This is a genomic window from Idiomarina sp. A28L, from assembly GCF_000218785.1.
In the GTDB taxonomy this organism is placed as follows: Bacteria; Pseudomonadota; Gammaproteobacteria; order Enterobacterales; family Alteromonadaceae; genus Aliidiomarina.
Genome location: NZ_AFPO01000020.1, coordinates 115,343 through 173,013, shown reverse-complemented (window position 1 = coordinate 173,013; position 57,671 = coordinate 115,343). Strand labels below are relative to the sequence as shown.

The 57,671-nt window shown below is 44.4% G+C and carries 54 protein-coding genes and 1 tRNA gene (1 of these 55 cut by a window edge); 34 read left to right on the top strand and 21 right to left on the bottom strand.

Annotation, left to right across the window (positions count from 1 at the left end; genetic code table 11):
- The 4 genes from A28LD_RS07650 to glnS all read left to right on the top strand — a co-directional run.
- Window positions 1-436, top strand: the 3' portion of a protein-coding gene (locus A28LD_RS07650) for a 5-oxoprolinase subunit PxpA (RefSeq protein ID WP_007420507.1). The gene continues 314 nt to the left of window position 1, outside the view; 436 of the gene's 750 nt are visible here — the last part of the coding sequence; the start codon falls outside the window, past its left edge; it ends in the stop codon at window positions 434-436.
- On the top strand, window positions 433-1,260 hold the full coding sequence (locus A28LD_RS07645) for a 5-oxoprolinase subunit B family protein (RefSeq protein WP_007420506.1): 828 nt from the start codon (window positions 433-435) through the stop codon (window positions 1,258-1,260). Before A28LD_RS07650 ends, A28LD_RS07645 begins: the two co-directional genes overlap by 4 nt.
- Window positions 1,257-2,183: a biotin-dependent carboxyltransferase family protein gene (locus tag A28LD_RS07640; RefSeq protein ID WP_007420505.1), complete on the top strand. Its 927-nt coding sequence runs from the start codon at window positions 1,257-1,259 to the stop codon at window positions 2,181-2,183. The genes A28LD_RS07645 and A28LD_RS07640 overlap by 4 nt, the downstream gene beginning before the upstream one ends.
- A 115-nt stretch (window positions 2,184-2,298) precedes the next feature.
- Window positions 2,299-3,966: a glutamine--tRNA ligase gene (gene glnS / locus A28LD_RS07635; protein WP_007420504.1), complete on the top strand. Its 1,668-nt coding sequence runs from the start codon at window positions 2,299-2,301 to the stop codon at window positions 3,964-3,966.
- 123 nt (window positions 3,967-4,089) lie between these two features.
- Here the strand turns inward: glnS and A28LD_RS07630 are convergent, their stop codons facing one another.
- The 6 genes from A28LD_RS07630 to A28LD_RS07605 form a co-directional block, all read right to left on the bottom strand.
- Window positions 4,090-5,133, bottom strand: a complete 1,044-nt coding sequence (locus A28LD_RS07630; protein WP_007420503.1) for a saccharopine dehydrogenase family protein — start codon at window positions 5,131-5,133, stop codon at window positions 4,090-4,092.
- Window positions 5,130-5,597, bottom strand: a complete 468-nt coding sequence (gene fur, locus A28LD_RS07625; RefSeq protein ID WP_007420502.1) for a ferric iron uptake transcriptional regulator — start codon at window positions 5,595-5,597, stop codon at window positions 5,130-5,132. The genes A28LD_RS07630 and fur overlap by 4 nt, the downstream gene beginning before the upstream one ends.
- An 86-nt stretch (window positions 5,598-5,683) precedes the next feature.
- Complete coding sequence (gene fldA / locus A28LD_RS07620) at window positions 5,684-6,208, bottom strand: flavodoxin FldA (RefSeq protein ID WP_007420501.1); 525 nt, start codon at window positions 6,206-6,208, stop codon at window positions 5,684-5,686.
- Between the two features lie 47 nt (window positions 6,209-6,255).
- Entirely contained in the window at window positions 6,256-6,531 is a 276-nt protein-coding gene (ybfE, locus tag A28LD_RS07615; protein WP_007420500.1) for a LexA regulated protein, read from the bottom strand.
- Window positions 6,532-6,544: 13 nt separating this feature from the next.
- Window positions 6,545-6,763, bottom strand: a complete 219-nt coding sequence (locus A28LD_RS07610; RefSeq protein WP_007420499.1) for a DUF2788 domain-containing protein — start codon at window positions 6,761-6,763, stop codon at window positions 6,545-6,547.
- 148 nt (window positions 6,764-6,911) lie between these two features.
- Window positions 6,912-7,718: an alpha/beta fold hydrolase gene (locus tag A28LD_RS07605; protein WP_007420498.1), complete on the bottom strand. Its 807-nt coding sequence runs from the start codon at window positions 7,716-7,718 to the stop codon at window positions 6,912-6,914.
- 277 nt (window positions 7,719-7,995) lie between these two features.
- On the opposite strand from A28LD_RS07605, the gene seqA reads away from it, so the two are divergent.
- On the top strand, window positions 7,996-8,541 hold the full coding sequence (gene seqA, locus A28LD_RS07600) for a replication initiation negative regulator SeqA (protein ID WP_007420497.1): 546 nt from the start codon (window positions 7,996-7,998) through the stop codon (window positions 8,539-8,541).
- Window positions 8,538-10,175: a phosphoglucomutase (alpha-D-glucose-1,6-bisphosphate-dependent) gene (gene pgm / locus A28LD_RS07595; protein ID WP_007420496.1), complete on the top strand. Its 1,638-nt coding sequence runs from the start codon at window positions 8,538-8,540 to the stop codon at window positions 10,173-10,175. The genes seqA and pgm overlap by 4 nt, the downstream gene beginning before the upstream one ends.
- 179 nt (window positions 10,176-10,354) lie before the next feature.
- On the opposite strand, the gene A28LD_RS07590 is transcribed toward pgm, so the two are convergent.
- Window positions 10,355-11,650 carry an MFS transporter gene (locus A28LD_RS07590; RefSeq protein WP_007420495.1) on the bottom strand — a complete coding sequence of 432 codons (1,296 nt, stop codon included), beginning with the start codon at window positions 11,648-11,650 and terminating at the stop codon, window positions 10,355-10,357.
- Between the two features lie 164 nt (window positions 11,651-11,814).
- Between A28LD_RS07590 and A28LD_RS07585 the strand changes: the two genes are divergently transcribed.
- Both A28LD_RS07585 and hda read left to right on the top strand, forming a co-directional pair.
- On the top strand, window positions 11,815-12,969 hold the full coding sequence (locus A28LD_RS07585; protein ID WP_007420494.1) for a DUF2066 domain-containing protein: 1,155 nt from the start codon (window positions 11,815-11,817) through the stop codon (window positions 12,967-12,969).
- Entirely contained in the window at window positions 12,957-13,682 is a 726-nt protein-coding gene (gene hda / locus A28LD_RS07580; RefSeq protein WP_050795157.1) for a DnaA regulatory inactivator Hda, read from the top strand. The genes A28LD_RS07585 and hda overlap by 13 nt, the downstream gene beginning before the upstream one ends.
- Here the strand turns inward: hda and A28LD_RS07575 are convergent, their stop codons facing one another.
- From A28LD_RS07575 to A28LD_RS07565, 3 genes are read right to left on the bottom strand one after another with little or no spacing between them, the layout of a single operon-like run.
- The gene (locus A28LD_RS07575) at window positions 13,683-14,108 is read right to left on the bottom strand and encodes a DUF2069 domain-containing protein (RefSeq protein WP_007420492.1); all 426 of its coding nucleotides are present in this window, start codon (window positions 14,106-14,108) and stop codon (window positions 13,683-13,685) included.
- Window positions 14,105-14,461, bottom strand: coding sequence for an arsenate reductase (glutaredoxin) (arsC, locus tag A28LD_RS07570; protein WP_007420491.1), 357 nt, complete (start codon window positions 14,459-14,461; stop codon window positions 14,105-14,107). Before arsC ends, A28LD_RS07575 begins: the two co-directional genes overlap by 4 nt.
- Before the next feature lie 45 nt (window positions 14,462-14,506).
- Window positions 14,507-15,997: a beta-barrel assembly-enhancing protease gene (locus A28LD_RS07565; protein WP_007420490.1), complete on the bottom strand. Its 1,491-nt coding sequence runs from the start codon at window positions 15,995-15,997 to the stop codon at window positions 14,507-14,509.
- 244 nt (window positions 15,998-16,241) lie between these two features.
- Here A28LD_RS07565 and A28LD_RS07560 point away from each other — a divergent pair, with 244 nt between their 5' ends.
- Window positions 16,242-17,321: an AI-2E family transporter gene (locus A28LD_RS07560; protein ID WP_007420489.1), complete on the top strand. Its 1,080-nt coding sequence runs from the start codon at window positions 16,242-16,244 to the stop codon at window positions 17,319-17,321.
- Window positions 17,322-17,400: 79 nt separating this feature from the next.
- Here the strand turns inward: A28LD_RS07560 and bcp are convergent, their stop codons facing one another.
- Window positions 17,401-17,865, bottom strand: coding sequence for a thioredoxin-dependent thiol peroxidase (gene bcp / locus A28LD_RS07555; protein ID WP_007420488.1), 465 nt, complete (start codon window positions 17,863-17,865; stop codon window positions 17,401-17,403).
- Between the two features lie 263 nt (window positions 17,866-18,128).
- Between bcp and dapA the strand changes: the two genes are divergently transcribed.
- Genes dapA through purC form a run of 3 tightly spaced genes read left to right on the top strand, consistent with a single transcriptional unit; the run spans window position 18,129 to window position 20,864 of the window.
- Window positions 18,129-19,007: a 4-hydroxy-tetrahydrodipicolinate synthase gene (gene dapA, locus A28LD_RS07550; protein WP_007420487.1), complete on the top strand. Its 879-nt coding sequence runs from the start codon at window positions 18,129-18,131 to the stop codon at window positions 19,005-19,007.
- A gap of 10 nt (window positions 19,008-19,017) precedes the next feature.
- Window positions 19,018-20,136 carry an outer membrane protein assembly factor BamC gene (gene bamC / locus A28LD_RS07545; protein WP_007420486.1) on the top strand — a complete coding sequence of 373 codons (1,119 nt, stop codon included), beginning with the start codon at window positions 19,018-19,020 and terminating at the stop codon, window positions 20,134-20,136.
- Between the two features lie 14 nt (window positions 20,137-20,150).
- Window positions 20,151-20,864: a phosphoribosylaminoimidazolesuccinocarboxamide synthase gene (purC, locus tag A28LD_RS07540; RefSeq protein WP_007420485.1), complete on the top strand. Its 714-nt coding sequence runs from the start codon at window positions 20,151-20,153 to the stop codon at window positions 20,862-20,864.
- Between the two features lie 52 nt (window positions 20,865-20,916).
- Here the strand turns inward: purC and A28LD_RS07535 are convergent, their stop codons facing one another.
- From A28LD_RS07535 to A28LD_RS07520, 4 genes are all read right to left on the bottom strand, one after another.
- Window positions 20,917-21,153, bottom strand: a complete 237-nt coding sequence (locus A28LD_RS07535; RefSeq protein ID WP_007420484.1) for a DUF2897 family protein — start codon at window positions 21,151-21,153, stop codon at window positions 20,917-20,919.
- The gene (locus A28LD_RS07530; RefSeq protein WP_158091785.1) at window positions 21,150-21,866 is read right to left on the bottom strand and encodes a M15 family metallopeptidase; all 717 of its coding nucleotides are present in this window, start codon (window positions 21,864-21,866) and stop codon (window positions 21,150-21,152) included. The genes A28LD_RS07535 and A28LD_RS07530 overlap by 4 nt, the downstream gene beginning before the upstream one ends.
- 65 nt (window positions 21,867-21,931) lie before the next feature.
- Window positions 21,932-23,110, bottom strand: coding sequence for a succinyl-diaminopimelate desuccinylase (gene dapE / locus A28LD_RS07525; RefSeq protein WP_050795156.1), 1,179 nt, complete (start codon window positions 23,108-23,110; stop codon window positions 21,932-21,934).
- Window positions 23,076-23,426, bottom strand: a complete 351-nt coding sequence (locus A28LD_RS07520; protein WP_007420481.1) for a Spx/MgsR family RNA polymerase-binding regulatory protein — start codon at window positions 23,424-23,426, stop codon at window positions 23,076-23,078. Before A28LD_RS07520 ends, dapE begins: the two co-directional genes overlap by 35 nt.
- Window positions 23,427-23,702: 276 nt before the next feature.
- Between A28LD_RS07520 and yfbV the strand changes: the two genes are divergently transcribed.
- Entirely contained in the window at window positions 23,703-24,128 is a 426-nt protein-coding gene (gene yfbV / locus A28LD_RS07515) for a terminus macrodomain insulation protein YfbV (RefSeq protein ID WP_007420480.1), read from the top strand.
- Window positions 24,129-24,204: 76 nt separating this feature from the next.
- Here yfbV and xthA read toward each other — a convergent pair whose 3' ends face one another.
- Entirely contained in the window at window positions 24,205-25,017 is an 813-nt protein-coding gene (gene xthA / locus A28LD_RS07510) for an exodeoxyribonuclease III (RefSeq protein ID WP_007420479.1), read from the bottom strand.
- Window positions 25,018-25,254: 237 nt separating this feature from the next.
- On the opposite strand from xthA, the gene A28LD_RS07505 reads away from it, so the two are divergent.
- From A28LD_RS07505 to A28LD_RS07485, 5 genes are all read left to right on the top strand, one after another.
- Window positions 25,255-25,581, top strand: a complete 327-nt coding sequence (locus A28LD_RS07505) for a DUF3392 domain-containing protein (RefSeq protein ID WP_007420478.1) — start codon at window positions 25,255-25,257, stop codon at window positions 25,579-25,581.
- 18 nt (window positions 25,582-25,599) lie between these two features.
- Window positions 25,600-26,661 (top strand): hypothetical protein, encoded by a 1,062-nt coding sequence (locus A28LD_RS07500; protein WP_007420477.1) that lies wholly within the window; start codon window positions 25,600-25,602, stop codon window positions 26,659-26,661.
- Window positions 26,662-26,852: 191 nt separating this feature from the next.
- Window positions 26,853-27,059, top strand: coding sequence for a DUF3185 family protein (locus tag A28LD_RS07495; RefSeq protein ID WP_007420476.1), 207 nt, complete (start codon window positions 26,853-26,855; stop codon window positions 27,057-27,059).
- Between the two features lie 87 nt (window positions 27,060-27,146).
- The gene (locus tag A28LD_RS07490) at window positions 27,147-28,019 is read left to right on the top strand and encodes an AAA family ATPase (RefSeq protein WP_007420475.1); all 873 of its coding nucleotides are present in this window, start codon (window positions 27,147-27,149) and stop codon (window positions 28,017-28,019) included.
- A gap of 5 nt (window positions 28,020-28,024) precedes the next feature.
- Window positions 28,025-29,191: a vWA domain-containing protein gene (locus tag A28LD_RS07485; RefSeq protein WP_007420474.1), complete on the top strand. Its 1,167-nt coding sequence runs from the start codon at window positions 28,025-28,027 to the stop codon at window positions 29,189-29,191.
- A gap of 29 nt (window positions 29,192-29,220) precedes the next feature.
- Here the strand turns inward: A28LD_RS07485 and A28LD_RS07480 are convergent, their stop codons facing one another.
- Both A28LD_RS07480 and A28LD_RS07475 read right to left on the bottom strand, forming a co-directional pair.
- Window positions 29,221-30,030, bottom strand: coding sequence for a TlpA disulfide reductase family protein (locus A28LD_RS07480; protein ID WP_007420473.1), 810 nt, complete (start codon window positions 30,028-30,030; stop codon window positions 29,221-29,223).
- Window positions 30,031-30,078: 48 nt separating this feature from the next.
- Complete coding sequence (locus A28LD_RS07475) at window positions 30,079-30,951, bottom strand: MBL fold metallo-hydrolase (RefSeq protein ID WP_007420472.1); 873 nt, start codon at window positions 30,949-30,951, stop codon at window positions 30,079-30,081.
- 275 nt (window positions 30,952-31,226) lie between these two features.
- Here A28LD_RS07475 and A28LD_RS07470 point away from each other — a divergent pair, with 275 nt between their 5' ends.
- Window positions 31,227-32,924, top strand: a complete 1,698-nt coding sequence (locus tag A28LD_RS07470; protein WP_007420471.1) for a putative bifunctional diguanylate cyclase/phosphodiesterase — start codon at window positions 31,227-31,229, stop codon at window positions 32,922-32,924.
- Here the strand turns inward: A28LD_RS07470 and A28LD_RS07465 are convergent.
- Entirely contained in the window at window positions 32,895-33,767 is an 873-nt protein-coding gene (locus tag A28LD_RS07465) for a LysR substrate-binding domain-containing protein (protein WP_007420470.1), read from the bottom strand. The genes A28LD_RS07470 and A28LD_RS07465 overlap by 30 nt on opposite strands.
- 161 nt (window positions 33,768-33,928) lie before the next feature.
- Between A28LD_RS07465 and A28LD_RS07460 the strand changes: the two genes are divergently transcribed.
- The 10 genes from A28LD_RS07460 (at window position 33,929) to A28LD_RS07415 (ending at window position 48,277) form a co-directional block, all read left to right on the top strand.
- Entirely contained in the window at window positions 33,929-35,047 is a 1,119-nt protein-coding gene (locus A28LD_RS07460; RefSeq protein ID WP_007420469.1) for an S-(hydroxymethyl)glutathione dehydrogenase/class III alcohol dehydrogenase, read from the top strand.
- 55 nt (window positions 35,048-35,102) lie between these two features.
- Complete coding sequence (gene fghA, locus A28LD_RS07455) at window positions 35,103-35,975, top strand: S-formylglutathione hydrolase (protein WP_007420468.1); 873 nt, start codon at window positions 35,103-35,105, stop codon at window positions 35,973-35,975.
- A 204-nt stretch (window positions 35,976-36,179) separates the two neighbouring features.
- Window positions 36,180-37,535 (top strand): MBL fold metallo-hydrolase, encoded by a 1,356-nt coding sequence (locus A28LD_RS07450; protein ID WP_007420467.1) that lies wholly within the window; start codon window positions 36,180-36,182, stop codon window positions 37,533-37,535.
- Window positions 37,536-37,677: 142 nt separating this feature from the next.
- Complete coding sequence (locus A28LD_RS07445) at window positions 37,678-40,320, top strand: sensor domain-containing phosphodiesterase (protein WP_007420466.1); 2,643 nt, start codon at window positions 37,678-37,680, stop codon at window positions 40,318-40,320.
- 68 nt (window positions 40,321-40,388) lie between these two features.
- Window positions 40,389-41,942 (top strand): phospholipase D family protein, encoded by a 1,554-nt coding sequence (locus tag A28LD_RS07440; protein WP_007420465.1) that lies wholly within the window; start codon window positions 40,389-40,391, stop codon window positions 41,940-41,942.
- A gap of 206 nt (window positions 41,943-42,148) precedes the next feature.
- Window positions 42,149-43,930, top strand: a complete 1,782-nt coding sequence (locus tag A28LD_RS07435; protein ID WP_007420464.1) for a sensor domain-containing phosphodiesterase — start codon at window positions 42,149-42,151, stop codon at window positions 43,928-43,930.
- A 211-nt stretch (window positions 43,931-44,141) separates the two neighbouring features.
- Window positions 44,142-44,534 (top strand): hypothetical protein, encoded by a 393-nt coding sequence (locus tag A28LD_RS07430; RefSeq protein WP_139043550.1) that lies wholly within the window; start codon window positions 44,142-44,144, stop codon window positions 44,532-44,534.
- 30 nt (window positions 44,535-44,564) lie between these two features.
- Window positions 44,565-45,011, top strand: coding sequence for a thioredoxin TrxC (gene trxC, locus A28LD_RS07425; protein WP_040487142.1), 447 nt, complete (start codon window positions 44,565-44,567; stop codon window positions 45,009-45,011).
- A gap of 47 nt (window positions 45,012-45,058) precedes the next feature.
- Complete coding sequence (locus tag A28LD_RS07420; protein ID WP_007420461.1) at window positions 45,059-46,732, top strand: isovaleryl-CoA dehydrogenase; 1,674 nt, start codon at window positions 45,059-45,061, stop codon at window positions 46,730-46,732.
- Window positions 46,733-46,783: 51 nt separating this feature from the next.
- The gene (locus A28LD_RS07415; RefSeq protein WP_007420460.1) at window positions 46,784-48,277 is read left to right on the top strand and encodes a class I adenylate-forming enzyme family protein; all 1,494 of its coding nucleotides are present in this window, start codon (window positions 46,784-46,786) and stop codon (window positions 48,275-48,277) included.
- Between the two features lie 88 nt (window positions 48,278-48,365).
- Here A28LD_RS07415 and A28LD_RS07410 read toward each other — a convergent pair whose 3' ends face one another.
- Window positions 48,366-49,568, bottom strand: a complete 1,203-nt coding sequence (locus A28LD_RS07410) for a S41 family peptidase (RefSeq protein ID WP_007420459.1) — start codon at window positions 49,566-49,568, stop codon at window positions 48,366-48,368.
- Between the two features lie 141 nt (window positions 49,569-49,709).
- On the opposite strand from A28LD_RS07410, the gene A28LD_RS07405 reads away from it, so the two are divergent.
- The gene (locus A28LD_RS07405) at window positions 49,710-50,993 is read left to right on the top strand and encodes an acetyl-CoA hydrolase/transferase family protein (RefSeq protein WP_007420458.1); all 1,284 of its coding nucleotides are present in this window, start codon (window positions 49,710-49,712) and stop codon (window positions 50,991-50,993) included.
- Between the two features lie 4 nt (window positions 50,994-50,997).
- Entirely contained in the window at window positions 50,998-53,700 is a 2,703-nt protein-coding gene (locus A28LD_RS07400) for a cation-translocating P-type ATPase (protein ID WP_007420457.1), read from the top strand.
- Window positions 53,701-53,737: 37 nt separating this feature from the next.
- Here A28LD_RS07400 and A28LD_RS07395 read toward each other — a convergent pair whose 3' ends face one another.
- On the bottom strand, window positions 53,738-54,175 hold the full coding sequence (locus tag A28LD_RS07395) for a hypothetical protein (RefSeq protein ID WP_139043549.1): 438 nt from the start codon (window positions 54,173-54,175) through the stop codon (window positions 53,738-53,740).
- Window positions 54,176-54,420: 245 nt separating this feature from the next.
- On the opposite strand from A28LD_RS07395, the gene A28LD_RS07390 reads away from it, so the two are divergent.
- From A28LD_RS07390 to A28LD_RS07375, 3 genes are all read left to right on the top strand, one after another.
- Window positions 54,421-54,497, top strand: a tRNA-Val gene (locus A28LD_RS07390).
- Between the two features lie 955 nt (window positions 54,498-55,452).
- Window positions 55,453-56,563, top strand: a protein-coding gene (locus A28LD_RS07380; protein WP_139043548.1) for an IS3 family transposase whose coding sequence is annotated in 2 segments (ribosomal slippage) — window positions 55,453-55,706 and window positions 55,705-56,563 — 1,113 coding nt in all. Because the reading frame shifts where the segments join, the coding sequence is not laid out codon by codon here.
- A 166-nt stretch (window positions 56,564-56,729) separates the two neighbouring features.
- Window positions 56,730-57,380, top strand: coding sequence for a DUF429 domain-containing protein (locus A28LD_RS07375; protein ID WP_007420452.1), 651 nt, complete (start codon window positions 56,730-56,732; stop codon window positions 57,378-57,380).
- Window positions 57,381-57,671 lie beyond the last annotated feature (291 nt).

Here is a 57,671-nt window from a genome sequence, read left to right as displayed (position 1 = left end):
CAGCAAAATTGCTTATGTAAAACCACACGGTGCGCTGTACCACGATATGTTGCAAAACGATGCCACCTTTAAGGCTATTTTGCGAGCTGTTCAAGCGTTTGATAGCAGTTTGCCTCTGGTAATATTGGCGCAAGAGAACGTTGAACATTGGCAAGCATTAGCCGCAAAATTTGGCGTTAAACTTTGGTTTGAAGCTTTCGCTGATCGTGCTTACACCGATAGTGGGGCACTAGTGCCTCGTAGTGAACCAGGAGCGGTAATTCATGATGCAACGGCTATGCTTAGCCAGGCGCTGCAATTAGCTCGCTCAGGCTCGGTAACTAGCCTTGCCGGTAAGGTAATACAATTAGATGTTGATACGCTCTGTGTGCATGGTGATACACCAGAAGCGCTTGCCGCAGTGCAAGCTATTCGTGCAAGTAAGGAATTTTCATGAATAATGCAACGCAACCAATAAGTTCGGAAAGCGAGCAAGCGCCGAAGCGTCCGCAGCCCACTTTTGTGAATGCCGGCATTGATGCATTGTTAATGCAGTTTGGGCAAAAACTCGACCCATGTATGCCTGGGTTTTTAGCGAGTATTCGAGCTGCCATTATTGCCGAGCTTGGTGAAGTGGTTTACGAAGTAGTACCTTCGTATGCCAGCCTATTGGTGTATTACGAGCCAAGAGCTGTGCGTACTTATGATTTAGAACAAGCGCTCGATACTATTGCCGAAAACACACCTTGGCTATGCAGCCCTTGGTCGGCTGATGCAGAAGCACCGGGTAAATTGGTAGAGGTTCCGGTTTACTATTACGAAGAAAGCGATAGCGCGGCCGAAAATGATATGGCAAAAATTTGTGAAATATCCGGGTTAACGCGCGATGAAGTGATAGCCATTCATAGTGGCCGCGATTATCAAGTGTATGCGCTAGGGTTTGCGCCTGGCTTTGCTTATTTGGGCGCCCTTGATGAGCGTATTCAACTTCCACGGTTAGCGAATCCGCGGAAAGGCATTGCAGCGGGCAGCGTAGGTATTGCTGAGGGGCAAACTGCTGTTTATCCGCAAGAATCACCCGGTGGATGGAACATATTAGGCTTTAGCCCCTTTGTTTGGTTTAACCCTGAAGGTAGTGCTGAAGCTGCTTCCACAGCAAAGAAAACACTGCCACTAACGCCTGTGCAGGTTGGGGATCGTATTCGCTTCAAACCAATGTCGAAAACCGAATATGAAAAGGCTAGGTTGCAATATGAAGCAGAGCAGGGAGGTTCAGCATGACCGGCTTTCGAGTAATTAAGGGCGGAATTTTAAGCCTGCTGCAAGATACCGGGCGGCTGCGTTACCAGCACCTTGGCGTAACTCGTGGTGGCCCTTTAGATGCTAAATCTGCAAGCTGGGCAAATCGTTTGCTCGATAATCATCCCGATGCTGCAGTAATTGAAGTAACTGCGGGTGGCCTCGAACTTGAATCGCGGACCCAAACCATGGTGGCAGTTACTGGGGGTGATTTAAACCTTACTGTAAACGGTGAGCCACAACCACCTTGGCGTAGCTTTTGGGTGCGACAAGGGGATCGTTTAAAATTCGCTACACCACGCTACGGTTTTCGTGCCTATATTGCAGTGAGTGGCGGCTTTCAAACTAAACTAGTATTGGGCAGCCGTTCTAGCGTGCAGCGCGATCATCTCGGTGGGGTGGGTGGCAAAGGTTCGGCGTTAAAAGCCGGCGATGAACTGCCTTGTGGGCATTTGCAAGAAGAAACCCTGAGCCGCGAAATACCGATGCAATATTTACCGGAAATCAGCCAAGAATTAGTGTTGCACTTGATACCTGGTTATCAACAACACGAATTCGGTAAAGAAGCGTGGCAAACGGTTTGGCATAGTGAATTTACTTTGAGCCAAAATAGCAATCGCATGGGTGCTCGATTAGAGGGGCCTGAAGTTAAAACCCCAGCGCAAAGCTTTCTTTCTGAGGGGGTTAGCTATGGTGCAGTGCAGGTTCCGGCAAATGGCCAACCGATTATTATGTTGGAAGATCGGCAAACCCTTGGCGGCTATCCAAAGCTTGGTAATATTCTTCCACTCGATGGTTTTCGCTTAGCGCAGTGCACGCCTGGGGCGAAAATTCGCTTTCAACCTATGAGCCTTGCCGAGGGCCAGCAGCAAATGCGCCGATATCTTCGTTTTTTCGGCTTGTAAGCTGCGCATAATATTGCGATCATAGCGTTTTATGATGCCTTGCCAGCGCTTTTTCGTGAGCGCCTTAGTAGGCAATGCACAATTTCAGCACAATAGATTTTTGGAGTATACCTGAATGGCCGAAAGCGCCTCTCGCTCAACCAATTTTATTCGTAAGATCATCGATCAAGATTTGGCATCGGGTAAGCATACAATGGTGCATACTCGGTTTCCGCCAGAGCCTAATGGTTATCTGCATATTGGCCATGCTAAATCGATAGTTTTAAACTTCGGTATTGCTGGTGATTATCAAGGTACCTGTAATTTGCGCTTCGATGATACCAATCCGCTAAAAGAAAGCATGGAATATGTGAGTGCGATCAAAGCTGATGTGCGTTGGTTAGGTTACGAGTGGGAAGGGAAAGAACGGTATTCTTCAGATTATTTCGATGCCTTGCATGGTTTTGCTGTTGAGCTTATCGAAAAGGGCTTGGCCTATGTTGATTTCTCACCGCAGGAAGTTATTCGTGAACTGCGTGGCACGTTAAAAGAACCGGGTAAAAACAGCCCATACCGTGATACTTCGGTGGCGGAAAACCTAGCGGAATTTGCCAAAATGACAGCCGGTGAATATCCAGAAGGCCATTGTTCACTAAGGGCTAAAATTGATATGGCATCGCCGTTTATGTGTATGCGCGACCCAATTATTTATCGTATTCGTCATGTACACCATCACCAAACCGCTGATAAATGGTGTGTTTACCCGATGTACGATTTTACCCACTGTATTTCGGATGCCCTTGAAGGCATTACCCATTCGCTTTGCACCTTAGAGTTCCAAGATAACCGCCGTTTGTATGATTGGGTACTCGATAACATCAGCATTCCTTGTCACCCGCAGCAGATTGAGTTTTCGCGATTAAATTTGGAATACACGGTAATGAGTAAGCGTAAGCTCAACTTGTTGGTTACCGATAACTACGTGAGTGGCTGGGACGACCCGCGTATGCCTACGATTGCCGGCTTACGCCGCCGTGGCTATACGCCGGGCTCTATTCGTGAGTTTGCGCATCGCATTGGTGTTACCAAAATGGATAACATGGTTGAGATGGGTATTTTAGAATCGTGTATTCGTGATGATTTAAACGAAAATGCACCGCGCTCGTTAGCCGTTTTAGATCCGGTAAAAGTAGTGATTGAGAACTTTGCTGAAGGCAGTACGGAAACGCTGCAATCGCCAAATCACCCGAATAATGATGCGATGGGTACGCGCGATGTTCCATTTACTCGTGAGCTGTATATTGAGCGTGAAGATTTCCGCGAAGAAGCGAATAAGAAATTTAAGCGCTTGGTGTTAGGAAAAGAAGTACGCTTGCGTAATGCTTATGTGATTAAAGCTGAGCGTGTAGAAAAAGATGCGAATGGTGAAATAACAACTATCTTCTGTAGTTACGATCCTGAAACTCTGGGTGTAGATCCTGCTGATGGTCGTAAAGTAAAAGGCGTTATTCATTGGGTATCGGCAGAGCATGGTGTTCCAGCTGAAATTCGCTTGTACGATCGCTTGTTTAGCATTCCAAATCCGGGTGCTGCGGAAACACTTGATGAAGCGCTAAATCCAGATTCGCTAATTGTGATGAATGGCTTTGTAGAGCCTTCACTAGCAAAAGCCGAACCGGAGCAGGGCTTCCAGTTTGAGCGCATGGGGTATTTTTGCTTAGATAGCAAAGATTCCAGCGCCGAAAAGTTAGTTTTTAATCGTACCGTTGATTTGCGCGATAGTTGGGCGAAAATCGCTGATTAGTGGCTTACTTAAGCACTTAAACAAGCACTTAAACAAGCACTTAAATAAGCACTAAAATAAGTAAGAATGAAAAAGGGGCCAAAGGCCCCTTTTTGTTGTTATGGCTGTGCTGAATAAATGTATTTATTCAGCTTCAGGTGTATATAAAAACTGTTCAACTAAATCAGCGCCATAAAGCTTAGAAGGGGTGCTAAAGCCGCCTTCATGCTCAGTGGTAAGCACATGGTTGGCCATGGTTACTGCGCCTTTGGCGGTTAACGTGTAGCCGTTCAACACCTGCTTGCGCATGGTTTCAACATCGCCCTTGGCATTGCGCGCTTCGCCCCACACCCACGTATAGTATTTCGCACGCTCTTCATCTTTCGGCCCAGCTGGTTGTGCATCAATTTTCTTCATCAACCAGTTTTTCATAAATTCCATACGGAATAACCAACGCAGCCAATTCATTTTACGCATGCGGCTCACAAGTTTTGGGCTTGCTGGAATAAATACTTCAATATTACCGATACCGGTACTGTGATACGCGGTGGAAACATCGCCCCAAGGGATTGTCATGGCCAGTTTCTCGCCACCACCAAAATCGATTTTCTTCGATTTATATGCCAAAGGAACATTGGTGATTTTACCATTTTTACGAACCGCGCCACCTTCACCAATGCGCCGCGCGCTGGTTTTAGCAGTGCCTCGGCTCATACGTGAGCGAGAATCAAAACCTAATTGCAGATGCGTAGCATCAGGCATTTTCGCCTTTAACTGTGCGGCAACGCAATCGGTGGGTATAACATCGAAACCTACACCAGGGCAGAGCACAACACCGGCAGCTTTTGCTTGTTCATGAAAGCTGAACGCAAGTTCGAAAATATCAAGTTCGCCGGTAATATCTAGGTAGTGGGTTTTGCTTTCAATGCAGGCTTTCATCATGATTTCTGCAGTGAGCTCGAATGGCCCGGCACAATGAATAACTAAATCTACATCGGCAAGCTCTGCAGCAACTTGCGATACGCTCTCTAAAGCAAACGATTTGTGGGCTAAACCTAATTCTTTAGCCATAGCGGCCACTTTTTCAGGGTTACGCCCAGCTAATAGTGGTTTTTGGCCTTGTGCACTCGCTTCTTTGGCGATCAATTCACCGGTATAACCGGTAGCGCCGTAAATCATATATTTCATTGTGATAACTCGATTCGTTGATGATTGGCATCTTCGGAGTTGTGCTCACAGGTATCTGGTTTTTTGCATTCACCGTAGAGATATAGGCTGTGATTGGTAAGCTTAATGCCATGTTCTTTCGCTACTGAAAGCTGACGGCGCTCGATAGTATCGTCTTCAAACTCAATAACGCGGCCACATGTAAGGCAAACTAAATGATCGTGGTGTGCTTTGGCGCTTAGTTCAAACACCGAGCGGCCACCTTCAAAGTGATGGCGGGTAACAATACCGGCATCATCAAATTGGTTCAGCACCCGATAAACCGTAGCAAGGCCTACTTCATCGCCTTGCTCAAGTAAAATTTTATACACATCTTCGGCACTGATATGCTGGTGATCTGGGTTTTTCATAACATCTAGAATTTTAATTCGTGGCGATGTTACCTTTAAACCGGCTTTTTTCAGTTGAACATCAGCATTGCTCATTTCAGTTCCTCTTTAATAACAATCTGGCAACAATTATAGCCACATCTCGTTCTGGATTGAAATGCTTATTGAAACCGCCACAAAGCCTAATCGAGTTGATCAAGGGCCATTTCATCACGCAATTGCGCACACCATTGCTCAACACGTTCTTTGGTAAGTTCAGGCTGACGATCTTCATCGATACCTAAACCCACAAAATGGTTATCGTCGGCCATGCCCTTCGATTCTTCGAAGTGATAGCTATCGGTAGGCCAGTGGCCAATAATAATACCGCCACGAGCTTCTACAATATCGCGAATCATGCCCATAGCATCAAGGAAGTATTCAGCGTAATCTTCTTGATCGCCACAGCCGAAAATCGCCACGATTTTGCCTTCAAAATCGATATCTTCAAGCTCTGGGAAGAAATCATCCCAATCGCATTGGGCTTCGCCGTAGTACCAAGTTGGAATACCGAAAAGCAGTAAATCGTATTCGGCGATCTCTTCTTTACTCGATTTCGCAATATCTTGAACATCAATTAAATGCTTACCCAGTTCTTTTTGAATCATGTGGGCAACAGCTTCGGTATTACCGGTATCGCTGCCAAAGAATAGTCCAACAGTTGCCATAGTTAACGTGTTCCAATCTGCTTAAGTGGATAAATATGGGTGGATAATTACTTGTTCGCTAAAGCTTGTTTTAGCAATGTTTCTATTAGAGCACTTCGGCTCAGGCCAAGCGTTTCTGCTTGCCGATTCAATTCTTCATACATGGCGGCTTCGAGCTTTAATTCAACACGCCGAAGGCCTTTTTCTTTATCGCGGCGCAATTGCCGGCGCTTGTTCAAGCGCATTTGCTCTTCACGGGTTAATGGATTACTTCGCGGCCGCCCTGGCCTGCGTTCACTTTGAAATAAATCTGGAGTAATTTTATCGTTCGCTTCTTTAGCCATAAGGTAATGATCTTTATTGCAGGTTGGCTTCAATTATAAATTGAATCACGCCTTTGGCGAGAAACCCCGCCATACCAAGAAACAACACCAGCCAAACCGCATAGCGGCCAAACTTTGGCACATCACCTTTCTTTAATACATCGTGAATAGCTAAGCCGATCAATAAAAACAGCACAGCAATAGCAAGGTTTGTCATTAGTGCTTCTATTTGTTCAAAGTTTTCAGCAAACATTTTTGCTCCTGCCGCACCAATAAATGCGCCTGTAGACTAGCATAAAGGGCTGTTTTTCGCGAATATCCTAAGATACCCAGTATACGTAATTCCGCTTATGAAAAGTGTTAAATTTTCGTACAAATTAGCGAAGAAATGGGTGCAAACGCTATTCATCGTTTAGTGGAAAGTGCTGTTCTAAAAAACGTTCAACTAAACCATTAAATACACTTGGCTTTTCAGCATGTAGCCAATGCCCAGTGCCAGCGATAGTTTTTGATTCAGCTTGCGGGAAACGGCTCAAAATGGCATCGCGATGCTGGGTTTGAATATAATCGGAATCACCACCGCGGATAAATAATACCGGCGCATCAAATTCGCCTTTTTGCGCAGGCGCACCTATCAGATCTTCATAACAATTGCGCAAGCCCTCTAAGTTCATGCGCCACACCCACTTATCGCCATCTTTTTGTAGGTTTTTCAATAAAAACTGGCGCACGCCTTTTTCAGATATAGATTCAGCAAGGGCTTTATCGGCGTCTTGGCGGCTATTCACATTGCTAATATCCACGGCCTCAAGGGCATCAAGAATTGTATTATGGCGAGCATCGTAAGCTACTGGCGCAATATCAGCGATCACCAGAGAATGCACACGGTCGGGGTGCTCCAGAGCAAACTCCATCGCTACTTTACCGCCTAACGAATGGCCCAAAATGTGCGCTTTATCTAATTTCAGTTTATCGAGAAGAGCTTCAAGATCGGCCGCCATTTCAATAAAGGTCATGGTTTCGCACCATGGTGAATCACCATGGTTTCGCAACTCGATATTTACAACTTGGTAATTCTCTTGAAGCTCGCGGCTAATACTTTTTAAGTTATCTAAATCGCCAAAAAGACCATGAATGAGCACTACGGTTGCTCGCTCTGCATTTGCTTCACCGGTTACTTCGTAGTTTAGTTCAACTGCTTGCACCATCTATTTGCCCTCGGCTAGAAAATTATAACTGGGCTATTCTCGCCCAGTGAGTTGTTCTGTGCAAACCTTGTATTTCAGGGAAAGAATAACATTTGTAAATTCATCATTGGCCTTAATATCTCAGAATGCTCTACCACACCTTTGCAGATAAGAATCTTATGTGCTGATATACAGCCATTACATGAAGCCGATAACCAGTTATAATAAACTCCAATTATGGGAAGCCCATACTTTTTTGTAAGCGCAATTCCCCCACGTTGTTTTTGAGCATGTATATATGAAAAAAATTGATATTGACGATGAACTCTACACTTTTATTGCCGCCCATACGCAGCATATCGGCGAGAGCGCATCGAGCATTCTTCGCCGATTGTTGGGATTTAAACCCGGTTCTGACGCTGATTTATCAGCAATGCTAGATGAGAACATGAATAATTTATCGACAGCAACTAAATCAGCTGAGCCCCGAGCAATGTCGGGTAGCCGTACCTTGTTCGATATTCTTACCTTGGCTGATTTAGCCAACCAAAAGGGCGCTGTAGGCCGCTTTTTGTTTATCCTTTCGATGTTGCATCGTTGCCATAGCCATGATTTTTCAAGAGTGTTAGATATTCGTGGGCGCAACCGATTATATTTCGCTGCATCTGAAGCACAGTTACTAGCCGCCGGTAATAGCACGAACCCGAAACAGATTCCGGATACGGATTTTTGGGTAGTAACCAATAACAACACCACGAAGAAGAAATCGATTCTTACCGAAGTAGCATTAGAACTTGGCTACAGTACTGTTGATGCAGAAAAAATTAGAGATTTTTTATCATGAGTAAACATCCCCGCGCTGGCCAACCAGCACTTACCGAAGATTTATGCAATATTCCGGCGTTGATGTCGGCGTATTACGTGAATGAACCAAATCCGGGTAAGGCTTCACAGCAAGTAAGCTTTGGTACTTCAGGGCATCGGGGTAGTTCATTAAAACATTCTTTTAATGAAGCCCATATTCTCGCCATTAGCCAAGCTATTGTTGCGTATCGCGAAGAGCAGGGCATTACTGGCCCACTCATGCTGGGGAAAGATACCCACGCACTTTCGGAAGCTGCGTTTATTAGTGCGCTTGAAGTGTTTATTGGCAATGGTATCGAAGTGCATATTCAGGCCGATGTTGGCTACACACCAACACCAGTAATTAGCCATGCAATTGTTAGTTACAACAAAGGCCGTAGTGATGGCTTGGCCGATGGTGTAGTAATTACGCCTTCGCACAACCCGCCGCAAGATGGTGGTTTTAAATATAATCCGCCGCATGGTGGGCCAGCCGATGGCGATGTTACTAAAACTATCGAAAAATATGCGAATGCTATTTTAAGTGCTGAACTTATTGGTGTGAATGTTGTTTCGTTTGCCCAAGCAAAGAAATCAAAACGTGTTAAAAAGCGCGAGTGGATTAAAGAATATGTAGAAGCGCTGAACGAAGTGGTAGATATGCAGGTAATTGCGAAAGCAAACCTTCGCGTTGGTGTAGATGCCATGGGCGGTTCCGGTGGCGCATATTGGCAGGCTATCGCCGAGCATTATGCATTGAACTTTGATATTTTGAATAATGTTGCCGATCCAACATTCCGTTTCATGAGCTTGGATAAAGATGGCGCTATTCGAATGGATTGCTCGTCACCTGATGCAATGGCAGGTGTGCTTGCGCTGAAAGATAATTACGATTTAGCCGTGGGTAATGATCCTGATTATGATCGCCATGGCATTGTAACGCCCGATGGCCTGATGAACCCGAATCACTTTTTAGCGGTTGCTATTGATTATCTGGCCCGCAATCGAGATTGGAACAAAAGTGTAGCCATAGGCAAAACTTTGGTTTCAAGTGCCATGATTGATCGTGTAGTTGCTGGCGTGGGTTTATCGCTGATGGAAGTTCCAGTTGGCTTTAAGTGGTTCGCTCAAGGTTTAGCTGAAGGTTCGCTTGCGTTTGCAGGTGAAGAAAGCGCCGGAGCAAGCTTTTTAAATAAAGCTGGCGAAGCATGGAGCACGGATAAAGATGGTATTATCATGTGTTTGTTAGCGATGGAAATTCAAGCGGTTACCGGTAAATCGCCAAGTGCGTATTATCGTGATTTAGAAGCCAAATATGGTAATTCAAGTTATGCCCGCATTGATTGCCAAGCCACTACAGCACAAATGGAAGCTTTTGCTGGTTTAGCAGAAAACCCACCTACGCTCACCGAATTAGCTGGCGAAGCGGTAACTTCAGTGTTGAATAAAGCGCCGGGCAACGATGCTGGCTTTGGTGGTATTAAAGTGAATACGGCAAATGGCTGGTTCGCAGTGCGGCCTTCGGGCACTGAGCCCGTTTATAAGATATATGCAGAAAGCCTAACCGGGCCTGAGCATTTGGCGTTGATTCAGCGTGAAGCGCAGGCATTGCTTGATACTTGGCTGGCAAGTTAGTTATAAGAAGTAAGTTAGTTATTAGAAATTAATGCCCTGTTACTTGTCTTTGGGATTAGTAACAGGGCATTTCTTTTCTTCACCGTGCTTAGGCGCTATGAAACTCTTATTAAACAACGTTCATAAAACAACGTTCATAAAACAACGCTCATAAAACAACGCTCATAAAACAACGGGCACTACACTACACCGTTCGAACCGGGTTTCACCGGAATGCTCCCGCTAGGCTCTTCGTAATCTTCGTTCGCTTCCTCAACTATGCTGGCAAACAACTCTTCAGAAAGCTGTGATGGTGCCAATGCGGTAAGGGGAGAGTGAATTTGTTCTGCAGCCTTCGCCCGTTGCGTAACCCGATAAAAAGCATATATCGCCACAAGGAAGGTAAAGCTTGCCATTAGAATAAAGAACATATAAATCGCACCAAACTGCATTAATGCAGCAGCAAGTGGGGCTCCAATAATAGCGCCAATTCCGCCTACTTTAATGATCGCACCCGTTGCACCAATCATTTGGTCTTTTTCCAAGTAATCGTTGGTGTGCGCCATCGCAAGTGAATAGAGTGGCAATAATGCACCGCCAAGTGCAGCCATTACGAAGAATACGAGTAATGGCTGAGTTCCTGGAATAAAGGCTAACAAAACCGCCAAAACAGAGGCAGCTAAAGCACAGCCTGCCAAAACAACACGCCGATCATAACGGTCGGAAAGTAGCCCTATCGGCGTTTGCGAAATCATGCCACCGAAGATAAAGGCGGCCATAAAAATAGTTACTTGCCCAACCGATAAGCCAATTTGCGTTGCGTAAACCGGGCCAACACCATAAAACATAGCGCTACATGCTTGTACGATAAATGCCGTAGCAATACCCAACGGTGCCTGCTCAATGAGGAATTTCAGTGGCACTTTCTTCGATTCATGCGTAGTAGGTTCTACTGTTACGGTTGCTAAAATTGGAATGAGCGATACGTTGATGAGCATCGCGATAATGGCAAACGGCACAAAGGTTGCTGGATCAGCAAAACCAAGAATGAGCTGGCCGGCTACTAAACCACCGTAAATTAATACTAAATATACCGATAGCATAGCGCCGCGATTGCGGTTATCTGCCATAGTGTTTAACCAGCTTTCAGAGATTACGAATAGCGCAGAGATAGCAAAACCACTGATAAAGCGCATTACAAACCAAACGATAGGGTCGATCCAAATGGCTTGTACTAGAACGGCTACCGATGCGAGCGCTGCAAGGCCCCCGAAGGCACGAATATAACCAACCCTACGAATATCTTTAGCGGCGCGGGTACTACCAAATAAATAACCAACAAAATAAGCCGACATGATCAAACCAATAGTTATGGTTGAAAAGCCTTCCATTGTGCCGCGTAAGCTTAAAAGGGTGCTTGTCATTCCTACGCAAAGGCCGATAAGTGTCATGGTGGAAAGTAACGAACTGACGGCGCGAATTTGTTGTCGTAGCATTCTGAGTGCGTTCCAAATAACTGGGGTGGGTGATTATGTGCATACTTTATCAGGCAAACTGAGTTTTCGCCAGAATTCCCCCAGGCTTATCCACAGGTTGTCACTTGCCCCAAGCAATGGGGATGTTTATTATCCATATCTAAACTTAATTTAAGGCGAATTGTGTGCGTTATTTAATGTTAATTATGATCGCTGTGGCTGGATTTACCAGCAGTGCTTCACCGGCACAAGCAAATAACACGTTTGCGGATTTATTACGCGCGGAAACAGCGGTGGCGAATCAAACTCGGGCGGAGCGGCAACGAGAGTTACCGAATCTATTTCGCCAGGTTTTGGTTCGAGCTTCTGGTACTACACAAGTGCTAGAAAACAGCATTATTCGCAACGAAATAAGCTCTTTTAATGATTATTTGCTGCAGTTTGGTTACCAAGGCAGCGGCGATACTATGTTATTACAAGCCAGCTTTGATGAGCGCCGCATTCGTGAACTCTTACAGCGTGCAGGGTTTCCGGTTTGGACGGGGGATCGGCCGCAACTATTATTGTGGGTGGCTGAGAGCAGTGCAGATCGCGGTGTACGCTTGGTGGGCCGAGCAGAAGAACGCCCTTTTCTTGATGGTTTGTATAGCGAAGCTCGGCGCCGTGGTATTCGCATGTTGATGCCATTAATGGACCTTGAAGATCAAATGGCCATTGGCGCCCGCGATGTTTGGGGGCGCTTTCAACGTGAGGTAATGAGTGCTTCAGCCCGTTATCCTGTAGCCGGTGTGGTAAGCGCGCGCATGTATACAGCCGCTTCCGGGGGGATAGAAAGCGTTGATACATCAGCCGAGAATGAGCCTGAACCTACATTGGTTGATCCTCTAGATACCGGCTTGGTTTTAGAAACAACTATCATTATCGGAGATATGGAGTTTATTGAATACGTTACGGCCGCCGACGAGGAAGCCTTGGCAAGAAATTTTGTAAACCAAATAACGGATAGGGTGGCCGCGCTTTTTATTGGCCAAACCGATGATGGTACCGATGTTATCGCCGTGCGCTTTAGTGGCTTTAACGATATTGGCCAGTTGTTGGCTGCTGAACAAATGCTGCAGCAACAAGGTCAGGTTTATCGCGTGCACTTGGCAAGCTATCAACGTGGTGTTGCTGAATTTTCAGTTCAGGTTAATGGCGGAGCTGCTTGGTTAGCTCAGGCGCTAGAGTTTGAACGGCGTGTGCAACGTATTGCTGCAAACGATTTATTAATAAACATAGATAATAGCAATGATGATGATTCCCAATCTAGCTCGGTTTTGGAGTATAGGTGGCTGCGTTAATGTTGCATGAACAACAGCTGCCGTTGCCTGTTCAGTTGCCTGTTCACGCGCAGTTCAGTAATTTTATTGTGGGTGATAATGCACAAGCGCATGCCCATTTGCGGCGTTTGCCGCTTGCCGAATGGCAGCCGCAAGATCAATTTACTTTACTATTTGGTGGCAGTGGGCGGGGTAAAACCCATTTACTTTGTGCTTTGTGTGAAGCGTTTGCTGATGCCGGGCATTCAAGTATCTATTTACCGCTTACTGAATTAGCTACTCCGGAAGCAGTAGCCGCGTTAAATGGCATTGAAAGTTACGATTTAATTGCTCTTGATGATATTCATGCGGTTATTGCTATACCCGAATGGGCGGATGCACTTTTTGCTTTGTTTAACCGCGTTACCGATAAACGCAATAGTTACTTGGTATGTACAGCGTTACAAAGCACCGCGCGATTACCCATTGCATTGGCCGATTTGCGCTCGCGATTGCAATTGGCGGTAACTTTTCATTTAAAAACATTAAGTGATGGCGAAAAAGTAGAGGCGCTGCAGCAACACGCGAAGATACGCGGGCTTGAGCTAGCAAATGATGTGGGCGAGTATATGATGCAACGATTGAGCCGAGATATGCATCAATTAATGGGTGTGCTCGATGATCTTGATAAAGCATCAATGGCAAGGCAGCGACGCTTAACCTTGCCATTTATAAAGCAAATATTGCAGTTTTAACTAATCGATTTTACCGGCGTTGGTTACTACCTTTTCACCTTTTTTCTTTTTAATTCCTAAGCCTAGCTCACGCCCTCGATAGCGTGCGTAATAGGTTGCGCCGATAAACGCGCCGGTGGTTAGTAAAAGCTCAATAGCCGCGTACCAACGCTCACCAGGATTCGTGTAAAGTGCGGTAAGGCTATGCATAAAGTAGAAAATCAATATGAAATTAGCCCACGCATGAGTGTATGCATTGCCTTGCAGAATGCCTTTCAACGGAAATAATAAGGGTACAACCCAAATGGCCATGGTAAGCCATACACTCAAGAACTCGTTAGGTGCTAAAACACCATGCCAAAGAATTACAAATAATAGTAAGCCTGGGTAGCAAACCAAGGTGAGTTTACGGTGGAAACTAGCCGTTTTTATAAAATCGGTATTCACAGGAGCTCCAATACAGCTTCAGGGGGGCGGCCAATACGCGCATGCTGATCGCTTTCGCGCACTACTATAGGACGCTCTAAAATTTTCGGGTGCTGGGTAACAATTTCCGCTAATGCTTCATCGCTGCCGGTGAACGATTTTAAATTCAATGTTTTATATTCATCTTCTTTAGTTCGAAGGAATTCAGATACTGGCATTCCTAGCCCCTTGCTGAGCGCAATTACTGTAGCGGTACTCGGTGGGGTTTTTAAATACTCCACTACGGTTGGTTGCACGCCGTTATCTTGCAAAAGCTTCAGCGTTTCTCGGCTCTTCGAACAGCGCGGGTTGTGATAAATAGTAAAAGCAGACATTTGTTTCTCCATGATTTTCAGGTTGCGAACTCTACAAGGTTTTCGCTAAATGTCAAAAACTCGGTTGCGCTCGGCCTCTAATGCTCGCAATTGAAAAATACGCGCTTGGATGCGTTGGCGGTTACTCTCATCATTTTCGCTCGTTTTAGCGTAGGCTGAGTGTAACTCTTCAACACCCATCTGGAAATTGCCTCTTAGGGTATGAAGTTCTGCTTGCGCTTCATGCATCGCAACAGAGTTTCCAGCTTTTTGATGCATTTCAATCAGCATCTGGTAAGCCACTATATCGGTTTTGTTGTGCGATATGTAATCATTCAAAATACTGCGAACTAACGAGTATTCGCCGGCATTAATGCCAGCATAGGCTAGGTTGAGAGTAACAACCTGATTATTTGGGCGGCGCATATATTCACGGGTTAACCATTCTACCGCGTCATCAGAACGTTCCAAACCGAGCAGAATATCGGTTTTGGTATCGAGGTAAAACAAGTTAAAAGGCTCGATGGCAATTAACGCATCAATAATATCGTTGGCTTCATCAAACTGTTCCAATGCGAATAGCGCTAAAGCTCTGCCATATTGTGCTGCTTGGCGCTTGTGAGTGTGATTTGCAATGCGTTCATTGCGTTCGAAATCGAGCAACAAATCTCTTGATGCTCGGCTAGTATACCTTACTAGTACACGCGAACGTGCCAACTCGAAATCTAATGCAGGTTCTAATTGCAGAGCTCCCAGTATCTGCGCTCGCGAACGGGTATCTGCAATACGCGATTCAGGGAGTGGGTGAGTAATTAGAAACTGTGGTATTTGCGTAGCGTACCGGTAACGCGATTGCAGTTTGGTGAAGAAACGTGGCGCACCTTCCGGATCATAACCAGCGCGGGCAAGTGCAGCCATGCCAACGCGATCGGCTTCGCGCTCAAATTGCCGGGTGTAATTAATTTGCCGTTGCTGCGCACCGGCTATCCCGGTTGATAGCACAGCCATACCAAGAGTAGGGTTGATTAGGCCTACTACAATACCACCAAGCATCTGGGCAATGGTGAGTGGGGCAGCGGCTGTCATTCGCTCCATGTTGCGAGCAATGTGGCGTTGAGTTACGTGTGCAATTTCGTGGGCAAGTACAGCGGCCATTTCTGATTCATCAGAGGCCTCAAGCAGCAAGCCAGTGTGCATACCAACATTGCCGCCTAAAAATGCAAAGGCGTTAATACTATCATCGCGAACCCAGAAAAAATGAAACGGATATTGAACATTATCGGCATGGCGAACTAGGCGATTACCAACACTATTGAGGTACTCTTTCAAAACTGGATCTTCAACAATCGGCGCGATTCTGCGAATTTCGCGCAGATAGTGCTCACCGTATAATCGTTCACGTTCAACCGACATAAAAGCGCCACCCGCGGTACCTATGGTAGGAACCTCAGTGCGGCTTTGCGCATTAGCTGTATGGATACTGCTAGCGCCAATAGCGAACGCAAAACTGGCGGTAACGGCTAGGGTACCTATGGTACTGCCCAATATTCTTAACATGTATTGATAATACTCCATGGCATCGCGATTAAACCCTCAACCATCTTAGCCTATCGAACAGAACTCTTATTGTATATTACATAGGATTGTAAAATTTAGGTCAGGTTCCCTTAAAAAGTATTTAAATTACAGGTTTGGGCTGCTGTGATTGCGGGCTTTGATGGTATAAATGCAATCAGCTTGATACTATCATGTATGAATCAATGACTACGCCACGATATATTTCTAAGGACAATGAATAGCTATGCTGAGATATTTACGGAACTGGTTTCAACGTCGCTTTTCTGACCCGCATGCTGTAACACTTACCCTTTTGCTGATTATCGGTTTCGCATTAATCATTTTTGCCGGACAAATTCTAGCCCCTATTTTAGTAGCCATTGCTTTAGCCTACTTGCTTGAGTGGCCGGTAGCACGCTTACAACGGGTTGGTTTTGGCCGTTTGTACGCAGTACTCATCGTGTTTTTGCTCTTTATAACCTTTGCATTATTACTGGTGTTTTTCTTGGTACCTGTAATTTGGCAACAGAGCGTGAATTTACTTAGCGAGTTGCCCCTCATTGCTCAAGCATGGCGCGATCTGATGGAAAGTGCTGAGGAAATCGCCCCAGCATTTATAGACGGCTCACAGATTCAAATGTTCACTGATAAAGTGAACGATAGGCTTTTGCAGTTTGGCCAAGGAATTTTGGAACGCTCGTGGAATACTATTGTATTACTTGCTGTGTTTTTGGTTTACATGATTATTGTGCCGCTGTTGGTATTCTTTATGTTGAAAGACAAAGAATTACTATTGGCTCACTTTAACCGTGTTCTTCCGGAACAGCGGCGCTTGATTAGCCAAGTAGGCACGGAAATGAACTCGCAAATTATGAATTATATTCGTGGGAAATCGGCTGAAATCGTAATTGTTGGTGTTGTAACTTATATCACCTTTAGCCTCTTCGACCTGCGTTACTCAGCATTACTTGCCACGCTAGTGGGGCTATCCGTGTTGGTGCCATACATTGGTGCGGCGGTAGTTACCATTCCGGTAGCTCTTGTAGGTTTATTCCAGTTCGGTATTTCACCAACGCTGTTCTGGCTTATTTTTGCCTATTTAGTTATACAGGCGTTAGATGGTAACGTGCTTGTGCCTGTTTTGTTCTCGGAGGCAGTAAGCTTAAACCCGGTATACATTATTGCCGCAGTATTGGTATTTGGCGGCATTTGGGGCTTCTGGGGCGTGTTCTTTGCAATTCCGCTGGCGAGCTTGGTAAAAGCGGTGATAACAGCATTATCTCAGCAAACGGATACTGAAGAAGATTTAACCAGCCATAATTGATGTTTAGGTAATATTAAAAAAAGCCGCCTTCAGCGAGGTTATCACTGACGGCGGTTTTTTGTTGCGGTGCTAAAAGGTTTTAATTTAAGGCATTCAGTACAACTTCGTGGTGATCTTTAGTTTTAAACTTATCAAACACTTGCGCAACCTTGCCATCTTTACCAATTAAAAAGCTAATTCGATGAATACCATCGTATTCACGGCCCATAAACTTCTTCGGGCCCCATACACCAAATGCGTTTGCAACTTCGTTTTGTTCATCGCCAAGTAAGGTGAAATTTAATTCATCACGTTCGGTAAATTTGGCTAATCGTTTCGGCGCATCAGGGCTTATGCCAACCACAGTAACGCCTTTGGCTGCTAGTTCATCGCGGCTATCACGTAACTTTTGCGCTTGCACAGTGCAACCCGGTGTCATGGCTTTAGGGTAGAAGTACACCAATACTTGCGCCGATTTTAGTAAATCAGCAAGGCTAACAGCCTCACCATTTTGGTTGGGTAGGGTAAATAACGGCGCTTTATCACCGGCTTGCAGAGTTTTCATAATGTTGGCTCCATGGCAAATTCTAAAAGTTAGAACACGATAGTGAATCGAATTGATAAAACATCAATACTTATAGTTTCAAAACCATTAATAATTACGCTTTTAAGATTAAGGATCGATCATTGAGCACTCGCCGCTCATTGCGGAAATTAAAAACTATATTTTTATGAAAGCATAGATTGTAGCGAATCGCTAGTGCTGTACACTTGTCATTCACTGGCTGCACGAGTAAGATTGTGGCCTTATTTTATGAGGGAGAATCTATGCTGACCGGCAGTATGGTGGCGCTTGTCACCCCATTTACCAGCAACGGTAACGTTGATTATAAACTCCTCGCTGAACTTGTAGAGTTTCACGTTGAATATGGCACTGATGCCATTGTATCTGTTGGAACCACCGGGGAATCACCAACCTTAAGCCATGATGAGCACGTTGATGTAGTGCGAGCAACGGTAGAACTCGTTAACAAACGTATTCATGTGATAGCGGGCAATGGTTCAAACTCAACTCATGAAGCTGTTCAGCTTACCGAGCGCATTGCTATGCTTGGAGTTGATGGTTTTTTGAATGTAACTCCCTATTACAATAAGCCCAGCCGTAAAGGCATTGTTGAACACTATCGGCACGTGAGTGAAGCCAGCGATCTACCTCAATTTCTTTATAATGTTCCGGGTCGAACGGCCTGTGATATGCTTCCGGAGCTGGTAGCGGAATTAGCTGAATTTCCGAACATTATTGGTATTAAAGAAGCAACCGGTGAAGTAGAACGTGTTGCCGAGCTACAACGATTATGTGGGCCAGATTTTCTATTACTTAGTGGTGATGACCCCACATCAAGAGATTTTATTCTTGCGGGGGGGCACGGTGTTATTAGCGTGACCGCTAATTTAATGCCACAAACCATGAAGCGAATGGTAGATGCTGCTCGCCGTGGCGATATCGAATCAGCCGAAGAATTTGATAAGAAATTGGCATCATTGCATCAAGCCTTATTCGTTGAAGCAAACCCGATTCCTGTGAAGTGGGCGATGGCGAGATTGGGCTGGATCCAACCTAATTATCGATTACCTTTAACGGCTCCGGAACTTGAGAACGAAAAAGTTATCGAACAAGCACTCAAAGATGCTGGATATTTACAATAACGGAGTTTTGATGAAGTTTAATAAAGTATTGATAGTAGCCTTAGGCGCGGTGATAGTAAGTGGTTGCGCGGCACAACGTGATTTAGCCGAAGGCAGCTTCGATTATTTAGAAGTGGAAGATCATGGTGCGTTAACAGCCCCTGAAGGGCTTTATGTTCCGCAACAACGCGCACAATATCGTTTACCAACGCTATCTACTGAGCAACGAGAAGGTTCTATCGGTCAAGCCGTTAGTGTTCGTTCGCCACGGCAAATGCTAACGCTCGCGCCCGGAAGCCGAGTGGATGAAGGCTCGAACGAAACGCGATTAGCATTTGACGCTGTAGAAGGTATAACAGATCTTCCTGATTGGGTTTGGCGCGCAGTAGTTGCTGTAATTGATGAACTTGATGCAGAGGTTATCGAACATAATCCGCAAGAACGGATTGTAACGGCTCGTTTTAGCAAACAGCATTACACTTTAGGCCGCGAGGGCTTCATCAATCGCTTACGCCGCGTACGCGATGAATATACTTCTGAACAGGTGCTTACGATTGAAATGCAAGCGGCGAGCCATCGCCGTAGTGCAGTAATTGATGCTCGTGCATCGGAAATTACTTGGTTTGAGAATGGCACTCCAGCTTCAGCACAAGATACTCCGGTAATGTTACAGCGTGAACTTGAAGCAGGTATTCTAAACGATGTTTCTGCTTATCTTGCGCGTAATTACTCCAGTGACCAAATTGCTGATGCTCGCCGCGGCGTGGAAATACGCCAAGGTGAAACGGCTGATGGCTTTGCGGCTATCGTGTTTGATAGTAACTTCAACGTGGCGTGGAGTTTAATGCCAGGCGTATTGGAAAGCTCAGGTTTTGTAATCGAAGATTTTAACCAATCTGAAGGTGTTTATTACACTAGTTACGAACCTGCAGGTAAACGCAGCTTCTTCCGCCGTTTGGCGTTTTGGCAGGCCAAAGAACGTGGTGAACTTCCAATTACTGTAGGTACTGAAATTGAATTCAATGTTGATGATCGCGATGGTGTGATTTATGTGATTCCATACATTGATGAAGAGCCAGCTTCGGCTGAACAAGTAGCTGAATGGATGCCGGTATTTGCTCGTGCGTTTCGTGAACAAACTGAAGATTAATTGAGATTAGATTAATGAAAAAACTAAATGAGCTTTATCGTGGCAAAGCGAAAACAGTATTTACTACAGAATACCCAGAGTATCTAATTTTGCAATTTCGTGATGATACATCAGCGTTTGATGGTGAGCGTATTGAACAATTAGATCGCAAGGGCATGGTAAATAATAAGTTCAATTTTTTCATTATGGAAAAATTAGCGGCAGCGGGTATTCCTACACAAATGGAATCATTGCTTTCAGATACTGAATGCGTGGTAAAAAAGCTAGATATGATCCCCGTAGAATGTGTAGTGCGGAATATTGCTGCGGGCTCTTTAGTGCGCCGTTTGGGAGTGGAAGAAGGAATTGCGTTAAACCCACCCACCTTTGAGTTATTCTTGAAAAATGATGCATTGCACGACCCTATGGTGAATGAAAGCCATGCGGTTGCCTTTGGTTGGGCAACAGAAGCGCAATTAGCTGAAATGAAGCGGCTAACCTTTGCGGTAAACGCAGTGTTACAGCCGTTATTTGCCGAAGGCGGTATGCTCTTGGTTGATTACAAACTTGAGTTTGGCATCTTTGCCGGGGAAGTTGTTTTAGGCGATGAGTTCAGCCCCGATGGTTGCCGGTTATGGGATAAAGAAACCCGCACTAAGTTGGATAAAGATCGCTTTCGCCAAGGTTTAGGTGGCGTAGTGGAAGCTTACGAAGAAGTAGGTAAGCGTTTGGGTATGAAATTCGATTAACGTAACTTACTAACGTTGAACTACTAAATAGCGCTTAGCTTTCGGTTAAGCGCTATTTTTTTGGCCGTTCTTCTGAATCGTCATCTTTTTGCCAATCTTCATCGCCCCAATTATCTTTGTCCCATTCATCTTTCTCCCAATCATCGGCAGCTTTTGAACCATCTTTGTGCTTCCTGAGTAGATTAGGCATTTTCATATGCGCGGTTTTCTTAATTAGCATTACATTGCTAAAGATAACCGCCAGTACCAAAACAATAATTAAAATTACGGCCCAAAGTGGCATTGTCATTTTGTAGCCTCAACTGGTGGTGTTTCAACTTGTAAGCTGTAACGTTGAATAATATTCTGCAAGCGCGATGCAACCAAAGGCAAGCCCAGTAGGTTTTGCGCGCGTAAAAACTCACCTAAGTAGATTACCGATTCAGGTTGCTGCCATAACGCTTGATAATGGCTAGCAAGTGGCGCGTAGCTCAAGTGCCAAGGTTCTGCGGCTACACCATTACCACGGCCTTTATAGGGCCAATAAAAACCAAATTGGCCAGCATGATCTTGTAGCCATTGATAGAGTTTATAACATGGCCCACCAGGCTCGTATTCATTCGCCACTAATTGTAACTTCTTTTCCGTGCCTTCTTGGCTGGAAAAACCGTGCGCATCGAAAAAATCAAACTCAGTACCCCAGTGATGGCGGCTTGTGCCGGGCAAGGCAGACCAATGCAATATTTTCTCTAGCGCTCGTTCACTTTCATTACTCGCCGCTAGTTTTTTTGTCCAAATAGCCTGTTGCCGCTGAAAATCACGAAATCCAGAGGCTATTTGCAGTTCAAAGCCAGCACGCAAAGCAGCTTCGCGCATGTTGGTGTAAGCCTCAACAACAAGCGGTTGGAGCTTCACTTTTTCTGAATCAGCGGTTGAAACCACCACAACGTGATCGCTTGTAGCGCCAATAAGTTGCTCGGCGTTAATCGCTGCGATGGCCTGTTTCAATCTATCCTGGCTCAATGGTTTTTCCTCTTTACCCATATGTAGCTTGGATTACTACTAGGGTTTCAATGCTATAACCGAACCTACTTAACGAGCATGTTTACCAATATTGCTTCGTACATATCGGTAAGATCGATTAAATCACTATGGCTCACATTCTCGTTTACTTTATGAATAGTGGCATTCACCGGCCCTAATTCAATAACTTGTGCTCCGGTGGGCGCTATAAACCGGCCATCAGAAGTGCCACCTGCCGTGGATAGTTCCGGCTCTTCACCTATCACCTGCTTAACTGCAGCCTTTGTAGCGTTTACTAATGGCCCTTGCTCGGTAAGAAAAGGTAGGCCGTTCAGTGTCCAATCAATCGAATATGTGAGTGAATGTTTATCTAGTATATGCAATATTCGGGCTTTTAGCGTATCGGCAGTTGATTCAGTGCTAAATCGCAGGTTAAAGGCGATTTTTACTTTCCCGGGGACCACATTAGTAGCGCCGGTACCAGCTTGAATATCAACAATTTGAAAACTCGTAGGTGGAAATGCGGCATTTCCTTCATCCCAAATCTCAGCGGCTAGCTCCGCAAGCGCTGGTGCAGCCTGGTGAACCGGGTTTCGAGCTAAGTGGGGATAAGCAACATGGCCTTGAATACCGTTTACCGTGAGATAGCCGGTAAGGCTGCCACGGCGGCCATACTTAACCACATCACCGCAATAGTTTGTGCTTGAAGGCTCGCCCACCAAACACCAATCAATTTTTTCATTACGCTTCTCTAAGGTTTCGATTACCTTCACGGTGCCGTTGATAAATGGCCCTTCTTCATCGCTGGTGATCAAAAAAGCAATACTGCCCGCATGTTTTGGGTGTTTATCAACAAAGCGTTCGGTAGCTACGATCATAGCTGCGAGGCTACCTTTCATATCCGCCGCGCCACGGCCGTACAGCGTACCGTTTTTATCAACTGGCTGAAATGGTGGTGTATCCCAATCATTCTCATCACCAGCAGGAACAACATCGGTGTGGCCAGCAAAACAAAATAACGGGCCGTTTTGATTGCGCCGAGCCCACATGTTAGTAGTATCAGAAAACACCATAGATTCGATGTCAAAACCCAGAGGAGAAAGCCTTTCGCCCATTAATTTCTGGCAAGCTGCATCGTTTGGAGTTACCGAACGGCGGCTTATCAGTTCACGTGCTAAAACTAAGGTAGGGTGGTTGCTATCATATTCTTTAGGCACTGAAACGCTCCTGCCATTCTGCTTCATTAAAACCTACAGTGAGCTCACCGTTTTTCACAACCACAGGGCGTTTTAAAAGTGTAGGGTGACTTTGGATAAGGTGAACCGTGCGTGGCAAAGTAAGTTCGCCTTTGTCGTCGTCGGGTAGTTTGCGCCACGTGGTTCCGCGCTTATTAATTAGGATATCGACACCGACCGCGTTAACCCAGTGTTCGATAGTACCGGCAGCTAGTTGTACCGTTTTCAGATCTTCAAATTGATAATCCACATCATGTTCTTTTAGCCACTTCAGTGCTTTACGAACGGTATCGCAATTTTTAATACCAAAAACAACAATGCTCATGATCGCTCTCTTACCAGTAAATTAACAGAAAATGATGCGCTTACAGTGCCACAGAACCGAAAAAAACGGAAGTATCGATAAGTTTCTCTTAGGTTATTCAATTCCATCCACTTTTTCTGTGGATAACCTTGTTAATTAGCTGGAGTGAAGTCGGTATCTTATTGAAATAAATAAATTAAAACGATTGTGCGAGTTTTCATCACATGCTGTTTTTTTGATCTTATTTAGTACTTTATGAGAATATATCTAAATGTTAAGCAAATAGGTGAGTGCTCCATGTGGACAACTTTAAAACGCGGGGCTGATTACTTAAAGTTATGGCCAAACCATGCGGTGGTTGGCAATTTGCCGGAAAGTAAGTTTATTCCGGCAACTAAACTTGGGGTAAAAGTTTTGCCCTTTGCTGCAATAGCCAATTTCTTTGTGCAAATTCAGTATCTAGGTACTGAGTTTCTCCCGCAAATTCTGGGTGCTTCATTATTTCTATTGGTGCTGCCGATACAAGGCTATTATTGGTTAGGTAAACGGGCCTATCAGTTACTGCCACCAGCTTTGAATAGTTGGTATTTCGAGCTACAGAATAAGTTAAATGCGGCTGGTGAAGATATTCGTTTACCGGGGCACAGAAAAGGCCCCTGTTATGTAGATTTAGCACGAGTATTACGTAAGGCATTAGCAGTGCTTCCGCCGGAAGAGCAATAACTTAGAACATCATCAAATACTAAAAAAGGGCATCTGTTGATGCCTTTTTTATACTAATCCAATTACTCTGATTTACTTACTTTGGTTTAAAGGTACTCCAAATTGGCGCGTGATCAGAGGGTTTTTCAATGCCGCGAAGTTCATAATCAATGCCTGATTCTATGCAACGGCTGGCTAGAGGCGCTGTTGCTAGAATTAAATCAATTCGCAGCCCACGGTTATCATCGAATCCGCGTGAACGGTAATCAAACCAACTGAATTGATCATCGCGCTCAGGGTGGGCGGCTCGGTATGTATCGGTGAAGCCCCAATCCATCAACGTTTGCATCCATTCCCGTTCTTCAGGTAAGAAGCTGCACTTTCCAGTTTTTAACCAGCGTTTGCGGTTCGCTTCACCAATGCCAATATCTAAATCAGTTGAGGAAATGTTCACATCGCCCATTAATACAAGCGGTTGCTCAGGTGATTGTGTGGTTTCAAGGTAATGCATTAAATCTTGATAGAATTTCTCTTTAGCTGGAAACTTTAGCGGATGATCGCGCGATTCACCTTGCGGAAAATAACCGTTCATAACGCGAATTTTTTCCCCACTCGGAGCGGTTACCGTAGCCATGATCATGCGACGCTGAGCATCCGCATCATCACCAGGCCAACCGTAACAAACATCCTCAAATGGCAGTTTAGTTAACATGGCAACACCGTAATGGCCTTTTTGGCCAAAGTAGAGCACCTGATAGCCCATGGCTTCAACATCGGCGAGAGGGAATTGGTCATCATGCACTTTGGTTTCTTGCAGGCCAATTACATCGGGTTGATGTTTATCGATTAATGCTTGCAGCTGGTGTAAACGTGCACGAATACCATTGATGTTAAAACTAATTAATTTCATAAAATAATTCTTTATAGTGTTCTAAGTGAATAGATTCGAATGATTGTTGCTAAAAGAATACCATTGCCGAGCGAAGGATGCAGCAGGGAACTGCATCTTAACTACATAGACTAGTAGAGCCAGCTTTGTAACCGGCAAAAGTAGCCCTGTGCATCTGTACATCAGGGTGACACGGGGTATACTGTGGCGCGAAAAATTGAAAACATACTAACAATAATCAGCGTTTAGGAATTAGCAGTGATAAACGAATTATTAGTGGAGCTTGGCACATGGATGCGGGGGCACTTGGCCTATATAAGCGTTATGATTGCCGCAACATTGCTGGTGATCTTTGGCAATGATATTAACCGCGCCGTTAGTCGCCAAATTAGCCAGTATCACTTTATTTTTCGAACCATTATTTTTGTGCTTCTTTGTGCATTTGGCTACGGCATTCTGATGAATTGGATGGCACCCTTTATTCAGTTTCAATTAGGCCAAGTATCGGCACGCTACTTAGGTATTTTAGTAGTTGGAATTATGCTATCGCTGGGTATTATTGCCGAGCGTAAACACACTTTTTAATCAGGATTTTGGGCTTTAATGATGAAATGGGCAGAGATAAAAGCAGGCGCTAACGCACTTGCTCATATTCGTGAGCATGGCTTATTGGCTGATGATGTAAGCACTATGCTCGGAGCTTCGGGCGGCCCAAAATGGTTTGTGCTGCAAGGATTGGATAATTTTCTATTCGCTGATTTCTTTGCTAACAGAACGCAGCCGTTGAATCTGCTTGGTACCTCGGCAGGGGGCTGGCGTTTTGCGAGCTTGGGCCGATCTAACCCGGCTGAAGCTAGTGCATTATTTAGTAAGCTTTATCGTGCTACCGTTTACTCGAAAAAGCCGGATGTGCGAGAAATTACCGATAAAGCTATTGATTTACTACATGAGTACGTACCCGATTCAGCAATTACCGAAATTCTGCAACAAGAAGCCTTTTTACATCATATGATTGTGGTACGTTGCAAGGGCTTGAATGCAGCTGAGGGGCGTTTAGGGCAGGGCCTAGGCTTATTAAAAGCCGCTGGTTTGAACATGCTATCGCGTAAAACTCTTGGCAGCAGTTATGAACGCGTGATATTTCACCATCCGAAAGCAGAGCCGATAATGGGTAAAAATTGGCTGGATTTACCTACAATTCATGTTCCATTGAGTAAAGATAATTTTCGCCAAGCATTGCTCGCAACCGGTTCTATACCAATGGTTCTGGAGGGTGTTCGAGATATTCCTGGCGCGCCTCGTGGTGTGTATCGTGATGGTGGCGTTACCGATTACCATTTTGATGTACCACTCGATGATCAGCGCGGGCTAGTGCTCTATCCGCACTTCCAGCGTGAGGTAATTCCTGGGTGGTTTGATAAAAATACTAAACGTCGCACAACTGGAGCTAATTGGCCGAACACGGTACTAATTATGCCGAGCCAAGCATTTATTGATGCATTGCCGTATGGAAAAATTCCAGATCGGCACGATTTTGCTAAGCTCGATGTTCCTGCGCGACAAAAATTTTGGCAGCAAGCAACTGATTCAGGTTATCGCTTAGCGGAGGAAGTTGCAGAAAGCATCGCTACTGGAAAGATAAAGCAGGATGTTCAACTATGGTGATACTGCGTTGTTCATTTGCTGCTATTGTTATCGGGGAAGCATAAACGGCTGTAAGTAAAGTTATGTAAGCAAACTGGACTTTTAATGGATTTGCTCTAAGCTCAAACTGTACTTCAGAAGCAATTGATTGGAAAAAGAAGTAGTTACAAACATAAAAAGAAGTTTTAGAACAACTCACAGGAGAAGTGTTCATGAATAAATTTGTATCTCTCGCTATCTTAGTTGCTGGCTTGATTATTTTATATTTCGGCTGGCAAGAACGTGAATCTGCGTTGGGCCGCGCTTCAGAAGCGATTACGGGGCAACCTACGGATAACGCACTTTGGTTTCTAATCATTGGTGCGGTACTTACCATCGTTGGTATCGGCGGTGTGTTAACTGGCTTAAAGAAAAGATAACAGCACTAGTTTTTAGGTTCTGCGATTAGCGCCATGATTTGTTATCATGGCGCTAATTTTTTGGGCGTTTGAAAAGTGAGAAATATAATGGCAGGAATTGAAACAAAAGGCCTAAACGAGAATGGCTTTCAGAGTACGGCAAATTACATTGTATCGAGTGAATTGGCTTTGGCGGTTAATGCAGCGGTTACCCTACAAAAGCCCTTGCTTATCAAAGGTGAGCCGGGTACGGGTAAAACACGCCTAGCAGAAGAGCTAGCGATTGCCCTTGATACAGAATTACTGCGCTGGCATATAAAATCAACCACAAAGGCACAACAAGGCCTGTATGAATATGATGCGGTTTCACGCTTACGTGATAGCCAGCTAGGCAGCGAACGTGTGCATGATATTAGCAACTACATTAAACCAGGTAAGTTGTGGCAAGCTTTCACTGCCGAGAAGCGTCCGGTGCTGTTGATTGATGAAATAGATAAGGCTGATATTGAATTCCCTAATGATTTACTGCACGAGCTAGATCAAATGGAATTTCATGTGTATGAAACGGGCGAGCAAATTAAAGCACAGCAACGCCCCATAGTGATTATTACTTCAAATAATGAAAAAGAGCTACCGGATGCATTTTTGCGCCGTTGTTTCTTTCATTACATTCGTTTTCCAGATGCCGAAACACTTGCTGCTATAGTGGCTGTGCATTTTCCAAATATCCAAAAACAACTTTTAGCTACCGCACTGGAAGTGTTTTTTGATCTCCGAAAAGTACCTAATTTGAAGAAAAAACCCTCTACTTCAGAATTACTTGATTGGCTCAAATTGCTGTTGGTGGAAGATGTTACCCCTGGCGACCTTGCCAATAGCCAAGGCGGTTTAATGCCGATGTTTGGTGCATTATTGAAGAATGAACAAGATGTTGAACTCGTTGAAAAGCTTGCCTTTATGGCGCGCCGGAATTCGCGTTAATCCCTATGTTAATTGAATTCTTTTTCCGATTACGGGCACATGGCCTGAAAGTTAGTATTACTGAGTTGCTCGATTTGTTAAATGCATTAGAGCAGCAGGTGATTTTTGCTAACATCGATGATTTCTATTCGCTTTCACGCATGGTTTTGGTAAAAGATGAAAGCCAATATGATCGCTTTGATCGCGCCTTTGCTGAGTATTTTGAAGGGGTGAATGAGGTAGATATTGCATCGTCTATTCCAAGAGAATGGCTTGAGAAGAGCTTGCAACGTCAATTGAGTGCTGAAGATAAAGAGAAATTAAAAGCACTAGGCGGCTTAGATGAATTACTAAAGCAATTCAATGAACGCTTGGCTGAGCAACAAAAGCGCCATGCGGGTGGCAACAAATGGATAGGCACGGGCGGAACCTCGCCGTTTGGTGCTTATGGTTATAACCCTGAAGGTATTCGAATTGGCCAAGAGGGCAGTAACGCCCGGCGAGCAGTGAAGGTGTGGGATAAACGCGAATTCGCTGATTTAGATACCGATGCTGAGTTGAGTAATCGCAACATTAAATTAGCGCTACGAAAATTGCGTAAATTTGCCAGAACAGGTGCCGCCAGTGAACTTGATTTGCCGGAAACAATTCGAGCTACCGGTAAGAAGGGTATGCTTGATTTACACTGGCAGCCAGAGCGTCATAATGCGGTGAAAGTTCTGATTCTATTCGATGTTGGTGGCTCAATGGACGACTATATTTATGAATGCCAGCAATTGTTTGCGGCGGTGCGTTCTGAGTTTAAGCACTTAGAGTTCTTCTATTTTCATAACTGCGTGTATGAAGGGCTATGGAAGAGTAACGAGCGCCGGCAGCAAGAACCTACGCCATTGTTAGAAGTTCTGAATAAATACGGTAGCGATTATAAGCTAATATTCGTTGGCGATGCCACCATGGGACCATATGAAATAGCTTATCCGGGCGGAAGCGTTGAGCACTGGAATGAAGAGCCTGGCCAAGTGTGGATGCAACGATTACTAAATCACTATCCAAAAGCAGTATGGTTAAACCCACAACCGGAAAACCGCTGGGATTATTACCATTCTGTGCAAATGATACGGGAAATTATGCAGAATCGAATGTTCCCGCTGACATTAGGTGGTTTAGGCGATGCCATTAACAAACTGCGCTAGAGCAGGAAAGCTCTAGCGCAGTTTGTTGGTTATTCCGCTCGAATTCGCTCAATTGCTTGTTGTAATCGCGCGGGTGAAAATTCACCTACATGAGTATCAATTAACATACCTTCGGCATTAAAAAATAGGGTAGTGGGAAGCGCAAAAGACCCAATTTCATTACTTAATCGGTTGGTGTGATCAAGTAACATATCATCTAAGTTCAAACCTTGTTCGGCAACAAAATCTAGCACTTGCTGCTTACTATCGCCTTGGCTTACCGTAACTATTGCTACGTCAGGCCATTTTTCTTGCGCATCTTGCAAAAGTGGCATTTCACGTACGCAGGGCGGGCACCAGGTAGCCCAAAGATTTACCACCATTGGCTTGCCTAGGTATTCGCGATTTAGATACACAGACCGATCATCAAGGGTTTGAACTTGTACGTTAGGTACAAACAATTCACCACCGTAGCGATACTCATGATAACCACTCATCGCTGCATAAGCGATTACGCCGGATACACAGGCAATAGCAAGTGGCTGCCAAATTTTTCGGTTGCGGCTAATTTCCCAGGCAGCCATTAAAATACCACCGAGAACACCGGCCCAAAGATCGAAACCGCCATCGCGGATATTGACAATTTGCCATGGCGCTTCTGCGTATACCTCGAAATAACGAACAACAAAACTAACCCGAGCAACAAGAATGCCCACAGCAAGCACATGGAATACTGAATCACCCACCGATATTTTATAACGTTTGCTAACTAGCCATGCCACAAGCATGGTAATAACCACCGCCAGTATAAATATAAACTGCAGCATACCCATGGCGAACGGACCGAATGAAACTGACATAACTTACCTTCTATTTAATAGTTCTTATTGGTGTAAAGTGCGTTGTGATTACAATTGATCAATAGGTATTTTTAGATATACCGTGCCGTTTTCTTCGGCTGGGGGCATTTTACCCGCCCGAATATTCACTTGGATTGCCGGTAAAATAAGTTTTGGCATCGCCAGAGTGGCATCACGTTCTTCTCGCATGTTTACAAACTCGGCCTCGGTAATCTTATCGCGTACATGTTTATTATTGCTACGTTGCTCAGCTACCGTGGTAACAAATTCATGTTCTCGGCCTTCTGGCGGGTAATCATGGCAAATATAGATTTGTGTATCGGCCGAGTAGTTTAGTAGGGTTTTAATCGATCTGTATAAGATATGCGCACTGCCGCCTGGGAAATCGCAACGGGCGGTGCCTACATCGGGCATGAAAAGTGTATCGCCAACAAACATAGCACTACCGTTAACTACGTAGGTAAGGTCAGCGGGTGTATGGCCGGGCGTGTGAACTACTTTAAAGCGCAAACTACCAACTTCGAACTCATCGCCATCTTCGAAAAGTGCATCAAAATGGCTACCATTAGGTAGAAACTCTTTCTCTAAATTAAAAATAGCCTTAAAGGTTTTTTGTACTTCGGTGATCTTGCTACCAATACCAATTTTTGCATTGAGTGCGTTACGCAAAAACGGAGCGGCAGATAGGTGATCTGCGTGCGCGTGAGTTTCGAGGATCCACGGCACCTGAAGGTTAGCGCTTTTTATAAATCCTAAAACTTTTTCGGCACCATCGGTACTTGTGCGCCCTGATTTTGCATCAAAATCTAAAACTGGATCGATAACCACACCGAAACCGCCGGTTTTTTCGTAGACAACATAGGTAAAAGTTTCGCTATCGTTATCTAAAAACGCCTGAACTTGAACATTACTGTTTTGCATAGTGGCTCCGCAAATATTAACTTCTGCTAATTTGCCACACTTGCACTGCTATTTATAGCGTTGTGGTGTGCTATACCTAAATTTTGCATATATTTCGAGCTGTGCAGAGCGCTTGTTAATCTGGATCAAACAGTTTCTGATTGATAGCGTTCGCTCTGCTTACCGAGAACTACTACACTGTGGGTATCTATAAAAAACAACCCTAACCAATTTCCCTTGATGGCCAATTCGCTGCCAACCCTACATTTTGGTATCAAATGAGGCTCTATCCGCGTATGAATCAGATCGAAAGTTCTGAAAAGAATAAACGAAAGAAACACCACGCTTGGTTACACAATGTTGTAGATAATCTTTTTGATGCCATTGTAGTTACCAATTTAAAGGGAACGATTATCGATTTTAATAAATCTGCTGAGTTGATGTTTGGCTATCATCCGCGCGATGTAATCGGTAAGAATGTAGCAATACTTATGCCAAGTGCTATGGCTGCGCAGCATCACCAATATATGCTTAATTCAAAAACGGGTTCTGGCCCTCGTGTGCTTGGGCGTTTGCGGGAACTTGAGGCAGAACGAAAAGATGGCACGCTGTTTCCAGTTACTATTGGGTTAAACGAAGCTGAGTGGCTTGGCGAGCCCTGCTATATTAGCTCTATCCGCGATATTTCTGAACGGCGAGAGGCTGAACAAACCATCGAAAGCCTATCAATGTTTGATCCTCTTACTGGCCTGCCGAACCGAGCTCACTTTATAAAGCTGATGCAACATCAACTGTATTACAGCAATATTCGTGTTGTTGCGATCAACATGGATTTTTTTAACCGCATCAATATTTCAGCGGGAGAGGAAGAAGGCAATCAAGTATTGAAAGTAATTGCGGCCCGCTTGAGCTATATGGTTTCCGATTATCGGGGTATATTAGCTAAAGATATTGAAGATCGATTTTGGATTGGTCTGAATATTTCAGAAGATGAAAATACAGGCTACAACCAAGAGCGTATGCGGCGGCTTTTGGCCGTGTTGCGAGAAGAAATTATTATCAATGGCCGCCATTATAAACTCACAGCAAGTGTGGGTGTTTCGAGTATGGAAAAAGGCGGTAGCGCACCGGAAATTATTGCCCAAGCGGAAACCGCAGGCCATCAAGCAAAAGCCAAAGGTAGAGATCAGTTTTCGGTTTATCAACGAACAATGACTGCACAAGTTATCAGTGAATTTAAACTCGAACAAAAACTGCGGCGCGGAATACACGCCAATGAAATTGAATGCTGGCTACAAAGCAAGGTAGATGGAAATCAACAAGTGATTTCAGCGGAAGCACTTGCGCGTTGGCGTCATCGTGGTAAAACGATTAATCCGGATAGTTTCATTCCGCTGGCTGAACGCCTAGGTTTAATCAATGAGATTGGTGAAATTATATCTCGCTATGTTGCTCGTGCTATTCGACAAACTAGAGAAACAGTACCTGATTTTCAAATTGCGATGAATGTGAGCCCGCGGCAATTTATGCACGAGGCGTTTGTAGTGAATCTTTGTCGAATATTTGCTGAGGAACGAGCGCAATTATCTGGCTTAAAGATAGAGATTACAGAGAATCTTTTGGTGCACGATATTGAAAAAGTGAATGGGATCATGGAGAGGTTAGCGGGCCTTGGCGTTGAGTTTTCAGTAGATGATTTTGGCACTGGATATTCTAATTTGAAACGGCTGCAATGGATACCGGTGGGTGAGTTGAAAATCGATCGCCAATTTGTAGAAGGTGGCATGGAAGGTGGGCGCGGCCAAGCGCTGCTCGATACCATTATTATGATGAGCCAAAGTTTGGGAATGACCACTGTTGTTGAAGGGGTGGAAACAGAGCAACAGTTCAACTACTTGCAAGCTAAAGGCGTGGCTCAGTTTCAAGGCTTCTTATTTCATCGCCCCGAACCTATGGATTTATGGTTAGAGGCGTTTTATCAAAAACTCAACTAAATGGCGCACTTTTGCTGAAAGGTGGCGATTTTGCGGATAAACAGCCCAAATGCCATCATCGGGCATGCGGTAATCTTCTAAAATCATATTTAACTTACCTTTTTTAATGGCCTGATTCACGTAGTAATCGGGTAGTTGCGCTAAACCTAAACTTCTTAATGCTGCATCGAGAAGTGTGGGCCCGCTGTTGCAGCGTAAGCGCCCTTGAGGCCGAAACAGGAATGGTTTTCCTTGTTCATTCAATATTCGCCAACCATCTACGCTGCCTAGTAAGCATTGATGGTTGACCAGTTCCGCAGGCGTTTTCGGCAGCCCATGCTTTTCAATATACGCCGGTGTTGCAACTATGTGTTGAGTGCGTGAACCTAGCCTGCGGGCAATAAGCGAAGAGCTTTCGAGCTGCCCTAAGCGAACAGCAAGATCGAAACTACCTTGAATTAGATCTAATCGATTGTTGGTAAGTTGCAAATCAAGTTCTACCTCAGGGTATTCAACAAGAAATTGGTTTAACAGCGGCGCTAAATGATACTCGCCGTAATACACTGGCGCGGTGATCTTTATTAACCCTCGTGGTGTTAATTTTAAATCAGTAATGCTGCGATTCGCCTCATCAAGGCTACTAACAAGATTGCGGCAATGCTGTAGATAGAGGCTACCTTCTTCAGTAAGGCTTACTCGGCGGGTAGAGCGATACAGCAGCTTGATATCAAGCCGAGCTTCTAGTTCGCTAATGTTTCGGCTTACTTGGGCTACAGATATATCAAGGTAACGGGCGGCTTCAGTAAAACTGCCTGTATCAGCTACAGCGGTAAATTCACTAATTCCTTGCCAGATCTTTGTCATTACGGCTCTCGGTGTGGCTATTTTTGAAAATTAGGTTAAAAAGCTAGGTTCCTATTATTGCACATATGAAAAAGTAAATTTAACTAATTGATATTATCATCCAATGAGAAACAATTAGAATAGAAGCATGTATTTATTAAATTAATGACAAGGAATCACCTATGGATACCATAAAAACACGCGCAGCTGTTGCCTGGGGCCCAGGCGAGCCGCTTACTATTGAAGAAGTTGATTTAATGCCACCGCAAAAAGGTGAAGTGTTAGTGCGTATTGTTGCAACTGGCGTTTGCCATACCGATGCCTACACGCTTTCAGGTGCTGATCCTGAAGGCATATTCCCAGCAATATTAGGCCATGAAGGCGCAGGTATTGTAGAGGCGATTGGTGAAGGCGTAACCTCAGTAGAAGTGGGCGATCACGTTATTCCTCTATACACGCCAGAATGTGGCAAGTGCAAGTTTTGTACCTCTGGTAAAACTAACCTTTGCCAAGCGATTCGTGCAACCCAAGGTAAGGGTGTAATGCCCGATGGCACTACGCGTTTTTCGAAAGACGGCCAGCCTATTTACCATTACATGGGTACCTCTACTTTTGCGGAGCATACAGTAGTTCCAGAAATTTCCTTGGCTAAAATCAGTAAAGATGCACCTTTAGAAAAAGTATGCTTGCTGGGTTGTGGTGTAACAACAGGTATGGGCGCAGTGAAGAACACGGCCAAGGTTGAAAAAGGCGATACGGTTGCTATTTTCGGCCTTGGTGGCATTGGCCTTTCAGTTATTATCGGCGCGGTTATGGCCGGGGCAAGCCGCATTATTGCTATTGATATTAATGAATCAAAGTTTGATATTGCGAAAAAACTCGGTGCTACTGAATGCGTTAATCCAAATGATTACGATAAGCCAATTCAAGAAGTGATAGTAGAAATGACCGATGGCGGTGTGGATTATTCGTTTGAGTGCATTGGCAACGTTAAAGTAATGCGTTCAGCTTTAGAAAGCTGCCATAAAGGCTGGGGTGAATCGGTGATTATTGGTGTTGCTGGCGCCGGTGAAGAAATTTCTACTCGCCCATTCCAATTAGTTACAGGTAGAGTATGGCGTGGTAGCGCTTTTGGTGGTGTGAAAGGGCGTACTCAATTACCTGATTATGTGAATCGTTACCTTGCTGGCGAGTATGAACTAGATACCTTTATTACCCATACCATGGGCCTTGAAGATATCAATAAAGCCTTTGATCTAATGCACGAAGGCAAATCTATTCGCAGCGTAATACACTACTAAACCAAAATATTTATCGAGTTGGCGATTACTGAGTTGCGGGAATTAGGAGAACTAGATGGCATTTTTTACTGAGCATTCAGCAGTTGAATTGAAAGATGAGAAAAAAGTGTTTGGCGGGCAACAATTGCGTTTTCGCCACACATCAAGCGTGTTGCAATGCGATATGGATTTTTCAGTATTTCTGCCGCCGCAAGCAAAGTTGGGCCAAGTTCCTGCTGTGTATTGGCTTTCAGGGCTCACTTGCACTGATGAGAACTTTTCCAGTAAAGCCGGTGCCCAGCGGGTAGCTGCAGAGCTTGGATTGGCCCTCATTATTCCTGATACTAGCCCGCGCGGTGAAGGTGTGCCAGATGATCTTGATGGTGCATACGATTTTGGTTTAGGTGCGGGTTTTTATGTGAACGCTACGGAAAAGCCATGGGTTAAGTATTATCAAATGTATGATTATATTGTGCATGAGCTGCCGAAATTAGTAGAGGCAGGGTTACCGGTAAACCAAGCACGGGCGATTAGCGGCCACTCGATGGGAGGCCACGGTGCTTTGGTGATTGGCTTGCGAAATAGCGAGCGCTACAGTTCGATTTCTGCGTTTTCACCGATCGTTAACCCAATTAATTGTGCATGGGGTAAGAAAGCATTTAGCGGCTACTTGGGTGCTGATGAGAGCCTGTGGCGGCAATATGATGCAACCGTGTTATTACAGGAACGCGATAGCCGTAGCCACGATATTCCACCGATTCTAATAGACCAAGGGGATGCGGATAATTTTTACCCTGATCAACTGCAAACGGAAGCGTTGATAACGGTAAACAATGAAACCAGTGCAGGTGCTAAAATTCGGTTTCAGGAAGGTTACGACCACAGCTATTATTTTATCGCTAGCTTCATTGAGGAACACTTGCGGTTTCATGCGAGTAATCTGCGTTAACTGTAACTGGCAATAATCATAAATTGAAATGTATTTGGAAAGGCGAGCAGATTATCTGCTCGCCTTTTTTATTATGGCATCGCAAAGGATGCGCGAGTGTTCATTTTTCATACTTTTAAAAACTTTGTTCAAAAACAATAAAATATTAAGAGTTTGCGGCTATAGTGAGAGTTATAAGGTTTTCAGCAAAAAGGAATAAATATAATGCGGGTTGTATTTTTAGGTGGAACAGAAACGGTTACCGGCTCGAAGTATTTAGTTGAAACTGAAAACACACGTATTCTTATTGATTGTGGCCTTTTTCAAGGCTATAAGTGGCTGCGCCGACGAAACTGGCAGCCGCTGCCGCTAGATATCGCCAATGTAGATGCAGTTATTCTTACCCATGCTCACCTCGATCATTCCGGTTATGTTCCTGTGCTCTATAAAAATGGCTTTCGTGGCCCAGTTTATGCACATTACGCCACGGTTGATTTGTGTTGGGTGCTGTGGACAGATTCAGGGCGTATTCAAGAGGAAGATGCAAAATACCTAGGTAAACATAATCTTAGTAAACATGAGAAGCCGGAGCCGTTATATACCGAAGAACAGGCTGATAAAGCTCACAAACTATGCCGCTCGGTAAACTTTAAAACTAAGTTTCAAGTTGGCGATATAAGTATCGAATTAACCCCGGTGGGGCATATTCTAGGTGCGGCCAGCGTAGTAGTTGAAGCCGATGGCAAACGTATCGGTTTTTCTGGCGATGTTGGCCGTAGTAATGATCTTTTAATGCTGCCACCCGAACCAATGCCGCCAGTAGATGTGTTGTTGTTAGAATCAACCTATGGCGATCGATTACACGATAATACTGATCCGCTCCAAGATTTGGCAGAAATTATCACTGAAACAGCTAAGGCCGGGGGCGTTTTGCTTATTCCCAGCTTTGCGGTAGGCCGAGCGCAACTGGTTCAACACTTAATTGTAAGTTTAATGGATAGTGGCAAAATACCGCGTATGCCAGTGTTTCTAGATAGCCCAATGGCTATCCGTGTATCGGATATTTATCGGCGCCATAACAAGTATCATCGCTTAACAGCCGAGCAATGTGCACGCTCCGAGCAGATTATTGAGTACACGCAAAGTATCGATGATTCAAAGGCGATTGCTGAACAAGCAGGGCCGCATATTATTATCGCTGGCTCTGGAATGGCCACTGGCGGACGAATTCTTCATCACTTCAAACATTGGTTAGGTGATCATAGGTGCACCGTTTTATTCAGCGGCTATCAAGCAGGTGGTACTCGCGGTGCAAAAATGATGCAGGGTGTTCAACACATTAAAGTGCATGGTGAGTGGTTGCCGGTGAAGGCCAAGATACGTTCTCTCGACGGGCTTTCGGCACACGCTGATTATCAAGAATTAGCCGATTGGCTTGCCAATTCCAAATTAACAGAATCGATGAATATTCAATTAATTCATGGCGAACCCAATACTTTAGAAACTTTTCGTGATTTCCTTTTAGCAAACACAAAGTTTGACGTTGATATTCCCGATTACATGAGTATATTAAGGGTTTAATAAAGTAGTGATGTATTGATGAACATGTTGAGGATGTGGATGCCACAGGGAGCCTTAGCTCGAATAATAAAAATAATGGTGTGCTTCACGGTTATGGGGCGTGAACAACAATGAAGCACGCAAACGTATTAGGCCTTTGTAAATGGAAGAAGCTGTTCAATTAGTTACCTTGTTCATAGCTGTTGTAGGTTTAGTGATAGCCACTGCGTGGTTGTTTGTAAAAAACCGTAAGCAAAATATGTTGCTTGAAAATGAGCAAAAGGTTTTAACTTTGGTTGCGCAAGATACCGAATTGCAAACAAAGTTAGATAACGTGTGTAACTTGATTGAGCAGCAAATCCCGGGTGCACATTGCACCGTAATGATTCGGGATTTTAAAGCAAACGCTCTGAACGTGATATCGAGTAGCAGCTTCCCGCCCAGCTTTTCTGAGCAACTGCAAACTATACCGATAGGTGACCAAGGAGGAGCCTGCGGAGCTGCCGTTGCTAGCGGCGAGGCGGTTATTGTTGCTGATATGCTAACAGACCCAAGATTCCAACGCTTTTTACCGATTATCAATGAGCACAAATTACGCGCCTGTTGGAGCTTCCCGTTTACTGCCAGTAATGGTGATGTAGCGGGCACTTTTGCGTTGTATTTTCACACTAAACGAAAAACAAACCCCAAAGAACTTCGTTTAATTCAACAAACTCGCGAATTAGTGGGTTTGGTGTATGCGCAGCACATGGAACGATTGCGGCGCGAAGAAAGCGAAGAACATTACCGTTCATTGCATACCTATAATCCTGAAGCCGTGTTTACGCTCGATACCGAGGGTTTTTTTGTACAAATGAATGGGGCGGGCACGCGCATGTTGGAACTCGCTGAAGAAACTGTTTTGGGGCAGCATTATTCAGCGGTAGTGAAAGAAGAAGATAGAGAACGAACGGATAGCCATTTTTACACAGCGTTAAGTGGCCAAGCTCAGCGCTACGAGATACAGATATGTAGTCAATCTGGTGCCGTTATCGATCTAGATATAACCAATATGCCCATTGTAGTGAACGGAAAGATCACCGGGGTTCACGGTATTGCCACCAACATTACCCAACGTCGGCGCGATCAGGAACAATTGCAGATACTGGAGCGAAGTGTAGAAGCAAGTGTGAATGGCATAGTTATCGCCGATGCTCGCCAGCAAGGTTACCCTTTAGTGTATGTTAATCCAGCGTTTCAGCGGATCACTGGTTATAGCGCGGCAGAAATGTTGGGTAATAACTGTAAAGTTTTGCAAGGCGAGGGCACCGATTCGCGGGCGATAGAGCAAATCCGCAATTGTTTGAAGAAAGAGCGTGATGTGCAAACCATTATTCGAAACTATCGCAAAGATGGCACGCCGTTTTGGAATGATTTATATATCGCACCCGTGCGCGATAAAAATGGTGTTCTAACTCATTATATCGGTATTCAAAATGATGTTACCGCCCGTAAAGAACAAGAAGAGCAGGTTGCGTGGCACGCTACGCATGATCCCCTTACAAGCCTTCCAAATCGTTCGTTACTTGAAGATAGGTTAGAGCAAGCTTTTCTGTTTAGCCGCCGCTATAAACGAAGTTTGGCCATAATGTTTATTGATCTTGATGGCTTCAAACCGGTGAACGATTCGATGGGGCACAGTGTTGGCGATGCGTTATTAAAAGCGGTGGCGGAGCGATTGCAAACGGCCATTCGCGATGGTGATACCTTATCGCGCTTTGGTGGTGATGAGTTTGTGATTGTATTACCAAATGCTGGAAGCGAAGCCGATATTAATGAAATTGCAGAGCGCTTTCTATTTACCATTGCTGAGCCCTACAAAGTTGCTGGCAAAGAGCTCACGCTTACTGCCAGTATCGGAATTGCGATTGGTAATGATGATTTAATCGACCCAAGGGTGTTGATTCAGCAAGCTGATATGGCCATGTATAAGGCTAAACGAAGAGGCAATAATAATTTTGAATGGTTTACGAGCGATATTAATGAAAAGGTAGAACGGCATGTGTTAATGCGCCATGAAATACAAGAGGCGCTCAAGCATGAGCAATTTTCGTTGGTTTACCAACCGATTTTTGATGGCAATCGAAAGCTTGCTAGCGCCGAGGCATTACTCCGCTGGCATCATCCTGAGCAAGGGATTATTTCGCCGGCTGAATTTATATCTTTGGCAGAGCACACAGGGCAAATTATTCCATTAGGCCGCTGGGTTATTGAGCAGGTATGCCGAGATATGCCGCAACTCAAGGCGCTGGGAATACCTACCATCTCGGTGAACCTTTCTCCACTGCAACTTAGCCGAAGCCGATTTAGTAGCGATTTAGAAGCGATTTTGGAAGCTTACAGTGTAAGCCCGAGCCAAATAGTTTTGGAAATTACCGAAAACGTTTTGGTAAGTGAGTTAACCAATGCCTCTAATACGTTGAATGAATTGCATCGCATGGGCTTTAAAATTGCTATTGATGATTTTGGTACCGGCTATTCTAGCTTGCGCTACTTGCAAGAATTACCAATTGATATCCTGAAAATAGATCGAAGCTTTGTGAATGATGTTGGCGAAGGCAAAAAATACGAAGGCATTACCCGTGCAATGCTCGCGATTGCACAAGAGTTGCAACTTCTAGTGGTAGCTGAGGGCGTGGAAACCGAGGATCAGCTATTATTTTTAAAAGAGCACCAATGTTTGTATTTTCAAGGCTACTTACTAGCCAAACCTATGCCGCTAATTGATTTAGAAGCTTTTTTGCATAACCGATCGGTAAACGCGTAGAATCATCCAATTATTTCTCCCGAAAGCTTCGAGTTGCTCAACGGCTTTGCCAAAAGGAAGTTGGATTAGTGAAAGTTTTGCATTTTACATTGTGCTTAGTGTGCATTTTTAGTGTAGCAGGGTGCGCAAGCTTACCGCCCTTGAATGAGCGCAGCCTGAGTCAAGCGCTTTCCCCTGAGAAAGCAGCGAATACCACAATTGGCCGAGCGATTGCCGCCGAACAAAATGAACGTAATGATCATTCTGGAATTATTCCATTGGCCGATGCCTGGGATGCATTTGCCGCTCGTATTTTGTTAGCAGAGGAAGCGGAAAAAACTTTAGACGTTCAGTACTACATATGGCGTGCGGACGATACCGGCTTACTACTTTTTTCTTCGTTATATGAAGCGGCTGAGCGTGGTGTAAGAGTTCGGCTATTGCTCGATGATTTAAATACAACAGCTCTTGAAGGCTATTTGCAATACGCTCACAACCATCCTAACTTCGAAGTTCGTTTATTTAACCCTTTCGTGTACCGACGTTCCCGTATTTTGGGCTTTATTACCGATTTTGATAGAGCCAATCGGCGCATGCACAATAAATCGTTCACAGCTGATAACGTGGCTACTATAGTGGGCGGAAGAAACGTTGGCGATGCCTATTTTGGCGCTGGTGAGGGCATGCTATTTAATGACTTAGATGTACTTGCGGTTGGCCCAGTGGTGCGAGAAGTTTCCGCTGATTTTGATTTGTTTTGGCATAGTGCGAGTTCTTACCCCCTTCATCAAATTATTGATACTACTTCTCCGCGTTCGCGTTATCAGCCACAGCCTGTTTCCCTAATTTTGCACGAGCAGGCTGAATTATTGGCGTACATGACAGAGGTAATGGATACGGCGTTTATTGGGTCTGTGTTAGCGGGAGAAGTGGCGTTTGATTGGGTTGATATCACCATGGTTAGCGATGATCCAAGTAAAGGCTTGGGTGATGCTACAGGCGAACAGCTTATTAGCAATCAATTAGCCAAAATATTAGGTGAACCTAGCTCATACTTAGAACTTGTTTCGCCTTATTTTGTGCCCACAAGGGCCGGAACAGAAGCGTTAATTAATATGGCAAAACGTGGGGTAGAAATTACTATTTTAACCAACTCCCTTGAGGCCACTGATGTGGCCATGGTTCATGCAGGTTATGCAAAGTGGCGGAAACCACTTTTAAAAGCAGGTATACGTATCTTTGAAATGCGAAAAATTCAACCGGAAGGTGAATTAGCCAATGATGATAATCGCCTTGCTCGTTTTGGGAGCGGGGCCGGAAGTTTACATGCAAAAACCTTCGCAGTAGATGGCGAGCGTGTGTTTGTGGGCTCGTTTAATTTCGATCCTCGGTCGGTTGCTCTTAATACCGAACTTGGTTTTGTTATTGATAGCCCTGATATAGCGCAGGTTATTGATGAAACCTTTAAAGAGCGAATGCCGCAGCAAGCCTATGAATTAAAAATTTCTGCGAGTGGGCGTTTATATTGGATTGAACGCTCCCCTGGGCGCGTTCAACGGCATGATATCGAGCCAGGAACTAGCTGGCTGCAGCGAAGCTCCGCATGGTTTTTCTCGCTTTTACCTATCGATTGGCTACTATAGTACTTACGTCAAAATGTGTCGTGATGAGTTATTCTAACGAGGCGCATTAGCGCTGTGGGGGTTTCCCCTAATCTTAGGTAAGCAAACTATCGAAACATAAAAATCGCAGTTATAGTAATAACTTATAGGTTGATAGGTGTTCCTGCTCCAGTTTGCCTTGGGCACTTTGTTGTTCGATAACTAGGTTTTCTCGATGAGAGATAAATATGCCCAGTAACAATGTTACCAATTCGGTTTTTCAAGGATTAGCCGATGTGTTCACGATGAGTGAACAAGAAGAGTTTTTCGATATCCTAACGCAGAGGCTTTCTGTAATCCTCTGCGTTGAGCATGTGCTTATAGCGCGCGTTGAGGAACATGGCAAAACAGCCAGTGTGCGCTCTTTCTTTTCCAATGGTCAGCATTCTGAGAATATCAATTATCCACTTGCGGGCACGCCCTGTGAAAAAGTATCCGCCCGTGAAGCATGCGTTTATCCCTCAAAAGTAGCCGCAGCATTTCCTGAAGATAAGATGCTGGTTGAGCTCGGTATTGAAAGCTATCTTGGTTTTCCCATTATCGATAGAAAAGGCAATAAACTTGGTTTAATTGCGATTATGGCTAATACGCCAATAGAGGATACTGAGTTGTGCCGAGAAGTATTGCGTATCACCGGAGCTCAGATAGGTTCCGAGCTGCAGCGGCGAACTAATGAACGCCGAGTGCAGGAGCTTGCGTATACCGATCCAGTGACGGGGGCACCGAATCGAACTGCGTTTATGCAGCAGATAGAAAATGAAATTAACAAGGCTGATGCGAATCAAGAAGGCTTAAGTTTATTAGTTGTAAATATACGCCGCTTCAAAGAAGTAAATGATACTTACAGCCATGGAGTTGGCGATGCATTGTTAGCGGCGGTAGCCGAAAGGCTTCGTGAATTCCTACAAGAAAAAGATTTTGTTGCCCGTTTTAGTAGCGATGAATTTGGTGTTTTGCTACCTGCTGTTCGCCCAGGGTTGCTGCCACAAGCAATTGAAAATATAAAAGCTGCATTCCATGAGCCGTTACTTGCCGGAGATCGTTTGTTTAACGTTAGTGTTCGAATTGGCGCAGCTCATTACCCATCCGATTCAACTATGCCAGGCTCGTTATTACAACGGGCAAGTATCGCTTTAAATCATGCTAGAACGGTAACAACGCAAAGCAGAATTTATGATGATTCAATGAGCCAAGAGCTTTTAAATGAACAGCACATGCTCGAGCGTTTAAAGTTAGCGTTGCAAGAAGAAACCTTAGAATTATATTACCAGCCTCAGTTTGATGTAAGAACAGGTGAACTTTGCGGTGCTGAAGCTTTATGCCGATGGAATGACGCGGAATTAGGAGCTGTATCGCCTTTGCAGTTCATCGCTTTAGCTGAAGATCGTGGCCTTATTCACTTATTGGGTGATTGGGTGGTGCGTACTGCGGTGGCACAACTTAAAAGCTGGCTTAGAGATTATAAAACGTTTCAGGGAACGCTAAGCGTGAATATTTCTGCTCGCCAATTTGACGATCCCTTCATGGCGAACTATTTAATTGATAAGGTTTCAGAGCTTCCCCGTGGTATTTTCGCAGTAGAGTTAACTGAAAGCATTATGATGCGAAATCCACATCAGGGAATGCAGCAGTTAAAGCGTTTGCATGACAATGGTTTTATCATTGCAGTGGATGATTTTGGAACTGGTTATTCCTCACTTTCATATTTAAGCCAGTTTCCAATTTCGGTGCTAAAAATTGATCGGTCTTTTATTCAATATATGCAGCCCGGTAATCATCAACATTCAATTGTAGTTACGATTCTTGCTATGGCTAATGCATTAGGGCTTGATACAGTAGCGGAAGGCGTAGAAACTGTAGAGCAAGAGCGGCTTTTAAAGGATATGGGCTGTTATTGTATGCAAGGTTTTTTGCGCGGGAAACCTGTGCCAGCCGAAGAATTTGCCAAACTCTGGTTGAGTAATGCTTAAGTTCTTATGGTGTTCTAGTTGCATGCTAAATATTTAAAATGTGGAGTAGTTGAATGTCGTTGTTGCCAGTACTGATGCTCGTATTTATCCCGGTTGCGTTTATCGCGTTGATTGCCGGTTATCTTATTTGGTTCTTCCGCAATGAAGAAAAGAAGCGTTAGTATGGATGCCGACAATCAGCGCTTGTGTTTGAATTGTAATACCGAACTCAATGGACCTTTTTGTCATCAGTGTGCCCATATTCGCACTGTTTCTGAAGTTAATGTATATCGGTAGCAAGCGTTACTACATTGAGCACGTAGTATTGGCATTGCATACTCATGCCTTTATGCTGATATCTCTGCTGGCAATATTGGCGATTAATTTATTTCATTCAAGCTTGGTAAAATATGGCATCAGCAGTTGGCTCACGTGGCCATTACCATGGGTGGTAAATGTGCTTTGGATATGGCTACCGGTTTATCTATTTTTGGCACAAAAGCGCTTCTATCGACAATCCGTTTTAGTGACATTTATTAAGTACAGTATCACTGCACTCTTCTATATTTTGTTATTAATCTCTGCCGCAGTTGCAGGTTTAATCTGGAGTATTTGGAGTGCTTAACTTTTCCGATTTGTGTTGTGCGGGGGATATATGAATAACAGCGTGGTTGTGGCTTGCCCAGCATGCGGGCAGCGCAATAAATTTCCAAAAGAAAAACTGTCAGCACACCCTCATTGTGGTGCCTGTAAAGAAAAATTAATTACCGGTGTTCCGTTTGATTTAACTTTAAATAACTTGAAGGCACATATGAGCAGCGATCTACCCGTGGTGGTAGATTTTTGGGCGCCTTGGTGTGGGCCTTGTAAACAGTTCGCACCGATATTTGAAATGGTTGCGGCACCTTTTGCGGAACGAGCACGCTTTGTAAAAGCCAATACTCAAAACGAAACGGTTTTGGGCCAGCGTTATAATATTCGGAGTATTCCAACAATAGCTATTTTTCATCACGAACAAGAGCTGGCGCGGGTTTCTGGTGCTATGTCTCCACAGCAATTACATAAATGGTTGGAAGAAGTTTTGGGTGGCGTGGGCTGGTAACGTTTGCATAACTGTTGAGATCGCTCCGAGTGTTTGCAGAGGAAACAATGATGAATAAGCCATTTAAGGTCGACCGTTTTCTAGCAAGTACGCATGAGGTTGAGAATCAGCCGCAGCCTCTAGAAAACTACAATGTTTTTTTGGCGGATAATGCATTACAAGAGGCGTTAGTGAGAGAGGGAGCCGAGTGGGCTTTGGCTGATGTTGCAAAGTTCGGTGAGTTGGCTGGTCGTAGTGAAACTATAGCACTTGGATTTGATGCAAATGCGCAGAAGCCGCAGCTTCGAACTCATGATCGTTATGGCAATCGCGTGGATGAAATAAAATTTCATCCTGCTTATCACCAATTGATGCGAATAGGCATTGAGAATGGCTTGCATGCCAGCCCGTGGAGTAACCCGAAATCTGGAGCACATGTAGCGCGTGCTGCAAAATATTACATGCATACGCAAGTTGAAGCGGCACATGGCTGCCCGATTACCATGACATTTGCGGCTATTCCTGCACTAAAACACCAACCCGAATTATTAACCAAGTTTGGGGCTCGAATAATGGCGCCTCACTATGATTCACGAAATGTGCCGGAGAACGAAAAAGCAGGGCTAACCATTGGCATGGCAATGACAGAAAAACAGGGTGGTTCTGATGTTCGCCGTAATACAACTCGCGCATACCCGTTAGGTAAAGGCGGAGCGGGTGAAGCGTACGAATTAGTGGGGCACAAGTGGTTTGTATCTGCTCCTATGTGCGATGCTTTTTTGGTGTTAGCGCAAACAGAATCGGGCTTGAGCTGCTTTCTGTTGCCACGCTGGCGCCCAGATGGAAGTAAAAATCCATTACAGATTCAGCAACTGAAAGATAAAATGGGTAACGTTGCCAACGCATCTAGTGAAACTGAGCTGCGTGGTGCCCTAGCTTGGATGGTTGGGGAGGAGGGGCGTGGCGTAAATACTATTATCGAAATGGTGGCCATGACTCGCTACGATTGCATGATTGGTTCCTCAGCGGGTATGCGGCAAGCGTTAGTGCAAGCTATCCATCATTGCGATCATCGAGCTGCATTTGGAGAAACTTTGAGCAAACAACCGCTCATGCAAAATGTTCTCGCGGATCTCGCTCTTGAAAGCGAAGCTGCAATGACTTACATGATGCGGATAGCTCGGGCGATGGATAATCAAGACAACGAGCATGAACGATTGCTATCACGAATTGCAACGCCGATTGGCAAATATTGGATATGCAAACGCACACCAAATCATTCTTATGAGGCTATGGAAGTAGTTGGTGGTACTGGCGTAATGGAAACTCACATTATGGCACGGTTGTTTCGAGAATCGCCGATAAACGCAATATGGGAAGGTAGTGGTAATGTGCAATGTTTAGATATTTTGCGTGCGATAGATAAAGAACCTGAGGTTCTTGATGCTTATTTTGAAGAATTAAAACGAGCTCAGGGTGCCGACCGGCGCTTTGATAGCTTTATGGCCGATTTAAAAAACAGCTTCACGGATTCGAGTAATTTACAGTATCGAGCGCGTAACATCGCCGATAGGATGGCTCTTGCATTGCAAGGGGCTTTGCTACTGCAGCACGCCCCGCAATCTGTGGCTGAAGGCTTCTGCGCAGGGCGCTTATCTGGACACACGGGTTTGAATTACGGCAACCTGCCAATTAATGTGGATTGTGAAGCTATTATTAACCGTGCGAGAGTGCAGCTTTAATATCGATACACTCACTCAACTAATAATTAAAAATAACGAGAGGGGAAACTTATGAATATCCCAGGATATGTGGCCAGAAATGGTCGGAAATACACGCGTAATGAGGCGGTAATAACACCAAACTCACGTCACTCTTGGGGGGAGCTTGATATTCACGTTAATCAACTAGCGAGTTATTTGCGCGATGAACAGGGTATTCAAGATGGTGATAGGGTAGCTCTGTTACTGCCAAACTGTTACGCCTTTGTAGTTAGCTATTTCGCAATTCAGCGCCTTGGTGCTGTTGTGGTTCCGATTAATGTTCGATTAGCAACGCCTGAGTTGGAATATATATTGGACGATAGCGGTGCTCGGTTGGCAATCACATGCATGCATACCGATGGATCAATTAAACCAATTCACGAAAATGGCTTCGCTTCGCTTTGGCTTGATGATGTAAATGCTATGCTTGATGGCTTACCTGCAGATGCTATTGTGTGTGATAGTGACCCAGAAGATCCCTGTTGCCTGTTGTATACATCGGGAACTACCGGTCGGCCAAAGGGGGTTTTGTTTAATCATTCTGCATTATTGCATGTAGGTATGATGTTCGCGGTGGAAATGCATTATCAACCGGAAAGCCGTCTATTAAGCTTAATGCCTTTTACCCACTCAGCACCCTTAAATCTTTCCTTAGTGGGTGGCACCATAGTAGGTTGTACGCATGTGATAGCACCCACATTTACGCCAGATTTATTACTTGATCTAGTTGAAAAAGAGCGCACAACGCATTTCTTTGGCGCGCCGGTGGCGTATTTGCTAACAGCACAACATCCGGATGTAGCTAATCGTGATCTCAGCTCAATGACACATTGGATTTATGGTGGCGGGCCTCTGGCTGGCGACCATGCGAAACTGGCGCAAAAAGCATTCCATTCAGAACGTTTTTATTGCGTTTATGGCCTAACGGAAGCGGGCCCAACTGGTTCATTACTTTTGCCGGAAGAGCATGCATCAAAAGCTGGTTCTGTAGGTAAACGTGCGGCTATTTTTACTGAAGTACGGTTGGTCGATGAAGAGAACAACCCTGTGGGTGATAATGAGCCGGGCGAGATGCAGATTATAGGTGAAGGTTTAATGCTTGAATATTGGAACAAACCGGAAGCCACAGCAGATACATTCACTAGTGATGGTTGGCTGCGTACGGGCGATATTGCTATTCGCGATGAAGATGGTTTTTATTGGATCAAAGATCGGCAGAAAGATTTGATTATCTCAGGCGGCGTAAATGTATATCCTCGCGAGATCGAAGATGCGCTTGCTAAGCACCCGGCGGTTCTTGAGGCCGCGGTAATTGGGATTCCTCATGAGCAATGGGGAGAATCAGTGAAAGCATGTGTGGTATTAAAAGCTGAGTTAATTAACGTTGAAACTAGCTTAAAAGAGCATTTAAAGCCTTTGCTTGCTGATTACAAGATTCCTCGGCACATTGAGGTAATGCAAGAGCTTCCTCATAATGCAAATGGTAAAGTGCTAAAACACGAACTACGAGCTATGAATTCTTAGGTAAAGCCAGCTTGAATAAACTAGGGAGCCGCCAATTCGTATAATTGAAGTGGCGGCTCTATCGTATGTGCTAGTGCCAATTTAGCACCTAATTACTCAATGTTGGGTTTCTGATTCGTGAGCGAGTTAATTCTATTTCTTTGCTTTGTATAGCACCTTCAGTAAGAACGGTAACCGTAACCGTACTTCCCTCGGGCCCACGCAGATTGCTTTGTACGTAGGTGGTATCGTGCATTTCGGTGAGCGCCACGCCATTAATTGCCAATATTGTATCGCCTACAGTTAAACCTTCTTTCGAAGCAGAACTTGGGTGAAACAAACCATGCACCTGAAAACGCCCACGCAAATCGGGCGGTAAAATAATGCCAATACCTACGAACTCACTAAGTGGTGAATTGACAGAAAAGCGATAACAAACTGATTCAGCCATATTTTGATTTTGCCACATGCAAGAAGTGGCTAGTACTTGGTTGTTATGATAAGTGTAAAACCACCCGTAAATGGCCCCTTGGAAAGTGGTGTACATATTACTTAAGTTGCTACCTGTAAAGGTTCTTACTCTGCGCATTTCGTTATTATAAGGGCTATCCGTAACGGTAATACTATTAAGCTGAGGAAACTCAGCGTAGGTTATTTGTGTACCTGCAATTTGATTATTTTCGAAACCATATCGTTGTGCCGACCAAGTCGTTTGATCGCTACCGAAATATTCAGATTGGCTACGCACGCTAGATATAGATTGCCACTGCCCTCGCTGAACGTTGTCGTTTAAGTTTCCTGCAATGCGAGCATTGTAGGTTACGCTTTGCTGGGTATTATTCGGCAAACGAATTTGCATGCTGTATTGCACAATCGCTTCAAATGGCCCTGATATTTTACCCTCATTACACTCACCAGAGATAAGGTGTGCTGAAATAGGCGACATGGTGCTAGTTCTATTAAGGCTTCGATCGCCGGTTCGCATAAGGCTTTTGGTTACGTTCATAGGAACATTCTGCGCAATAATGTAGGCAGTGTTTTGATCTATATCACAAGGAATAGCATTGCTGGTATTGAAGGTTTCCATGTTGTTTGCCCACGATTTATAGTGAGCAACTACCGCATGGTAGTGCTGCATTTCATCAACGTTTAAAGCCGGCTGAGCTTTACCGCCGGGAACTGCGGAATTTGCGGCATTTGCGAGACTTTGCATGGCTGCTCGTTCATACATTGGTCGGGTATCAACACACCCAGATATAAGTAAGAATCCGGGAAGGGTAAGCGCTAAAGCCGTAAGAGTGGATGTTTTCATGATAGTTACTCTTTTTGTTGTTAGTTGTTTAATATATAGCCAATTTGAACTGTAAAATCACGAATAAATTAAAAAAAGTTAAAACGCTCAATGGGCGGTAATTGCCAACCGCAGCTGGTTTGCGTGAATAAGGAGTTTAAAATGCGGGTGAATTCAGCCCTTGAAGCCGTTTCTGCAATTGCGGATAACGATGTAATTTGGTGTCAATCAATGGCGGCAACGCCTTATTTAATTCTCGATGCATTAGCAACGGTAGCTATGGACCGGCAAAATTTAACCTTGCTGCAACTGCATACTGAAAAAAGCGCTGCGTTATGTAGCCCAGATTTACAAGGCCATCTTCGGCAACGAGCATTTTTTGTGGGCGCGGCAACACGGAGCGCAGTAAAGCAAGGTTTAGCCGATTATGTACCCATGTTTCTATCGGAGATACCCAAGCTGTTTCGTTCCAAAGAACAGCATTTAGATGCCGTTCTAATTCAGGTTTCACCGCCGGATGCTCATGGTTATTGTAGTTTAGGAATTTCAGTTGAAGCTACGCGAGCTGCGTTACAAATGGCAAGTAAGGTAATTGCTTGGATCAACCCGAAAATGCCGCGAACACATGGTGATTCGTTCGTACATATAAACAAATTCACCCGCTATTTTGAACATAGTGCGCCGTTGCCATTGCACGTTAAGCCCAAGCAAAATGAGGTAACCGAGCAAATTGGCAGAAATGTAGCCAGTTTAATTGGTGATGGTGATTGCTTACAAATGGGGATTGGTGCAATTCCGGATGCAACTTTGGCGTGTTTAGGCGACCGCCGTGATTTGGGTATTCATACCGAGATGTTTTCTGATGGTGTACTACCATTAGTTAAATCAGGTGTAATTAATAATTCCCAGAAGCGTAAGCATCGCGGTCGAATTGTTACTACTTTCGCGATGGGTAGCCAAGCACTTTATGATTTTGTTGATGATAATCCAGAAGTAGCTTTCCTCGATGTGGAATATACTAATGATACTTCGGTGATTCGCCAGAATACCCAAGTAATGGCGATCAATAGTGCTTTGCAAGTAGATTTAAGCGGCCAGGTATGTGCTGATTCGCTCGGCACTTCAATTTACTCTGGGGTAGGTGGGCAAATGGATTTTGTTCGCGGGGCGAGTTTATCAGAAGGTGGTAGATCGGTAATTGCATTACCGTCTACCGCTGCAGCAGGTTCAATATCGCGTATTAGTGCAATGTTGAGCCCAGGCGCAGGCGTAGTTACTACGCGGGCACATGTGCATTATATTGTTACTGAGTACGGTGTAGCTAATCTGCGAGCTCGGAGCATGAGTGAACGCGCCGCTGAGCTTATAAAGATAGCGGCACCGCAATTCCAAGAACGGTTAGCGCGTGAAGCGAGAAATGATTGGGGTTTATACATTAAAGGATAATTAAATGGCCGCTTGGCATGAGAAATCAGCGAAGGAAACCTATCAACACTTCAGTACTTCGTTTGATGAAGGCTTGAGTGCTGAGGTTGCTGAACAACTACTCCAAAAAAATGGGCCTAACGAACTGCCCACAAAAGCTGCAGTGCCAGCTTGGAAGCGTTTTCTCCAACAATTTAATAATCTCTTAATTTATGTGTTGATCGTGGCTGCGCTACTTGCCGGAGTACTCGCTGAATGGCTAGATATGGCAGTTATATTCGTAGTTGTGTTGGTGAATGCGAGTATCGGCTTTTATCAGGAGGGCCGTGCTGAAAAAGCTCTGAATGCAATTCAAAAAATGTTGAAAATTCAGTGCACTGTTCGTCGTTCTGGTAAAAACATTAGAATTCCCGCTCGTAATTTGGTGGTTGGCGATATCGTTACACTTGATGCTGGCGATAAAGTACCCGCTGATTTGCGTCTAGTAAGCACCCATAGTGTAGCTATTCAAGAAGCGCCCTTAACGGGTGAATCAGTTGCAGTAGAGAAAGCTAGTGGCGCTCTTGATAACCAAACGGTTTTGGCTGACCGCAACAACATGGCTTACTTTGGTACCTTGGTTACGCAAGGCAGAGCTATTGGTGTAGTAGTGGCAACGGGCAGTGATACCGAGCTTGGCCGTATCAATAGGCTCCTAAACAAAGTGACTACTATTACTACGCCGTTAATCCAACAAATGGCGCAATTCGCCAAGTACCTTACGTTAGTTGTAGTTGGAATAGGCTTGCTCGTATTTTTACTTGGCTTTCTACGTGGTGATGATCCTACTTATTTATTTATGGCCGTTGTAAGTATTATTGTGGCGGCAATTCCAGAGGGATTACCAACGATTCTTACGGTAGCTTTAGCTATTGGCGTAACTCGGCTAGCCCAACGGAAAAGTATTATTCGCAAACTTCCTGCAGTAGAAACACTGGGTGCGGTATCTACCATTTGTTCTGATAAAACTGGCACGTTAACGCGCAATGAGATGATGGTGGCAAAAATCGCTACTGGAAATGAGATGTGGGAGATTTCTGGTAGTGGCTACACCAAAGGGGGGGAGTTTTCGCACTCTAAATACTCTGAAACTAACGCTGATACGAAGTTAATGAAGCTGTTACAGGTTGGGGTTTTATGTAACGATTCCGAGTTAAAAGAGGTGAATGAAGCTTGGGAGGTAGTAGGTGATCCAATGGAGGGAGCGCTTATTGTTACTGCTAGTAAAGCAAGTTTAGATTATCAGCAGCTTTTTCGCTCCGCGCCACGTATTGATTCCATTCCATTCGATGCACGTCATAAATATATGGCTACTTTGCACGATGCTGGCTTTCTTTTTAGCGGAGATGCAGAGCCTCGAGAAGCACTAACCAGTGATCAGCGTATTATTCTTATAAAAGGTGCTCCAGAGCGTGTTCTCGGCATGGTAAACCTGAGTGAAAATGAACACGAACAGTTACATCAGCAAATTAATACTTTGGCAGAGCAGGGTATGCGGGTGTTGGGTTTTGCCTATAAACTCGTTGATAGCAGTTATGCAAAGATCAAACCTGAAAATATTAAGCATGATGCGCAGTTCTTAGGGTTTGCCGGATTAATAGACCCGCCACGCGAGGAAGCCAAGCAGGCTATTATAGAATGTAAGAAAGCAGGTATTCAGGTAAAAATGATTACCGGCGATCACCTGGGTACGGCAAGAGCAATAGGGTTTCAGCTTGGGCTTCAGAACACTGATGATGCGCTAGCCGGAGCTGATATCGATAACCTTAGTGATGATGAGCTCGCTGCAATTATTGGCAAAGTAAACATCTACGCTAGAACAACACCAGAACACAAATTACGTTTAGTAAGTGCCTTACAGAAGAATGGTGCAGTGGTGGCAATGACAGGTGATGGTGTGAATGATGCGCCAGCACTAAAACGCGCTGATGTAGGTATTGCAATGGGGCTAGGGGGAACGGAAGCGGCTCGTGAAGCGAGTGAAATGGTGCTTACTGATGATAACTTCGCCACGATTGTAAGCGCAGTGAAAGAGGGGCGTACTGTTTACGATAACCTAAAAAAAGCGATTAGTTTTTTGCTTCCGGTTAATGGTGGCGAATCGCTTGCCATAATATTAGCCTTATTATTCGCCTTTACGTTGCCGATTCTGCCTTTGCAAATTCTCTGGGTGAATATGGTGAGTTCGATTACTTTGGCATTAGCACTTGCTTTCGAACCGAGTGAGCCAGGAGCCATGCAACGGCCGCCCAGAAATCCTTTAGAACCATTAATTTCGCGGTTGCTACTTTGGCGCATAATTATGGTTTCGATACTATTTACCCTAGGTATTTTTAGCGTTTTTCAGTGGGCTTTAGCACAAGGGTTTTCCGAAAGTTATGCCCGAACTATGGCGGTAAATACTTTAGTAGCTATGGAAGTTTGGTATCTATTTAGTGTTCGTTATTTACACGGAAAATCATTTTCGCTTAAGGGTATTCGCGGAACACCCTCTGTTTTGCTTGCGGTTTGCACCGTGTTTGTTTTGCAGCTCATATTCACCTATACACCTTTTATGCAGCGTTTGTTTGCAACCGAAGGGCTCGCAATAGAGCATGGCCTGATTTGTGTAGCCGTTGGTATCTTGATATTCGCAGTTTTGGAGTTTGAGAAGATACTGCGGTCAAAGCGCTCTGTGAAAAACATCTAGTACTTAGCGGTTAATACCTGGCGCTTTCACTAAAGCTCTATTTAGCCGTTGCATTGTGCCCTTGCCATAACCAAATAACAAAGACAAGCCATGGAAAAGCGATTAAGACGAATATAAATATGAAGAAGCCAAGGCCAGTTGCTTTTTCCTCTTCATGATCGAACTGTGCTGGCGGGCTGAGGGCATAAATTGTAGGTGCATCGGTAAGCGAGAAAATAGGGGTTTGCTGGAAACTAGTGGGAAGTTCGTAGCTAAATACCTCCCGAGCTGAAGCGTAACGCGAATCACTTGGATAATTAAAAGTGAATGAATAGCGCTGATACTCTGTATTCGCGCTATGTGTGTAATATTCATCGTGTAAATTTACATACTGAATGGTGAGTTCTGTGGGCTGATATTCTGGGTTAATAATATAGCGATCGAAGAGTTGTTCTAGTTGAGCAAAATTCTCAACACGTGCTTTGTCGCTTTCCATGGAATCGTAGCCAAAAGCTATAAATATGTATGCAAACAGGGTAACAATAAGAGTTACTAAAGAGCGCCACAACGCCGAAAATGCCTTTTTGATGAATCCCACAGCTGAGCCCCAGTAAATTTAAATTAATTGATAAATTTATATACTTTTCACCATAAAAAAGCACCTAAAAGGGCAAAAAAACTTGCAGCTTTTTGGGTGTGGCACTATCATACCCGCCGCTCACACTCGTGAGCATCAAATGTGCGTCCTTAGCTCAGCTGGTTAGAGCACCACCTTGACATGGTGGGGGTCGGTGGTTCGAGTCCACTAGGACGCACCAATTCTATCTTCATAAATAACAATTAAAATCAGTTACTTAGCCCTGCACTTGCTCTCTAGGTTTAGATGTGATTTTCTGCACTTTAAAAAACGTGACCAAATCGTGACCAAATCGTGACCATCGTATTTTTCAGATATCGTTTACCACCTTTAACTCTTTCTCGACCTTCACAGAAATCTAGAAATAGATAAGCGCATCCTTAAACTCCTCATTGCTAGTTGTGCATCGACTACTTGCTTAATTTCTGATGATTTAGTAGCTTTAAATCACTGATTATTTTTTGCGCCACGGAGATTTGGCAAAAAGAACCTATTATTGAGCCTGCTCAGATAGTATTCCACAGGGAAGAGCCTACCTCATCAGTTTCTACTTGCTTATTTCTAGTTGATAACGAGCATTCTGACTTCTTCTGAAATTGCCACGGTCTGGCTTTCTGTCATGCGTTTGCTCATCGTAAAACTCCTTTGTTTTAGTTTAAAAGAAATTCTACGTGTGAGATGTATTATCTTATGGGTTAGTTACAAAGCGCTCCATAGGTACTCAACTTTGAGGTGCTAGGTTGTCTAGAGAGATTATAAAGATTCATATATTATGATTCTAGAATAATAGAACCATGGGTGTAATGCTGGCTTTAGAGGTTTAACTGTTTACTCAGTGGATATGAAGTTCAGGTTTAAATCTTGGATTTTTATGAATGAAATAACAACGAACTGAAAAACAAGTTCAGATTCCATTGTAATGAAGTCAATAAGTTGAGGTTTAGTATGGACAATCATAATTATCCTGATGCGGATCGGATAATAAAGAACTTCCGGGAAGCTTTTAAGACTACTAACGGAATACTTTCTCTAGTGGCATTTTTCCTCATCGTTAGCATTGTAAACATCCCTTAAAATAGTACCAGTGATTTTTTAGTGTGTCTGTGGATAATAGCCTTAACCACGGAGACAAGATAATGCGTAAATCACGTTTTACTGAAACACAGATCCTTAAAGTTTTGAAAGAAGTTGAATCAGGTCGCCAAGTGAAAGATGTTTGCCGCGAGTACGGCATTGCTGATGCGACTTATTACAACTGGAAATCGAAATATGGCGGCATGGAAGTTTCGGACATCAAGCGGCTGAAAGAACTTGAAGAAGAGAACTCCAAGCTTAAGCGTATGTATGCCGATATGGCACTTGAGAATACAGCGCTCAAGGATGTTATTGAAAAAAGCTCTGACGCCGGCAGCCAAGCGCGAAACCGTCGATTATCTAGTATCAGAGTACGGTTTGAGTGTCAGGCGGAGTTGCAAAGCACTGAATCTAAGCCGCTCCGTTTACACTTATCAACCTGATACCAGCAAAGACGACGAGGTTATCGAAGCACTACTGTCGGCGGTTGAACGCTACCCTCGTTATGGGTTTAAAAAGCTTTTTCATGTGCTCCGCCGAGCAGGTCATCGCTGGAACCATAAACGCTTGCACCGTGTGTACTGTGCATTAAAGCTAAACATGAGACGAAAAGGGAAAAGGCGACTTCCAAGTCGCAACCCTGAACCGTTAGCTGTTCCGGAGTCTTTAAACCAAAGCTGGTCTGTAGATTTCATGAGTGATGCATTGTATTGCGGCCGACGCTTCCGAACCTTTAATGTGGTGGATGACTTTAATCGCGAAGCGTTGGCGATAGAGATTGATTTAAACTTACCGGCAGCACGGGTTATCAGAACATTAGACCGTCTCGCAGCATGGCGTGGTTATCCAAAGCAGATTCGCATGGACAATGGGCCTGAGTTTATATCAATCGCATTAGCTGAATGGGCAGAGGAAAACAAAGTTCACCTCGAGTTTATTAAACCTGGAAAGCCGACCCAGAACTCATATGTTGAACGCTTTAACCGAACTTATCGAAATGAAGTACTTGATTACTATGTATTCAGAAGCCTGAGAGAAGTTCGAGACATAACAGATAACTGGTTGCCACAATATAACGATGAGCGGCGACATGAATCACTTGGTAATCTGACACCGTCAGAGTATCGATTGGTAAAAACGAACGAACAGACCTCTAAAAATGTGTGGCACTAACCGGGGGATGTTTACAATATTTTATACGAAATATATGGTGGCATTGCAGAGATACTATTTTGAAAAATCGTTGAAGAATATTCAATTCTCACACCTTTTTAATGTTGCAAAACGCGGCGATTCAACTCACTAAAATTCCTTAGAACTGAGACGATAGGTGTCATAAATGAATCTTTATCTAGGTTTTGATCCGGGCGGTGAAAAGCAATTTGGCTGGTCTATTTCCTCTGAAAGCGATGAATGCCTTGTTGTGCACAAAACTGGCAATGCGAATCATGCGGTTGGGGCACTAGAGGCTGTAAGGCAACATATATCAGATTCAGATGACGTTATTGCTGTCGGTATTGATGCGCCTCTATTTTGGGTCGCTAACGGTGGGCGAGCTGCAGATAAGAAAGTGAGAGATGCAATCAAGCTATTGGGTGCTCGGAGTCCTAGTGGGACAGTTCAACAGATTAATTCCTTGCGTGGCGCGTGTTTGGTTCAGGGAGCCATGATTGCCTCATTAATAGCTGAGTCTTTTCCCGAAGCCAGTATCAATGAAAGTCACCCGAAAGCATTCTTGTTTTTGCTCGGGCTAGCCTCTTCAGTTGTTCAACCTTCTAATGTGACAGTTGAACATTTTTCTAATTACATAAAACCAAGCGGCCGCACATATTCCGAACATGAGCGAGACGCTATATTGGGCTGTATTGCAAGTTGGTTGCCGGCAAGAGCTGATAAGGCATGGCGTAACCTTGCAATGGAGGAAGAATCGATGATTGTTCCGGGTGCCTACGAACCCAATTATTGGATGCCATGGGAGTTAATCACCTAACGACGGCTACATCACAAACTCTCAATGAACACTTCTTAATATTTTCTAAACACGAGCATGAAAAGGCGCTGCAGTAATGCACATTGGGTGCAGTAATGCACGTTGGGTGCAATAATGCACATTGGGTGCAATAATGCACGTTGGGTGCAGTAATGAACACTCGGTTTAATAATCCGAGATCTGTTCAATACTTAGGGCACTGTTCAGTAAAGCCCTATCATCGGTATCTCTGGCAGGTTTTTGATGGTTAAAGCCATAAAGAAATAAAGATAGAGATAATCTGAACACGTC

Coding starts and splice junctions, on each gene's coding strand:
- A28LD_RS07565 (WP_007420490.1), bottom strand. CDS start 15,997: ATGTTAAGAATATTGGGCAGTACCATAGGTACCCTAGCCGTTACCGCC.
- yfbV (WP_007420480.1), top strand. CDS start 23,703: ATGTGGACAACTTTAAAACGCGGGGCTGATTACTTAAAGTTATGGCCA.
- A28LD_RS07535 (WP_007420484.1), bottom strand. CDS start 21,153: ATGACAATGCCACTTTGGGCCGTAATTTTAATTATTGTTTTGGTACTG.
- pgm (WP_007420496.1), top strand. CDS start 8,538: ATGAGTAAACATCCCCGCGCTGGCCAACCAGCACTTACCGAAGATTTA.
- A28LD_RS07405 (WP_007420458.1), top strand. CDS start 49,710: ATGCGGGTGAATTCAGCCCTTGAAGCCGTTTCTGCAATTGCGGATAAC.
- trxC (WP_040487142.1), top strand. CDS start 44,565: ATGAATAACAGCGTGGTTGTGGCTTGCCCAGCATGCGGGCAGCGCAAT.
- A28LD_RS07470 (WP_007420471.1), top strand. CDS start 31,227: ATGAATCAGATCGAAAGTTCTGAAAAGAATAAACGAAAGAAACACCAC.
- A28LD_RS07560 (WP_007420489.1), top strand. CDS start 16,242: ATGCTGAGATATTTACGGAACTGGTTTCAACGTCGCTTTTCTGACCCG.
- fghA (WP_007420468.1), top strand. CDS start 35,103: ATGGCATTTTTTACTGAGCATTCAGCAGTTGAATTGAAAGATGAGAAA.
- A28LD_RS07475 (WP_007420472.1), bottom strand. CDS start 30,951: ATGCAAAACAGTAATGTTCAAGTTCAGGCGTTTTTAGATAACGATAGC.
- A28LD_RS07410 (WP_007420459.1), bottom strand. CDS start 49,568: ATGAAAACATCCACTCTTACGGCTTTAGCGCTTACCCTTCCCGGATTC.
- dapA (WP_007420487.1), top strand. CDS start 18,129: ATGCTGACCGGCAGTATGGTGGCGCTTGTCACCCCATTTACCAGCAAC.
- A28LD_RS07520 (WP_007420481.1), bottom strand. CDS start 23,426: ATGAGCATTGTTGTTTTTGGTATTAAAAATTGCGATACCGTTCGTAAA.
- A28LD_RS07495 (WP_007420476.1), top strand. CDS start 26,853: ATGAATAAATTTGTATCTCTCGCTATCTTAGTTGCTGGCTTGATTATT.
- bcp (WP_007420488.1), bottom strand. CDS start 17,865: ATGAAAACTCTGCAAGCCGGTGATAAAGCGCCGTTATTTACCCTACCC.
- bamC (WP_007420486.1), top strand. CDS start 19,018: ATGAAGTTTAATAAAGTATTGATAGTAGCCTTAGGCGCGGTGATAGTA.
- A28LD_RS07400 (WP_007420457.1), top strand. CDS start 50,998: ATGGCCGCTTGGCATGAGAAATCAGCGAAGGAAACCTATCAACACTTC.
- A28LD_RS07500 (WP_007420477.1), top strand. CDS start 25,600: ATGATGAAATGGGCAGAGATAAAAGCAGGCGCTAACGCACTTGCTCAT.
- purC (WP_007420485.1), top strand. CDS start 20,151: ATGAAAAAACTAAATGAGCTTTATCGTGGCAAAGCGAAAACAGTATTT.
- A28LD_RS07450 (WP_007420467.1), top strand. CDS start 36,180: ATGCGGGTTGTATTTTTAGGTGGAACAGAAACGGTTACCGGCTCGAAG.
- A28LD_RS07465 (WP_007420470.1), bottom strand. CDS start 33,767: ATGACAAAGATCTGGCAAGGAATTAGTGAATTTACCGCTGTAGCTGAT.
- A28LD_RS07480 (WP_007420473.1), bottom strand. CDS start 30,030: ATGTCAGTTTCATTCGGTCCGTTCGCCATGGGTATGCTGCAGTTTATA.
- A28LD_RS07590 (WP_007420495.1), bottom strand. CDS start 11,650: ATGCTACGACAACAAATTCGCGCCGTCAGTTCGTTACTTTCCACCATG.
- A28LD_RS07630 (WP_007420503.1), bottom strand. CDS start 5,133: ATGAAATATATGATTTACGGCGCTACCGGTTATACCGGTGAATTGATC.
- A28LD_RS07605 (WP_007420498.1), bottom strand. CDS start 7,718: ATGGTGCAAGCAGTTGAACTAAACTACGAAGTAACCGGTGAAGCAAAT.
- fur (WP_007420502.1), bottom strand. CDS start 5,597: ATGAGCAATGCTGATGTTCAACTGAAAAAAGCCGGTTTAAAGGTAACA.
- A28LD_RS07485 (WP_007420474.1), top strand. CDS start 28,025: ATGTTAATTGAATTCTTTTTCCGATTACGGGCACATGGCCTGAAAGTT.
- A28LD_RS07460 (WP_007420469.1), top strand. CDS start 33,929: ATGGATACCATAAAAACACGCGCAGCTGTTGCCTGGGGCCCAGGCGAG.
- A28LD_RS07610 (WP_007420499.1), bottom strand. CDS start 6,763: ATGTTTGCTGAAAACTTTGAACAAATAGAAGCACTAATGACAAACCTT.
- xthA (WP_007420479.1), bottom strand. CDS start 25,017: ATGAAATTAATTAGTTTTAACATCAATGGTATTCGTGCACGTTTACAC.
- A28LD_RS07645 (WP_007420506.1), top strand. CDS start 433: ATGAATAATGCAACGCAACCAATAAGTTCGGAAAGCGAGCAAGCGCCG.
- fldA (WP_007420501.1), bottom strand. CDS start 6,208: ATGGCAACTGTTGGACTATTCTTTGGCAGCGATACCGGTAATACCGAA.
- A28LD_RS07415 (WP_007420460.1), top strand. CDS start 46,784: ATGAATATCCCAGGATATGTGGCCAGAAATGGTCGGAAATACACGCGT.
- A28LD_RS07430 (WP_139043550.1), top strand. CDS start 44,142: ATGGACCTTTTTGTCATCAGTGTGCCCATATTCGCACTGTTTCTGAAG.
- A28LD_RS07445 (WP_007420466.1), top strand. CDS start 37,678: ATGGAAGAAGCTGTTCAATTAGTTACCTTGTTCATAGCTGTTGTAGGT.
- ybfE (WP_007420500.1), bottom strand. CDS start 6,531: ATGGCTAAAGAAGCGAACGATAAAATTACTCCAGATTTATTTCAAAGT.
- A28LD_RS07395 (WP_139043549.1), bottom strand. CDS start 54,175: ATGGAAAGCGACAAAGCACGTGTTGAGAATTTTGCTCAACTAGAACAA.
- A28LD_RS07420 (WP_007420461.1), top strand. CDS start 45,059: ATGATGAATAAGCCATTTAAGGTCGACCGTTTTCTAGCAAGTACGCAT.
- arsC (WP_007420491.1), bottom strand. CDS start 14,461: ATGTCTGCTTTTACTATTTATCACAACCCGCGCTGTTCGAAGAGCCGA.
- A28LD_RS07490 (WP_007420475.1), top strand. CDS start 27,147: ATGGCAGGAATTGAAACAAAAGGCCTAAACGAGAATGGCTTTCAGAGT.
- dapE (WP_050795156.1), bottom strand. CDS start 23,110: ATGAAGCAGAATGGCAGGAGCGTTTCAGTGCCTAAAGAATATGATAGC.
- A28LD_RS07435 (WP_007420464.1), top strand. CDS start 42,149: ATGCCCAGTAACAATGTTACCAATTCGGTTTTTCAAGGATTAGCCGAT.
- A28LD_RS07640 (WP_007420505.1), top strand. CDS start 1,257: ATGACCGGCTTTCGAGTAATTAAGGGCGGAATTTTAAGCCTGCTGCAA.
- glnS (WP_007420504.1), top strand. CDS start 2,299: ATGGCCGAAAGCGCCTCTCGCTCAACCAATTTTATTCGTAAGATCATC.
- A28LD_RS07375 (WP_007420452.1), top strand. CDS start 56,730: ATGAATCTTTATCTAGGTTTTGATCCGGGCGGTGAAAAGCAATTTGGC.
- seqA (WP_007420497.1), top strand. CDS start 7,996: ATGAAAAAAATTGATATTGACGATGAACTCTACACTTTTATTGCCGCC.